This window comes from Streptomyces sp. NPDC002701 (assembly GCF_042889045.1).
Taxonomy (GTDB): Bacteria; Actinomycetota; Actinomycetes; order Streptomycetales; family Streptomycetaceae; genus Streptomyces.
The window spans coordinates 1-54,363 of record NZ_JBIAQL010000022.1; the positions used below are offsets into that span (position 1 = coordinate 1).

A 54,363-nucleotide genomic window follows, 5' to 3' on the forward strand; every position below is an offset into this window, starting at 1 on the left:
TGGGGCGGGGCCCGCGGGCGGCGCCCACCCCTTCCCCGACCATTTTGCTGTGCTATTTGTTAGGGTTCTATCTTTCGCGGTGGTTTCCGGGGCCGCCCCCCCCCCCCCGGGGGGGGGGGGCGCCCCTCCGGCAGGAAGCACCCCCCTCGCCCCATCCCCCCCTTCACCCCCCGATGTTCGTGAGGAAGTGAGATGCGCAGATATCGCGTCCCTCTGTACACACTCTTGGTGAACGCCCTGGTGGTCGCGCTGGCCGCCACCCTGAGCCTGACCGCCTCGACCCAGCGGGCGCAGGCCGCGACGGTCACCGTCCAGGCCGAGTCCTACGCGGCCCAGTCGGGCGTCACGTTGGAGGCGACCGCGGACATGGGAGGCGGGCAGAACGCCGCGTTCCTCGCCGACGGCGACTGGATGCGGTTCGACAACGTCGACCTCGGTACGGCCGGCCGGCTGACGGTGTCCGCCCGGCTCGCCTCCGCTGTCGGCTCGGGCACGGTGGAACTGCGTACCGGCAGCCTCACCGGACCGCTCCTCGCGGTCGTCCCGGTGTCCCCGACCGGCGGTTGGCAGACCTGGGCGACCCGGGAGACCGAGGTCTCCAGCCACCCCACCGGCTCACAGACGGTGTTCGCCGTACTGCGCGGCACGGGGTCCGGTGACTTCGTCAACATCAACTGGTTCTCCTTCGTCGGCGAGGGCGGTGGCGCGGCGCCCGGCTGGGTCCCCGTCGACCAGGCCAAGTGGAACGCCCAGCTGAGTCAGTTCCGTGCGATGACACCGGCCGCGGTGCCCGCCGGTGTGGTCCGGGTTCCGGAGTTCAACGCCACCTGCACCTACAGTCACTCCAAGCCGGACGACCCCATCGTCCTGCCGGGTCTGCCCGGTGCGTCCCACATGCACAGCTTCTTCGGCAACGAGAGCACCGACGCGTTCTCGACCGCCCAGTCGCTGCTGGCCAACAAGCCGACCAGCTGCACCCCTGCCGAGGACCTTTCGGCGTACTGGATACCCACCCTCTACGAGGGCGACAGGGCCGTCGAAGCCGAGGGCATGATCGTCTACTACGGTTCCCGGCTCCCCGACCCCTCGGCGACCGTGCCCTTCCCGGAGGGATTCCGCATGATCGCAGGTGACGCCAAGGCGCAGACCCCCACCCCGGCGGGATCGACCGGCCAGTACTGGTGCTCCGGCGAGGGCGGCGAGATCGGCCGCAGCGCCGACGGCAACTGGCCGGTCTGCGCCCCGAAGGCCCACCTCACCCATCAGCTTGTCTTCCCCGACTGCTGGGACGGCAAGAACCTCGACAGCCCCGACCACAAGTCGCACGTGGCGTTCACCTACGACGGCAAGTGCAGCGGCGCCTACCCCGTCGCCATCCCCAACCTCTCCTTCGTCGTCAGCTACCCGACCAGCGGCAGCAGCGCGGGCTTCCGGCTGGCCTCGGGCATGGCGTCGTCCATCCACGGCGACTTCTTCAACGCCTGGGACAACGCCGCTCTCGGACACCGCGTGAAGGACTGCATCAACCAGAAGGCCAAGTGCAACTCCGCCGGCACGTTCTGACCCTGTGGTCGGTGTGCGCCGCGGCTGTGGCGCTGCTGGTTGTCGGCTGCACCGCGCAGCCGACAACCAGCGGTATGTCGCCGGGAGCCCCCGCGTCGCGGACGGCGGCCTTCAACGCGACAGACGCCGCCTGGATCCTGCTGATGATCCCCATGGCCGAGCGTGCCCGGCAACTGACCGACCTGGCTCCCTCCCGCGCGGCGGACCCGGCCGTGGCCACGCTGGCGGCGAAGACCGGCTCGTCACTGCGCGAGGATCTGCGCCGTCTGCGCGCCGCACTGAAACTGTCAGGTGTACCGGACACACACCCCCACGAGGGGCACGACATGCCCGGCATGGTCAGCCTCGGGACCCTCGACAAGGCGGCCGTCAGGAAGGGCCGCCCGTTCGACCAAATCCTCACCGATGCGCTGCGCGCCCACTTCACCCAGTCCCGGGTGCTCTGTGCCGGCGAGCAGAACGAGGGCAGCGCCGTCGAGGCGACGGGACTGGCCGCAGCCATTGCGAGGAGTGCGGCCCAGCACATTTCCGCGTTGGAAACACTGCGATCTGTGTAAGTTTGCGGTAAATTAGGTATGTAAGCCTGTGACCTGGAGAACCATCGCAGAAGCTCGGGTGTCGCGGCCCCATCCAGCCGCTGGGGCCGCTCCCGAGGCCATCATCCGGGCGGCGTCCGGACGTTGACAGCCCTGCTCATGGTCATGGGCAGGTTGTCCAGAAGATCCGCCTGCGGCCTGGCCTGCGGGATCTTCCTGACATCGGTGTCCACGTACGTACGCACCGGCAGCTGGAGGCTGTACGGATCGACCCGTTCGGGTGGCCGCTTCCTGACACATTTTCGAGGACGTGTGTGGATTCCGTGTCGCCGGGCACAAGGGCTATCGCACCGAGGTCCTGGTGTAGTTCGGAGCCAGGGCCTAGAAGTCCAGGGGAATTTGGACCGTTGTGAAGCTCATACGCACACGCGTCTGAGTCGGACCTGACGACAGGAACTCAAAATGATCATTCTTGGGCTTATTCTGCTGATCATCGGCATGCTCGTCGGCATGGGGCTGCTCACGACGATCGGCGGCATCCTCATCCTGGTGGGCGTCGTCCTGTGGGTCCTGGGTGCGACCGGCCGCGCGGTCGGTGGACGCAAGCACTTCTTCTAAAGGACAGGGCGCCTCACCACATCGCTGTGACGAGTGACGGCCTACCCTGCCTGGACCCCCATCGGCAGGGGCCGTCTCTGTCCGCTCGGCCTTGACGGTGAAGGTTTCGCCATCCAAGCGGCCACTACTCGGCCGAACAGGCTCGGCCAGCGCCGCACCTGCTCGTCCATCCGCTACGTCGCCGACGTCGATCCGGATATGGCCCGGGCGTGAGCCACGCCCGGGCCGCAGGTGCGTCTTGCGCAAGTGCCGTCTCGGCAAGCGCGGCAGCCACAGCCTCAACGAGTGTCGCTCATCCGGCGCTGAAGGCGGGGTAGTCGGTGTAGCCCTCGGAGTGTCCGGCGTAGTGGGTGTCCGGGTCGTCGTCCGCCAGCGGGTGGCCCTTCGCGAAGCGCTCGACGAGGTCGGGGTTGGCGATGAAGGGGGCGCCGAAGGACACCGCGTCGACGACGCCGTGGCCGAGGATCTCGTTGCCGAGGGCCTGGGTGAAGCCGAGGTTGGCGACGATGTTGCCCTGGTAGTGGGCGCGGTAGCGGGAGAAGAGGGCGATGCGCTCCTCGATGGTGCCGGGGGTGCCCAGGAGGTGCAGGTAGGCCAGGCTGTTGTCGTTGAGCTTCTTGAGCAGCTGGTCGTAGTCGTTGAGTGTCTCCTCGTCCGCGGTGAACACCGTTCCGCTGGTCCAGGCAGGGGACATCTTCACGCCGATACGGTCGCTGTCCCATACGTCACTGACGGCGTCGAGGATGTCGAGGAGGAGTTTGGCCCGCTTCTCGCTGCTGCCTCCGTATGCGTCGGTGCGCTGGTTGAGACGGGGGTTGAGGAACTGCGGGATCAAGTGGGACACCTGGGCGTGGAGTTCCACGCCGTCGAAGCCGGCGCGGCGGGCGTTGTCGGCCGCATGGCGGTAGTCGGCGATGGTGTCGGCGATCTCGGCGGCGGTGTAGGCGCGCGGGGTGAGGGTGTCTTTCGGGCCCGAGGGGGTGAAGGACTTCTCGCCGGGGTTGACGGCCGAGGGCCCGGCGGGCAGGCGGCCGCCGAGGTGGTCGGGGTGGGAGGCCGCTCCGACGTGACCGAGCTGGGAGACGATCCGGCCGCCCGCCTCGTGGACGGCTTCGGTGACCTTCGTCCAGCCGGCGGTCTGTATGTCGGTGTAGATGCCGGGGACGTTGATGAAGCCGATCGCGTCGGGACTGACCCAGGTTCCCTCGGTGACGATCAACCCTGCGCCGGCGCGCTGCGCGTAGTAGGTCGCGTGCAGGTCGGTGGGAGCCAGCTCGGCGTTGTGGGCACGGGCGCGGGTCATGGGGGCCATGACGACGCTGTTGGGGAGCTCCAGCGCGCCGAGGCGGACGGGCTGCAGCAGGGGCTGGGTGGTCATGAGTAACTTCCTTGTAGCGAGGGGCGAATGAGGAGGGGGACTGGCAATGGGCGAGAGCCCGGCTCAGTCCTGTTTGAGGGCGTGGAGGGCGGAGAGCGGGCCGCCGAGTTGCATGAGGCGTCCGCCCTCGCGCAGGGAGCCGACGTCGACGGGGGCGAACCCGAAGGACGCGGTGAGGTCCTTGACGGTCGTCTTGGCGTCGGCGTCGTCACCGGCGAGGAACAGCACCTGGCGTCCGGCCTCATGGCGCGGGTCGGCGGCGATGTACTGCCCGTAGAGGGTGTTGAACGCCTTGACGACGCGGGCTCCGGGCAGCAGTGAGGCGACGTGTTCGCTGCCGGTCAGCTCGCCCAGGTCGGCGATCTTCGGGTGCGGGGGAGGGGACACGAACTGGTTCGTGGCGTCGATGACGATGCGCCCCTCGAAGGGCGGCAGACCGGCTGTCGCGTCCGGGATCTGGGGCCAGCCGACCGCGAGGAGGACGAGTTCCGCCGCGGCGGCTTCCTGCGGAGTGCCGGCGTGAACGAGCGGTCCGAGTTCGTCGGCGAGGCCGGCCAGGGAGGCGGGGCCGCGGCTGTTGCTCAGTACGACCTCATGGCCGTGGGCCACGGCATGGCGGGCGATGGCCTGGGCGACGGTTCCGGCGCCGAGGGTTCCGATTTTCATGGCGGTGCCCTTCGTGGGGTTCAGGATGCGGGGCTGGTGAGCAGGACGGTTCCGCTCTTGCCGGGGCGGCGGACGTGGTCGACGGCCTTCGCGAAGTCGGCGAGGTCGTAGTCGGCTGCGACCTCGAAGAGGTCCGGCGTGGTCGCGGCCAGACGGGCGGCGAAGGCGACGTCCTCCGTCCGTTCCGCAGGTGTGCGGGTCAGCCAACGGGTGATGGACACGCCCCGCACGGTCAGGCCCCGCGGGGCCAGTGCGAGCGACTCCAGCGGCGTGCTGCCCGAGCCGAGCTGTCCGTAGGTGATCAGCGTGCCGCCGTCGCCGAGCAGCCCGGCCAGCTCACCGGTCAGGGATCCGCCCACCGCGTCCAGGACGACCTGGGCGCCCCGGCCGCCGGTCGCGTCCCGGACCTGGGCGCGCCAGTTCGCGTCGGCCGTCGAGACGGTCGGCAGGTCGGGGAAGCGCTGCCGCAAGGTCTGAGCCCCTGTGGCGCTGCGTACCAGGTTGACCAACGGGATGCCGTGTTTGAGCGCTGCGGCGATGACCAATTTCCCCACCGACGAACCGGCGGCCGTCTGCACCACCGGACCTGCCTGGCCGTGCTGGGCGTCCTCGACCGCCCGCAGCAACGTGAGCAGGGTGAGCGGGTTGACCAGCATCAGGGCCGCGGTCTCGTCGCTGACGCCCTCGGGCACCGGCACCACCAGCTCGGCGGGTGCCGTGACGAACTCACCCCACGCTCCCGGCACCGGGAAGAACGCAACCCGCTGACCGGACCGCAGATCCCGCACGTCCTCGCCGACGGTCTCGACGACGCCCATCCCCTCCAGACCGGGGGTCCGCGGCGCGGCGAACCGCTGCCTCGGCGCGCCCGGGAAGCCTTCCACTCCCGCCAGGTCGCCGGGGTGGACGGGCCGGGACAGCACCCGCACCCGCACCTGCCCGGCTGAGGGCGCAGGGGGCGGCTGCTCGCTCAGGCGTAGCACCTGCCCGGCCTGTCCGTGCTGGTCGTAGACGATGGCGCGCATGACTCTCCCGTCCATGGAGTATTAATGATGGCTGTCATCAGAACTCTTGCTATGATGAGAGCCGTCATTGAAAAGGTCAAGTCGAGAGCGACGCGAAAGGACGGCCATGCCGCGCATCACCAAGGAGGACAAGGCCCGCAACCGGCAGAACATCCTCGATGCGGCCGGCCGCATGTTTCGCTCACAGGGCATCGACGCGGTCGGCATCGCCGAGCTGATGAAGGAGGCCGGACTCACCCACGGCGGCTTCTACAATCACTTCGCCTCCAAGAACGACCTGGTCGTGGAGGTGTGCGGAGCCTCCTTCGCCGCCTCACTCGGAACCCTGGCCCAGACGGTCCAGGACGGCCCGGACCAGGACGGCTCCCCGCTCGAGCGGGTCGTGACCGGATACCTGTCCACCGCGCACCGTGACGCCCCGGACGGCGGCTGCCCCTCCGCCTCCCTGGTCACCGACGCCGCACGGCACAGCGACCCCGTGCAGAGCGCGTACGCCGCAGGGGTCGAGGGCTACCTCACCGGTTTCGCCGCCGAGTTCCTGCGCGAAGCCGAGGAGAAGGGCCACGCCCTCGACCCGGCCGAGGCCCGCCGCATGGCGATCCGCCTGCTCAGCGAAATGGTCGGCGCGCTGATGCTCGCCCGGGCCGTACGCCACGTCGAACCCGAGCTCTCCGACGAGATCCTGCGGACCGCCCGCAGCCATGCTCTCGACTGACGCCACGTCAGGAGTCAGGCGCAGCAGGCAAATTGCACTGCCCGATGGTTTGCGCTTCCCCCGGCAGTTCCGGCCCGCATCCGCAGGTCCCCTTGGCTGCACGCCGTCCCGAAACGCTACGCATGTAACGCATGCAGCGGAAGGCTGCGGATACACATCGCGCTCCACCAGCGCGCGCCGAATCCATCGACTACCGCTCGCCATTCCGGGCTGAGCCCGGCAGCCTGGCGTCGGGTGTTGCCGAGGAACGCCCCGGGCCTCGGGCCCCGGGGCCTCCTGCTCGCCCTGCCCACCGACGTCCACGTCGACCCGTCCGTTGATTACCGTACCGGCGCCACCGTCTCGCCCTCCCCGGGGAGGGTGCACCGAGGGTCTTCAGCAGATATTGCTGTGCGGACATTTCAGTCGATCCCGGAGGGGAGCAGCACCTTTGGCCGGGCATCATGGCGTGGTGACGACTTGGATGCGCTGCTACTGGGACACGGAATCTGACCCGGGAGGCTGCCGTGCACAGTTGCAGCCAGCGGCTCCTGGTCGACTGCCTCGCGAGTGTGGGAGTGGAACTTCTGTGCCGGTGACCGTGGGCACCCTGGACATCACCGGCGCCGGAACCAGCGGCTCGGTGGTGTCCGCCTCGGGCGTCGGCCGCCGGGCTCCATGGTGGCCGACGCCCGAGGTGGATCAGTTGCGGGGTGTGGTGACCGGCGGGCCGGTGACGGTGGCGAGTTGGAGTTTGGTCTCGTCCTCGCTGCCGGGGGCTGCGGTCATGATGACGATCTTGAGCTCGCAGTCGCCGTCGGTCAGGACGTCGCAGTCCACCGTGACCGGGCCCACCGACGGGTGGTCGATCGTCTTGTGGTCCTCGCGGTGTGCGGCCACCTGTCCGGTCGCCCACAACTCGGCGAACCTGTCGTTGCCCGCGTTCAGTTCACGGATCAGTGCGGCCAGGCGGTTGTCCCGGGGGAAGCGGCCGGTGGCGCGGCGCAGGTCGGAGACGACGGCGGCGTCGGTGGCGTCGCGGTCTGTTTCGGTGACCGGCCACAGCGCGAGGTGGGCGGGCCCGTCGTCCACCGGGAACCTGTCGCGGGCGAAGTTGCGCAGCCGCGGTGGCGCGGCGGAGGGGTCGCCCAGCAGGGCGGCCCACCCGCGGTTCCACCACACCAGTTGCCAGTCCGCCGCGAACACGGCGACCGCCACGTCCCCGAGGCGGGCGAGAACCCGCTGCACGCCAGGCGGAAGATGGTCGGAGATCGTGCCGTCCGCCGGTGGTACGAGCTGGGCGAGCAGGTACAGGTGGTCGCGCTCGGCGGTCGACAGCATGAGGGCCCGGGCCAGGGACGCCACCACCGATGCGGAGGGTGTCGTGGCCCGACCCTGTTCCAGGCGCACGACGTAGTCGACCGACACCCCGGCCAGGTCGGCCAGCTCCTCGCGCCGCAGCCCGGTCGCCCGGCGGCCGTGTGCCACCGGCAGCCCGGCGGCCGACGGAGGCAGCCGGTCCCGCCACATGCGGATCATCGCGCCGAGTCCGGTTGCGGGTGCAGTCGCCATGGGACCCATGATCCTGCATCCGGGGTGACGAGGGGGGATGCCAAGGTGGTACTGGCCTTCCTACCGGCGAAGTGTCCCTGGCCCGCCTGCCGGCCCGGGACCACTATCGAACGCATGACGATCACTTTCATCACCGGAGCCAACAAGGGTCTCGGCCGTGAGACCGCCCGCCGCCTGATCGAGCACGGCCACACCGTGCTCGTCGGAGCCCGCGACCGTGAACAGGGGGAGGAGGCAGCCGCCGCACTCGGTGCGCGCTACGTCCCCATCGACGTGACCGACGACGCGTCCGTGGCCGCCGCGGCCGCGAACGTCGCCGAACACGAGGGCAGGATCGACGTCCTGATCAACAACGCCGGGGTGCACGGTCCGCTCGGCGATCCCAGCGACCTCACCGGAGCCGACGCCCTCGCCGTCCTCGACGTCAATGTCATCGGCGTCGTCCGTACCACCACCGCGTTCCTGCCGCTGCTGCGCCGCTCGGCGGACCCCGCCATCGTCAACGTCAGCAGCGGCATGGGCTCCCTCGCCCTCACCCACGACCCCGAACGGCCCGAGTCGCACGCCTTGGCGCCGCTGTACACGTCCTCGAAGGCGGCACTGACGATGCTGACCACGCAGTACGCCAAGGGGCTCAAGGACATCCGTGTCAACGCGGCCGACCCCGGTTACACCGCGACCGACTTCAACGGCTACAGCGGATTTCAGACCGTCACCGAGGGCACGGACGCGATCGTCGCCCTCGCCACCGAGGAACCCGGCGCCGGCACCGGGCGCTTCGTCTCCCGAGACGGCGAGATGACCTGGTCCTGAGACCGGCTCGGGCCATACGCCCCGGGGACGACAGCGATGGACAGGGAGGGCGGGCGCCGCATCTCCTCCCACGGCAGCCGGCACCCTCGTGCGGTGCGACATCCGGCGCTGCAGATGACGTGGTATCTGGGGCCATCTGAAGATGCGCAGGCTTGTATCGGTGCAGGTCCGCCCACCTGGTGAGAGCTTGCACGTGAGTCGGCATCCCCCGGGCACACCTCTCGCCCGACCGGTCCTTGAGAAGAAGGCGACGGGACGGACGGGTCGACCGAGCGTGTGGCGTGACGCTTCCACGAACGCCTCACCAACAGCGGCTTCAGGCAGTCCACCCACCCTCACGGCGCCTTCGTCGTGGTCACGTGCATCCCGGTCGGCGCACGTGATCAGACGGAGGCCGCCTCGGCGTCCGGGACATGACCATGTCGGCGAAGCAATTCGAGACGCTGATCGAGGCGTGCGGGCCGCTCAGTCGGGCAGCGCGACGGTGAGGTCCACCTCGACCAGCTGCCCTGCGAAGCCCAACTGCGCAACTCCCAGGAGCGTGCTGGCGGATGTGAAGGCCGGGCCCAGGGCGGAAGCGGTAAGCCGGTGCCAGGCGAGGCTCAGGTCCTCCCTGTCATCGCTCCGCACGTAGATCACTGAACGCACCACGTGCTGCGGCTGAGCATCCACCGCCGCAAGGGCGGCGAGTGCGTTCACGACGACCTGATCGACCTGCACGTCGAGGGAGCCCGCGCCGACGAGAGAGCCGCCCTTGTCGAGGGGGCACTGCCCCGCCAGGTACGCTGTTCGGCCGGTCTCCACCACAGTGATGTGGTGGTAGCCCGGCGTCTCATGTAATTGGTCGGGATTGATACGGCTGATCTTCGCTGTCATGCCACGAGTCTGACCAGTCTGCGTCCGACACGCACCGAATTTTTTCCACATTGCTTACGTGGAGAAGGGCGCCAGCGGCCTGCTGCTCACTCCGAAGCGCGAAGTGGAGGGCTACGTCGATTTCAGCGAGATCGGCGAAGCAGCCACCAGCGCCGCTGGCCTCTCCCTGGCCAAGGCCGTCAACGCCGGCGCAGGCCGGAACGGCAGCCGCCGCAGCATGCCGAAGGGCGCAGCCAAGAAGCCGTAGCTCACGTCCTGCACCGCTGCCTCGAGCCTCCGTTCACGGACCGGTCACGGTGACCGTTGCGCGAACGCCGGCGACGCGTGTGCCCCAGTACGCCGAGGACCTGCCGGGATGGGATCAGAAAAGACGGCGACCTGCGGAGTCCTGATCACTCCGGTGGGCTCGTTCGACAGGCGTAACAGCACAGTGCTCTTTTCCGGCGGCACTCGACGGATCTCTGGTCGTTGCGGGTCATGACGTGATGGACGCCGACGGTCAGCGGATCTCGTTGTCGGGATGCTGCGCGTCGTAAGCCTGGCGGGCATGGGCGATGGTGTCTCGGTGCTCGAGTGACCAGTCGGCCAGGGCCTTGACGAGGTGGGTCAGGCTTGCGCCGGTCTCCGTGAGTCGGTAGTCGACCTGGGCGGGCACGGTTGGGTAGACGGTCCGAAGTACCAGCCCATCGCGTTCCAGCCGGCGCACGGTCAGCGTCAGCATGCGCTGGGAGATGCCATCCACGGCACGCTGAAGTTGCCGGAAACGCCGCGTCCCGTTCGCAAGCTCGACGATCACGAGGACCGACCACTTGTCGCCCACGCGGTCGAGAACATCGCGGATCCCGCAGTCGGGGTGGTCCGGCTGCCCGCACGGTTCCAGCTCTGCGGGCTCAGCGGTTACATCGGTGTGCGTCACTGACATGAAACTGCCTTCTTGTAGGCCGACCGCAGCCGGTTCAGGATCGCCGTAGTTACTGAAGAGAACCACGGTAGGAGATCGAACCGCAATGATCATGGTGACCGGCGCGAACGGACAGCTCGCCTCCCTCACGCTCCAGGAGTTGGCCGACCGGAAGGTGCCCGCCCTGGGAGGCAGCCGAACGCCCGCTGACGGGCAGCGCCACCTGGACTTCGACGACCCCACCAGCCTGGACCTCACCGGTGTCTCGACGCTGGTCCTGGTCTCGGCCGGATACGCCGAGGACGACCAGGTCATCGCTCGTCACCGGGCGCTTGTCGACGCTGCGGTCCGCGATGGCATCGCGCACGTGATCTACACCAGCCTGACCGGCACCGGAGATCACCTCGGGTTCGCGCTGGCCCACCGCGCCACTGAGGACCTGGTCAAGGCCAGCGGTCTCGGGTGGACGATATTGCGCAACGGGCTCTACGCCGAACTCTTCGGAGCGTTGCTGACGTGGACACCCGATGGCCTGGAGTCAGCCTTTGGCGATGGCGCTCTCTCTGCGGTGGCTCGGGCGGATCTGGCCGCAGTCGCAGCCATCGTTGCCAGCGACGCGACCTTGCATGTCGACGAGACCTACGACTTGGTCGGCGACCCGATCACCGCCGGTGACGTCGCTGAACGTCTCAGGGTCGCCCACCGAGCGATCGGGCTCAGCGAGTACCGCGCCCGGCTCCTCGCGGACGACGCACTGCTGCCGTTCCAGCCGCCGATGCTCGCCTCGATCGTCACCAACGTCCGCCATGGGTTCCTCGCCAACTCCAGCCCCGACCTCGTGGAACTGCTCGACCGCCCGCCCACTGACGCGCTCGCCGTCGCGGCGGACACCGCGACTGCGATGCGTCCCGGCGCACGCTGACGCGGATGGTGCATGCAACGCGCCGCTGGCCCTCGAAGGTGGCTTGACCTCTGGCCTACTGGATCGCTTCTCGGCTTTTCACGGTCAGCCCGCAGCGATCTCAGCGGAGGACGTGGCACGGATCGAGGACCTACGTCGCACGCGCAAGTGATCCGCTTCCCGGATCGCTGTCGAACTCCAAGACGGGGACATCGAGGTCAGCGGTACTGAATACCGGACGGTCGGCCCAGGACCTCTTCCTGGTTGCCGAGGAGGTGGTCGACGACAGGAGCCACGAGGGCCTGCGCACCCTGCTCCGCGAGGAAGGCGTCACGTGGCAACGCGTGAAGCCCTGGAAGACCTCAGAGCCTTCGTGAGCAGGGCTTCTGCAGCCTGACCTGCAACGGCACCTGACCTGCAACGGTAGTGGTGCCCCTCACCGCGGGTGCAGGAAACTCCGGACGTCGTCATAGCCGTCGATGGCGCGGCTGTCCACGTCTCTCGGGTCCGCCCCGGCTCGTACGGCCAACGACTCCGCCAGCGCCAGGGCGTCATCACCGAGACGCCCGAAGCGTCGAGCGGTGTGCCCCAGGCACAGGCCGGCCAGCCCGAGCAACGGACTCCCCGACACAGCCCGCATCCCGACCTGCACACACCAATGCTCCACGAACTCCGCGTTGTCGTCGTTCAACGTGGTCCCGACCAGGACTTCGGCGGCCTCACCCTCCGCCGAGCGGTCACGCAGAGCTCGCTCCAACGTCTCGACCACCACCTCGTGGGGCAGAGCGGAAGGGTTCTCGAAACGCAGACGAGAATGCACCCCGCGAGACTACGCGGGTCGTATTCAGCAGCCGCCCGCGGCCGCCCCATCCCGCAAGGCGCGGCAAACGTCTGAGCGGGAGTTCAACCTCGCGTGGGACGCGGGTCCTGCGGGGCGGACCGTACGTTCTGGGGACACGAAGCGGCCGGAGGATCACCCGGCCGACTGGCCTCCGTCCAGGGGGCGGGCCGTAGGCCGTGACTCGTGATCGGCGCGATCACCCACCGTCACCATCGAGAGGACCACTGGCCGCTGCGGTCGGTACCGAAGCAACCGAGGGGTCCCGCAGTCGGGGGCCGCATCGCCACGGGTACCCCGGGAGATCAGCCGCTGAGGGCTTGGGCGAGGGCGGGGTGGCAGTCGATGAGCTGGTCGAGGCCGACGATGCCCAGGACCCGCTGGACCGCTTCCTGGGCGCCGGCGATGCGCAGCCATCCCCCGGTGCTGCTTGCGGCCTGGTGGGCGGTGATGAGGGTGTTGATGCCGGTGGAGTCCATGAAGGTCACGCCGCTGAGGTCCGCCACGATCCGCCAGGGCGCCGCACTGTCCTCGACGGGAAGCAGCGCCTTGAGCCACGCATCTTTGACGCTCTGGTCGATCTCACCGCGCAGCGTGACGACCTGGATGTCCTTGACGGTGGTGCGAGTGATCGACAGCGGTCGGGAGCGGTCTGGTTCCTGGATGTCTGTCAACGTGTCCCGTTTCCTCGACTGGGCCCGCTGAGGGCTTGGTTCGATCAGCGCTGAAAGCCTCTCCCGGTGTGACGGCGAACGGCTGTTCGGTACTTTAGCCCGCGCTGCGCGGGGACATGCGGGCGAGGGTGCCGGGTACACGCTCAAGGGTGGAAAGGGGGCAGAAGGTGGACACGGTGGAGTCGGTGAAATCCGGCCCCGAGGACGAGGGTGAGGACCATGTGATGACCGGTGCCCCTCCGATCCGGGACAGTGTGGCCCTGACCGGTGACAGCTCCGTCATCGCCCGGGCCCGTCACCGGGCGGCGGATTTCCTCGTGGGCGTGCGGATGGAGCACGGTCTGCCGGTGTCGGCGCGAGCGATGGACCTGACCCAGCTGGTGGTCAGCGAGTTGGTCACGAACGCGTGCAAGTACGCGTGTGGGCCGGTGCTGATGGATCTGCGGATCACGGGCGCCGGGGAACTGGTGGAGGTGGTGGTGTGGGACAGCGATCCGGTGCTGCCGGCGGTCCGGGCCGCTGACGCCGGCAGGGTGGGGCAGCACGGCCTGGAGATCGTCATGGCCGTCGCGCAGGGCTTCGAGATCCAGCGGGAGCCGGTCGGTAAACGCGTCACCGCCCGGATCGCTCTGCTGGATTGATCCCGGCGGGTACGTCGAGGGATGCCGCCCCCGGACAGCCGACTGTCAGCGCGGGGCCATGCACCACGGCGCTGCCACAAGCGGGACCGGGACGGAAGCTCTGGTCCGCAACTGGCTGGTGCCGGCGCAGGAGCGGGGATTGGAGACTCACCCGGAGAGCTCGGCCTGCCACGGCCGTGGCCACTGCCCCGACGGTGGCGGATCTCCCGCAATGCCCAGGTCACGCCGCGCGCTCTCGTAGAAGGCATCACGTGCCGCACTCGCCAGCTGATGGGCCTTGGTCCACATCTGGGGGTCGACTGGCTCCTCCCGTACGAGCAACTCGATGGTCCAGATCGTCTCGTGCCAGCGCCGCGCCGCTGCGATCGTCGCCGCGTCCCCGACGAGCAGGACGGACTCCCACTCCGTGGCGCGGTGGGACTCCGCGTCGGCGAGGAGAGGCAACCCATCGGCCGGCGACAACGGATGGGCCACGTCCGCGTATCCCAGGGCGGCGCCGATGCGCTGGGTGAGGCGAAGCTGCGCCTTGAGAGCATTGGCGTAACTGCCGTACGTCTCGAAGCGTTTCTCGTCCCATCGCTCCTCCCGCTGCCGCTTCCACCGTCGACGCTCGGTCAAGCTCTGTACCGCGTACGAACCGAGCGTACCGACCACGACGCCTATCAGAGCGGGCAGTTGATCCACGAGCGCCACAGTTCCTCCTTCGCCGCATGCCTGCCGCCGCACGTTCATCGCTCTGCGACCGGGAACCCCTACCCATCTTCACTGTGAAGCACCTCGGCTCGGTGGGACGCTGAACGGTGCCTACAGCACGGGAGGAACCTGTTGCAACCTTGGCCCGGGGCTCGCGCGAGCATGCCAGGGGAGTGCGGGAACACCACCGAGAACCATGCCGACAGAAGGCGGCGGCGCTCCTCCCCGCGACCCGCCTCGGCAACGACCTGCTCGACCAGCTCAGGCGGCCACGACCGGGGCACGTTCCCCGGCCCCACCCCCGACCGTTCCAGACGCGATACCGACACGAACGGCCCAAGCCCTGCAAGGCGCCAAAGCAACGCCACTGTCACGCCTGACGCGAGGGCCCGTTCCCACGGTTGATGGCAGCTTCCACCGCAGTGCCGATGCGGCGCAACGCTGCCAGGTCACGGGGCTCAAGCTCGTCCATCAGGTACTCGCGGACCGCTGCGACGTGTCCCGGTGCCGCTGCCACGACCACCTGACGGCCGGCCTCGGTCAGCGTCGCGACGGTACGCCTGCCGGGGCCCGGAATCCGAGCCCGCTCGATCAGCCCACGCTTCTCCAGCCGGCCGACGACATGCGAGAGCCGTGACAGTGACGCCGACGTCCTGGCGGCGAGTTCGCTCATCCCCAGCGTGCGTTCCGGCTGCTCGGACAGCACCGACAGCACCATGTACTCGAAGAACGTCAGTTGCGATTCGCGCTGCATCCGCGAGTCCAGGGCAGCCGGCAGACTGATCATGATCGCGGAGTTCGCCAGCCATGCCGCCAGTTCGTCGGGGCTCAGCCAGCGCGTCTCGGCGGCCGGCCCGGTGGGCGCATCGGCCGGCTTCCCCGTTCCGGATGCTTCTGTTCCGGACGCTTCCGTCACGGACCCCTCCGTCCCTTCAGCAGGATCGCTCGCGGGTTCCTTCGTCGTGGCCATGTCTACCACTCTACCGCCTTTCTTGACGCATCAAGTACGATGTGTTTCGATGTTGACGCGTCAAGTTCTAACCTTTCCCCGAGTCCAGGGGGAGGTGTGACGCAGATGGCCGACCGAAGGAGGGACCAGGATGCGGACCACGTATCTGGGCAGGCTCAAGGTGCCGCGTATCGGCCTGGGGGCGATGGGCATGTCGGCGTTCTACACAGGCGCGGGCCGCGACGAGGAGGAAGCCGTACGCACCATCCGTCGTGCCCTGGACCTGGGCGTCACACATCTGGACACCGCCGAGGTGTACGGGCCCTACGTCAACGAGGAACTGGTGGGCCGCGCCGTCGGGGCCCGGCGGGACGAGGTGGTTCTCGCGACCAAGTTCGGCCTCGTCTCCCACACCGGGCGAACGGGTCCGGACAGTACCCCCGCCAACGTCCGCGCGGCTGTCGACGGCTCCCTGCGGCGGCTCGGAACCGACCGCATCGACCTCTACTACCAGCATCGAGTTGACCCCCGCACTCCGATCGAGGAGACGGTGGGAGCGCTGAAGGAACTGGTGAGCGCGGGCAAGGTGCTGCACATCGGACTGTCGGAGGCATCCGCAGCGACGATCCGCCGGGCGCATTCGATTCACCCGCTGGCCGCCGTCCAGAGCGAGTACTCACTGTGGACCCGTGACCCGGAGGCCGAGGTCCTGCCCACGCTGCGGGAGTTGGGGATCGGGTTCGTTCCCTACTCGCCTCTCGGACACGGTTTCCTCACGGGCGACATCCGCTCTCTCGACGGACTGGATGCCGGCGACTGGCGCCGTACGAACCCGCGGTTCACCGGCGAGAACTTCACTCGGAACCTGCGCATCGCCGACGAGGTCCGCGAGGTCGCCGACGAGGTCGGCGCGACGTCCGCGCAGGTCGCTCTGGCCTGGCTGCTCGCACAGGGGGACGGCATCGCGCCCATTCCGGGCACCAAGCGTGTCGACCGACTCGAGGAGAACAGCGGTGCTGACGGCATCCGGCTCACCGTCGATCAGATCTCGCGTCTTGACAGCCTGAGGCCGGCGTCCGGCGACCGCCATGCACAGGCCGACATGGCTGCCGTCGACCTCTGAGAGCGTCTCGAGCGCGACCAGGTACCAGCTGACAGACCTACGTAATAGGCGGTACGGAATTGCCGTACCGCTGTCGCAAGCCGTTGAACGGAGTATCGCAGCATGTCGAGCAATCAGATTCGGGTGGGCATCATCGGCGCCGACACTCGGGCCAGTTGGGCGGGCGCGTCGCATGTTCCCGCGCTGGCGGCCCAGTCCCAGTTCACCCTGGCAGGCGTGGCGACCCGGCACGAGGAGAGCGCCCGCCGCGCCGCTGAGACCTTCGGCGCCAAGCGCTGGTTCGCCGATCCGTTCGCGCTCATCCACGATCCGTCCATCGACCTCGTCACCGTCGCGGTCAAGGTGCCGGCCCACCGTGAACTGGTACTCGCGGCCCTCGCGGCCAATAAGGCCGTGTACTGCGAATCCCCTCTCGGCACGACCCCGGCGCAGACCGAAGAAATGGCTGCCTCGACCGGTTCACTGCACACGGCGATCGGACTTCAGGGCCGGCAGAACCCCTCGGTACGCCGTGCGGCCGAAGTCGTCACCCAGGGCCGGCTCGGTCCGCTGCTCTCGGCCCGAGTCACCGCGACCACCTTCGGAAACGGACCTGAGTCGGTGAGCGCGTACGAGTACTTCGACAAGACAGCTGCGGGAGCCGGCTTCCTCACCATCGCCGCTGCGCACGTTCTGGATGTCATCGAAGCCGTTCTCGGGGACATCACCGAAATCGACGCCCGCACGGAACTCCTCTGGCCGGAAGTCAAGTTGGTCGACACCGGCGCGACGACCGTCCGGGAGGTCCCGGACCATCTCGACACCATCGTGAAGACCTCGTCCGGTGCCCCGGTGGGAGTGCAGATCCTGGCCGGCGTGCCGGTGCCGGACGCCCACTTCAGCCTGGAGGTCCGTGGATCGGACGGCTGGCTGAAGCTGACCGGCAAGCACCCTGCGGGCGTTCAGGTCGGCGACCTCGCGCTGTCGTCGAGCGTGGACTTCGACCCGCCGGACAGACCCGTCGCCACCGGCACCGGACCCACCGCCGCTGACATCTGGACGGGCGCATCCATCAACGTCGGCGAGGTCTACGCCAGCCTGGCCCGCGACATCACCAACGGGACCCACCACACCCCGGGGTTCCAGCATGCCGCGCACAACAGCCGCCTCATCGCCCGAGTGGAACAGGCCGCTCGTACCGGCGTCCGGAGCTGACCGTACCGCCGTGTGAGCGCGCCGATGTCAAGGCGAGGACGAGCTGCGCGCTCCCGCCGTCAGGGAAGGCTGAGGGGGACAGTGATGGCGAGGTGGCCGTCGCTGTCCGGCAGCGGAGGGCTGAGGGCGTCCATGCAGGTGGCCAGGGAACCGATCACCCGCTGGGTGAAGTCCTCGTCCGCGGTGGCCGTGCCGTGCGGGGCGAGCCGGTATTCGTCCTCTGTCGGCGGGTTGCCGCCGAGATAGCGGGCCGTATCGGTGCTGACGGCCCAGCAGGCCAGCGACACCTTCGCCTGATGATTCGTCGTCTGCCGCACCCGGATGTGGGCGCACAAGGTGAAGCCGTCGCCGCCCAGGGTGACGGTGTCGTCGAGTTCATGATGGGGCGAGCACCGTGTCATCAGTTCGCGTACCGCCGGTTGTACGACGCTGATCGCCATGGGCTCGGCATAGACCATACGTAAGCCTCCTCGTCTTGGGCGCTGGCAGCATCGCATGCGGCGGCGGGCCGCGACCAGAGTGCCACCACGGCGAAAGGCCCGGTCCCCTGCCGCACCGAACTCGGCTCGGTGCCTAGGCCCTTGTGGTGGGTGGAAGGGTTCAGCAGCAGTCGCAGCCGGGGTGGCAGCCGCAGGCGTTCGCGTCGGTGGACGGCTCTGCCGCAACCGTGGCCGTGGGGGCGCAGCAGCCCTTGCCCTGCCAGGCGTCGCGGCCTTCCTTCGCCGCGATGGCGGCGATGAGGAGGGCGGCGATCGGGTCGGCCCAGGACCAGCCAAGGGTGGCGTTGAGTGCCAGGCCGACCAGGAGGACGGCGGAGAGGTAGGTGCACAGCAGCGTCTGCTTGGAGTCGGCGATGGCGCTGGCGGAGCCGAGTTCGCGTCCGGCTTTGCGCTGGGCTGCGGACAGGAACGGCATCACGGCCAGGGAAAGAGCGGCGATGATGATGCCGGGGATGGAGCGTTCCGCCTCGCCGGTGCCGGTCAGGGCGCGGGCGGCGTCGAGGGTGACGTATGCGGCGAGCGTGAAGAAGGAGACGGCGATGATCCGCAGGGTGGTCTTCTCGCGGGCCTCGCGCACGGCGTGCTCACGGGCGGAGAACTGCCAGGCGACCGCGGCGGCGGAGGAGACCTCGATGACCGAGTCGAGGCCGAAGCCGATCAGGGCCGTGGAGGAGGCGATCGTGCCGGCGGTGATGGCGACGATCGCCTCGATGACGTTGTAGGTGATGGTCGCGGCGACCAGCAGCCGTATCCGCCTGGCCAGGGCTTCGCGGCGGGCCGGGCCGGGAGCGAGGGATATGGAGAGGTCCGCGGTCATCAGCAGCAGCCCTTGTCGTCGGCGTCCGCGCAGGTGCGGTCGCTCTCGACGGCGACCACGGCGGTGCGCAGATCGTCCAGCGCGTGTCCGAGCCGCTCGTCGGCCAGCTCGTAGCGGGTGCGGCGCCCGTCCGGGACGGTGACGACCAGGCCGCAGTCGCGCAGGCACGCCAAGTGGTTCGACAGCCGGGTGCGGGAGATGCCGAGGGCGTCGGCGAGGTCGGCCGGATAGGCCGGGGCGTCGCGCAGGGCGAGCAGGATGCGGCAGCGGATCGGGTCGGCGAGCGCGCGGCCGAAGCGGGCCAGCACCTCGATGTCGGAGGCAACAGTCAGCACACCACGACAGTACACAACTTCATGAATTCAGGGAATCGTGGATCATTGCCTGATGGCTCGCAGCATCCCTGATCACTGTGGGGTGAAGGCGCCTCGGGCTCTGGTGTCGTCGATACGCACCCGGTCGGCGAGCTGGGCCAGGATCTGCTCCGGCTACAGACCGGTAGGGGCAACGATCGCACGCAGTCGACGGCCGGCACCGGCAGGCAGCCGCACCGGCGTCGTCAGCTCGTCGCGCGCCTCCTGCCACTCCTATCTCGCGCCGCTGCGCTTTCGCGACTTCGTCCGCGCCGGACTGCAGCACACAGTGAACGGCACTCCCGTCGGCGCTCTCCGGCGACCGGACTCCTCCGCTGCACTGGCTGACCTCGCCGGGCCAGCGGGCGACAGGCCGATGTTCGCACCCGTGCCGGACGGCTTACGCCTTCGGCGCCGCGACGCGGGCCGCCCGCGCAGCCGGCCGGATCGGGTACGGGGCGACAAGGCGAGCCGAAGTCACGGCATCGCCTTCAGGCGGTCTACGCGGTTGTGGCGATGCCGCCGTCGACGGGGATCACAGTGCCCGTGAGGTATGCGCCTGCCCGGCTCGCGAGGAACACGGCGACACCCGCCATGTCGTCGTCGCGGCCAATCCGGCGCAGTGGCGCCGACGCCGCGATCGCCTCGCCGAACTCATCGAGGGTCGCAGCCATCATCGTCGACGGGAACGGTCCGGGTGCCACGGCGTTCACCGTGACGTGCTGCGGTCCTAGTTCCTTGGCGAGCACTCTGGTGAGGTGATGCAGTCCCGCCTTGCTGCTGGAGTACGAGTAGTTGGGCCGCTGGGGGATGTGGATGGCGGCGATGCTGCCGATGTTGATGATCCGCGCGGGATCGTCGGCGGTGCCCGCCTTGCGAAGTGCGGGCAGCAGCGCCTGGACCAGCCAGAACGGCGACTTCAGGTTGAGGTCGACGACCGTGTCCCAGGCCGCGTCCGGGAATGTCTCCAGCGGCTCGTCCCACAGGGCGCCCGCGTTGTTCACGAGGATGTCGAGACGCTCCGAGTCGGCGGTGACGAGGTCGGTCAGCCGCCGACACTCGTCGTGACGGGACAGGTCGGCGGGGATGGCCCGCACCTCACCGAATGGGGACAGCTGTTCCTGCGCCTGGGCGCACGCTTCTGCGTTGCGTGAGCTGATGACCACGCGGACGCCCGCTTGGAGGAGGCCACGCGCGATCATCATCCCGATGCCTCTGGTGCCACCGGTGACGAGCGCGCGCTTTCCGCGCAGATCGAAGAGTTCTGCGTGCGTGGTGAATTGCTTGTCTGCCACTTGCCGTCTTTCGCGTTGGTCGTGCGGGACACCGGCGAGACTCTGTTGATACCGGCATGCCCTCGACGCTATGGCCCTGGCGTGCACTCCAAGCAAGCGGAACAGGTAAGAAATCCGCAGGGTGCTCCCGCGGGGCGGCGTCCGCACCTCTGGGTGCTGTCGAGCCGCGTGGCCGCGCGGGCATGGCCTCAACTGTCTGGGTACCGCTGTGCGGCATGGGCCTCTGCCCGACGAGTAAGAGGCCACCTGTGACGCTGCCGGCATCAGTGGGCCTCTTCAGCGTCGCCGCTCCAGGGTGAGAATGGCCTTGCGATCAGCGCTTGACGTTTTGGGCCGCGCCGGTCGGCCAGGACCTGCTGTCCGGCTGCGCCGAACAGGCCGCCGCGGCCCGGGTGCGCTGGACGTGCTGCTGCGCCTGGACCCGCGACAGCCGGCGTCCCGACCCCTCGCCGGTGTCCGCTCGCTGCTCCGTACGTCACCGCGCCGGCCCTCGTCCGGGACGGCGCCCGGGTAGGGGGGCGTGGGTTGGCGGGCGGCCTGCTGGGTGGGCAGGCCCCCTCCTGCGGGCGGCTCCTGACGAGGACTGGTGTCGGTGGCCGCGGGACTGCTGAAGGACGTGGTGGACGCCGAGCACGCAGGGCACCGGTGCCAGGAATCAGGCCGCGAGAAGCTCCTGCTCGCGCTCCGGCGTCTTGGCCTTCGGCTTCTTGTTCGGCAGCGAGAGCCGGAAGACCTTGTGCCACGCGGAGAACACCTGCTTGGGCAGCGACCCGGTGACGTACTCCAGCTCGTACTTCTCGAACAGCGCGCGCACCTTCACCGAGACCTCGGCGTACCGGTTGCTCGGCAGGTCCGGGAACAGGTGGTGCTCGATCTGATGGGACAGGTTGCCGGTCATGAAGTGCATGGCCTTGCTGCCACTGATGTTCGCCGAGCCCATCATCTGGCGCAGGTACCACTGGCCGCGCGTCTCGCCCTTGATCGACCGGCGCTCGAAGACCTGCACGCCCTCGGGGAAGTGCCCGCACATGATCACCGAGTGGGACCAGAGGTTGCGTACCAGGTTCGCGGTGAACGTGGCGGCGAGCGTGTTGAGGAACGACGGGCCCGACAGCAGCGGGTGGATCACGTAGTCCTTGAGCACCTGCTTGCGGATCTTGCGGCCCACGGCCCTGGCCCGCGCGCGGAACTCCGGGTTGTTGCGGCGGCGCTTGTGCAGGTTCTTGCCGAGCTCCAGGTCGTACGCCGCGATGCCGTACTCGAAGAAGCAGGCGTTGATGAAGTTCCACAACGGCTGGCCGAGGTGGAACGGGTGCCACTTCTGGTCCTCGTCGACGCGCATGATGCCGTAGCCGAGGTCGTTGTCCTTGCCGATCACGTTGGTGTACGTGTGGTGCAGCTCGTTGTGCGAGTGCTTCCACTGCTCGGACGGTGAGACGTGATCCCACTCCCAGGTGGTGGAGTGGATCTTCGGGTCCCGCATCCAGTCCCACTGTCCGTGCAGGACGTTGTGACCGATCTCCATGTTGTCCATGATCTTCGCCACGGACAGACCGGCGGTGCCGAGCAGCCACGCGGGCGGGAAGATCGAGAACAGCAGCACGCCTCTGCTGACCAGTTCGAGCTTGCGCTGCGCCGAGATGACCTTGCGGATGTAGGCGGCGTCCTTCTCGCCGCGGTCGGCGATCACCTCGTCGCGGATCGCGTCCAGTTCGCGGCCGAGTTCCTCGATCTGCTCCGCGGTCAGGTGGGCGGTGGGGTCGATGGCGGTCAAGGTGCTCCTACCGTTCGATGTCACATGGGCCCGCCGCTGCGGACACGCAGGTCTGGATGAGGACGCCCGGCTCGGCCTCGGTGATCTCGCCGGTGCGCAGGTCGCGGACGGCGCCGGTCTTGAGGGGCGTGACGCAGCCGAAGCAGATGCCCATGCGGCACCCGGAGGGCATGAGTACGCCGGCCTCCTCGCCGATGTCCAGCAGCGGCGTGGCGCCGTCGGCGTCGACGGTCTTGCCGGTGGCGCTGAACGTGACCTCGCCACCGCCGTCGCCGGCGACGACGATGCTGGGGCGGAAGCGCTCGGTGTGCAGGCGCTCCTGCACGCCGTGCTCGGCCCAGTGCTTCTCGGCGGCGTCGAGCAGGCCCGCGGGCCCGCAGGCCCAGGTCTCGCGCTCGGCCCAGTCGGGCACGAGTTCGCCGAGACGGGCGATGTCGAGCATGCCGTCGGTGTGGGTGTGCACCTCGGTGAGCCGCAGCTTCTTGTCCGCGACCAGGCCGTGCAGTTCGTCGCGGAAGATCACGTCGTGCGGCTGTGGCGCGCAGTGGACCATGACGACGTCGTCGAGTTCGCTGTCGCGCAGCATGCCCATCACGGGTGTGATGCCGCTGCCGGCCGTCAGGTAGAGCACCTTGGCGGGCTTGGCCTGCGGCAGCACGAAGTCACCGGTCGCCTGGTCGAGCTGGATCAGGGTGCCCGGTTTCGCCCTGCGGACCAGGTGGTTGCTGACCTTGCCGTCCGGGATCGCCTTCACGGTGATCGTGAGGCGGCCGTCCCGGCGGTTCGTCGGCGAGGTGATGGAGTAGGCCCGCCACAGGCGCACCCCGTCGACGTCGACCCCGATCCGCACGTACTGACCGGCTGTGTGGCCGCGCCACCCCCGTCCCGGCCTGATCACGACAGTCGCGGCGTCACCCGTCTCGGGGTGCACGGCCTCGATGCGCCCACGCAGGTCGGCGCTCGCACGCAGCGGGCTGACCAGGTCGAGGTAGTCCGACGGCAGCAGTGGCGTCGTGACCATCTCCAGCAGTTTCCACGCTCTGCTGCGTAGGGCGGTACTCGTCATGACTCCAGCTTGCTGCGCCACAGGGCGTAAAGTCCTGACCGCAGGATGTGAATCTGGTCGGCTGAATTGTTCGCAGGGAACAAAACGTGAACCATGCAATCCGGAAGGCCAGCGAGCTGGCCCTCGACGAGACGACGGTCACCGCGCTGCGGGCCGCGCTGAGGACCACCGCCGAGGAGGTCGTCCAGGCGATCATCGACGAGGTCCCTTCCTACGCCAACGCCCTTTCGGGCCGCATGGGCGGCACCATCCGACGAGCCGTCCGTACCGCTCTGGGGCACTACCTGGACCTCGCGAGCGGGAACGCCACAGGCGGTGACGCCGGTGACGCAGCCTACGAACTGGGCCGCGGCGAGGTGCGCGACGGCCGTTCGATGGACGCTCTGCTCAGCGCCTACCGCGTCGGCGCCCGCGTGGCCTGGCGGTGCCTGGCAGCGGGTGCCGTACCCGCGGGTCTGCCCGCCACCGACGTCGCCAAGTTCGCCGAGCTGACCTTCGCCTACATCGACGAGCTGTCCGCCGCCAGCGCCGCGGGCCACGCCGACGAACTGGCCGCCCGGGGCAGGGCCCACGAGCGCCACCTGGAACACCTGGCCCGCGACCTCCTCGCCGGCGCGAGCCCGGATGTGCTGCTGACCTCCGCGCAACGGGCCGGGTGGCAGCCTCCGGTTTCGCTGACCGCGGTTCTGCTGCCCGCCGCCCAGGCCCGGCCAGCCTACCGCGCGCTCGACCCGAGCACCCTCGTCCTCGACGATCTGCCGGACGCCACGGGTGTGTTGCTCGTCCCCGATGCCGACCGGCCGCACCTCTTGCGGCAGTTGACCGGCCGCACCGCCGTGGTCGGCCCGGCCCGGCCATGGACCCGTGCGAGCGCCTCGTACGCACGAGCCATACGCGCGCGCTCCCTCTCGCCCGACATTCGCGACACCGAGGACCACTTGCCCGAGCTGGTGCTGAGCGCGGATGTGGACGCGTTCGCAGACCTGCGTGCCCGAGCCCTCGCGCCATTGCGGACCTTGCCCGACGCGACCGCACGGCGGCTGGAGGAGACGTTGCGGGCGTGGCTGTTGCACCAGGGCAGGCGGGAGGAGGTGGCGGCGGCGTTGTTCGTCCATCCCCAGACGGTCCGGTACCGGATGTCGCAGCTACGAGAGCTGTTTCCGGATCTCGCATCGCCACACCGGGTCCTTGAACTGACGCTGGCGGTCGGTCTCCAGGCCGACTGACACGTACTTCGACCGCCCAGAACCGCGTTCGCAGGCGGTCCAGCTCGACGGGATGCGGTGGACGATGCACACCGGCTCGCGCGTCGACGCGCCTACCGGACCTCTGGTCGGTGATCTGGGCTGCTATGCCCTGGAGAGCGGCGTCCATGGCGTCGCGGAGGACGTTGTCCTGGCACGATCTGACCCGCGGGGCCGCGATCGCTCGGCGTCCGAGAACCGGCCGTCGTCTTCCTGGGTGCGGCGTTCCCAGGTGAACGGCGGCCTGGTGTGGGGATGCGGGGGCGACGACTGTGGTTGCAGCGCCGAACCGTTTCGGGGGTCGGCGGTCTCCTTCCCCTTCGAGAATGGATGTGTGCCATGTACCTCGACGATTCCGTACGCAAGGGCCTGCTGGACCGGCTGCGCGCTTCGGCCGGTGACCGTGGCCGACGTGTTCTGCTCACGGGTGCCACGGTGGTCACGATGGATCCGTCACTGGGTGTGCTGCCCACCGGTGATGTGCTGCTGGAGGACGACGTGATCGCCGCGGTGGGTGAGGACCTGCGATCGCAGGGCGCCGAGACGGACGCGGTGGTGATCGACGCGTCGGGCTGCATCGTGGCGCCGGGGTTCGTGGACACCCACCGGCACGCCTGGGAAACGCAGTTGCGCCGCGTCATGCCGGACGTCGACGACCTGGGCGGCTATGTCACCACCACCCTGCTGGGGTACGCGCCGGTGTACCGGCCGCACGACATGTACGTCGGCACCCGGCTGGCGGCCCTGACGGCGCTCGACAGCGGCATCACCACCATGCTCGACTTCTCCCACAACTCGCGCACGGCCGCTCACTCCGACGCCGCGGTGCGGGCGCTGGTGGACTCGGGTATCCGGGGCGTGCACGCGGCGATGGCCCCACACTTCGGCGACTGGGACAAGCAGTGGCCCGCGGACGTGGGGCGGCTGCAGAAGGAGCACGGCAACCGCCTGCTCACCTTCCGCATCGCAGCTCTGGCGACGGGTGAGATCGCCGGCCCGGACCTGGAGTACGGCCCGCGGCTGGCTGCGGCGGCCCGCGAGCTGGGTGTCGCGGTGAGCGTGGACGCGGTCTTCGGGCCGGCGTCGTCGCAGGCGATCCTGGAGTGGGAGCGGCAGGGGCTGCTGGGCCCGGACCTGACGCTCATCCACTCCACCGGTCTGACCCCGGACGCGTGGCGGGCCATCGGCGACAGCGGGACGACGATCGCGCTGGCGCCCACCTCGGACGCGCAGATCGGCCTGGAGTCGGCCATCCCCGCGATCGACGAGGCACTGACGGCCGGAGTGCGGCCAGGGCTCAGCATCGATGTGGAGGTCGCCCTGGCCAGCGACATGTTCACCCAGATGCGGGCGCTGCACGCGATCCAGCGGATGCGCGCGGTGAACGCCGCCTACGGGACGGATGCCGAGCCGCGCCGGATCAGCACGTCCGACGTGCTGGACTTCGCCACGCTGCAAGGGGCCCGGACGAACGGGCTGGGCGAGGTGACGGGTTCGCTGACACCGGGCAAGCAGGCCGACGTACTCGTCATCCGCGCCGAGGACGTCAACAACATGCCGCTGAACGACGCGGTGGGCACGCTGGTGCTGGGTACCGACGCCCGCAACGTCGACACCGTCTTCGTCGCAGGCCAGGTGCGCAAGTGGGGCGGGCTACTCCTGGACGTCGACCTCGCCGCCCTGCGCGAGGAGGTCGCTGCCTCCCGTGATTACGTCCTGGGTGCCGGTGCCGGTGCCGGTGCCGGTGCGGGTGCCGGTGCCTGACCCGCGCCTGGCACCCGCACGTGCCGACGGCGCCTCCGCAGGGCGTGGCCGGTCCGGCTGCTGGTCGGACACAACGCGAAGCGCGCGCGGTCCTGTTGCGAAACCAGTTCCATGTGCTCCGGATGCTTGATCATCCAGCTGCGGACGAAGGGGCAGCAGGGGAGCACCTTGAGATCGCGTTCTTTGGCCGGATCGAGGGCGCTGTTCACGAGCAGACCTGCGAGGCCGCAGCCCGTTACGGATCAAGAGGCCCATCTCGTGCGGGAGTTCTCTGACTGGATCCTCACGCCGGTCGACGCTGCGGCGGCGGACGCATCCTGAACGCCGCCCACTGCTGAGCCTGGGTGCTGCACACCCAGGAGATCCGCGGCCTGGTACCCGGAGGTGACACGGGCGAACGTGGATGTCATGAATACGCATGACACCCCTTCTCCCGTCCCGCACCCCTACGTCGGCATGTGGGTCACCGCCGACGGACACATCCGCCAGGAACTGCTGTCCAACGGCCGCTACGACGAAGCCCGCGGCACCCGGCGGAGTGCGTACACGGGCAACTACACCGTCACCGGCGACCACCTCGAGTACGTCGACGACACCGGCTTCACCGCTACCGGAGACGTCCGCAATGGCGTCCTTTACCACGAACACCTGGTCCTGCACCGAGAGGACGAGGTCCCGGCCCACGACGACGGCCGCTGAAGCAAGTGCGCCGGGCGCGCGTACATCTTTCTTGGGCATCGCCCCCTGCCCGCCTCGGAATGACCCGGGGTGCGTACGACGGCGTCCTTCGGCCCGGCCGGTGTCGGGCACGTCATCGGCTTCTTCACCGCAGGCAGTGTTCAGTGGCGGGACAGCGCCTCGGCCACGGTGGTTTGGGAGGGGTCGATGGTGATTCGCCCGTCCTCGATGTCCCACAGTGTGTTCTGCAGCAGCCGGGCCAGGGTCCAGCCGGCGGCGCGCTGGCGGTCCAGCCCGAGCGCCTCGGTCAGCAGATCGAAGCGGCGCCGCACCACCCGGGGAGTGTCCCCGGCGGCGTGGTGCTTCTCCCAGCCTGTGTCCAGCGCCGGCCACAGGTCGAAGCCCGGGTCGCCGATGAGGGGTTCGGGGTCGATGGCCAGCCATGGCTCGCGCTCGGCAGCGAGCACGTTGTCGTAGTGCAGGTCCCAGTGCAGCATCCGGTCGCCGGGCTCGCCGACCAGCTCGGTGACTGCCGATGCCCAGCTGCGCAGTCGCCGCCGGTCCTCGGGGTCCGGCATGGCGGCGACGGCCGTCGGCACGGACGCCAGCATGTCGCGCGCGACGTCACCGAGGCCGTGCAGGCCCTCGGGCGTCGGGACGGAGTGCAGCCGGGTCATCAGTCCGGCCAAGGTACTCATGGCCACGTCGTCATCCTCGACGGAAGCCAGGGTGCGTGAGCCGTCCAGGCGTTCCAGCAGTACGGCGCTGCTTTGCGGGTCGTGGTCGAGCAGCCGCACGATGCCGTCGCCGTTCCACGCCCGCAGCCCGATCAGTGCGGCGGTCGTCTCCTCGCGGGGCATCTGGAGTTTGAGCGCGGCGCGGGTGTCGTCCGTGCGGCGCACCGGCACAACCAGTGATGCCTCGCCGGACGCGATGCCGCCGTCGCGCTCCAGTTCCCATCGGTCGAGCAGCTCCGCCACCAGCGCGGGCAGCCGGGCGATCCACGTCCGTTCCTGTTCACCACCGTTCCTCGTGTATGACGCGACCAGGGCGTCAGGGACTTCGATACCCTGCGGCGAACTCATGGGGTTGTCCTTCCGGGGGAGTGGGCGTTCCACCGCGACCACCGGTGATACCGAGGGTCATGAGGGGGCTGCTTCGGGGATGCGGGGTTAGTAGGGATCCTGGTCGGGAACGGGTGCGGTCGCCGTGTGATCATCGGTGTGTGTGAACTTCTTCCGCCTGACCAGGCCGGCAAAGTGATCACAGGACGAGCATGAGCTTGCCGCCGGGGCGCCGGGCTTGGCTGAGCTTGGCCGCTTCCTGGATCTGTTCGAGGGTGTAGGTGCGGGCGACCGGTACGACCAGGATGCCTTCGCCGGCGAGCCTGGCGAACTCATTCATCTGGTCGTAGCGGATCTCGGTAGTGATCCGGACGCCCAGTTCGGCTGCGGCGGCGAAGTCCGAGACGGTGAGGACACGGCCGGGATCTCCGGTCAGCCCGATCAAGGTCGGTAGCGAGCCGCCGGCCGGACTGGGCTGGTCGACGCGGTCGATCCGGCCCCCGGCAGGCGTGGTGTCCAGGGCGCGGTCCACAGGGCCTGGGGTCAGGGCGCTGACGCGTTCAGCCATGCCCTCGCCGTAGGCGGTCACCCGGGCGCCGATCTCTTCCAGGGCGGCGGCCCGAGTCGGCCCGGCTGTGGCAATCACCCGTATACCCCGGTGCAGCGCGAAGCGCACCGCCGCCTCACCTACGGTGGTGCCCGCGCCATGGACGAGCAGCAGCTCACCCGGCTGAACTCCAAGGTCGTCGAGCGCGCGCCATGCCGTCTCGGCCGCCATCGGCAGCGCGGCGGCCTGCTCGGCGGTTACGCCCTCGGGAATGCGTGCCCAGGCCGGCATCAGTGCGTACTCGGCAGCGCCGGCCGTCGGGCCGTCGAAGGTGGCCGGGCCGAACACACGGTCGCCGATTCGGACGCCGTCGACGCCCTCGCCGAGCGCGTCGACGGTACCCGCGACCTCGAGGCCGAGACCGCGCGGCAGCGGCGGCAGATGGTCGGCGAGGAGACCGTCGACGACGTGCCAGTCGGCCGGCGTCAGGCCGCACGCCCGCACAGCGATCCGGATCTGGCCGGGTCCCGGCTCCGGCTGTGGGACGTCGCGGAGCAAGATCACGTCCGGGGAACCGAAGCGGTCGAACTGAAGAGCCTTCATGACGATCTCCCGGCTGATAACAGCATCTGTTGTCATTGACCGTATCAGTTGATAACAGCTCCTGTTGTCGTACGCTGTGGGTATGCCGCGATGGGAATCAGACGCACAGGGCCGGCTCGAACACGCGGCGCTCGAGCTGTTCGAGACGCAGGGGTTCGAGCGCACCTCGGTCGCGCAGATCGCAAGCACCGCCGGTCTGAAGGAGCGCTCCTTCTATCGCTACTTCCCCGACAAGCGGGAAGTCCTCTTCGCCGGCAACGAACTCGAGGCCCACCTCGTCGCCCAGGTCGAGGCAGCCGACCCGGGCCTCACCCCGATCGAGGCGCTGCTGACCGCGCTGGGAACCGCCGAGGAGATCTTCCGTCCACGCGAGTTCCTGCTGCGCCGGGGAAGAGTGATCGCCGCCAACCCGGCACTGGCCGAGCGCGATCTGATCAAGCTCGCCGACATCGGCGACGCGCTGGCACCGGCGCTCGAGCGCCGCGGCGTCGAGCCCGGGAAAGCTCGCTTCATCATTGACGTGGTACTGGCGATCCACCGGCGGGCCATGCCCCGCTGGCTAGCCGAGCCGGACACCACCCTCGCTCAGCTCATGGCTCAGGCCGCCGCCGAGCTGCGCGAAGTGGTCGCGCCACCAGCTCCGACGATCCGCTGAGTCGGCCGCAAACACGCCTCGCAATTAAGCGTGGAACCGGCTGTCCCGGAAACGGCCTTGGCCTGGTCGCGAACTGCACGTCCTCAGGTATCCCGGCCATACGGCGCCGCTCGGGGTCGTTGGACCAGGAGTGCTCGTCACCGATCGGCCCGAGGGCCTCCGTGATCCGCTGGACCTCGTGGCGCCATTGAGCGGCGTCGACACTGGCCACCCAGCCGGTCAGCAGTCCCGATCCGTCTTGGAGTACACCCGGACCTCGTGCCGTTCGGAGACGAGGTGGTCGCCGCACAGCCACGTCGACCAGACGTGGTTCAGGGGTACGTGGTGGTCGGCCTCGAGTTCGTAGGACTCGGCGTCGATCGAGGACGTCGACAGCTTGTCCGCAGCGGCCCAGGTCGACGTCCGGACGTCCTTCATGTACAGCTCGGCTGCCGCTCAGGGCAGCTCTTCTGTGAACGCGGCGGCTGCCTCGACCTTCTGGTCGAACGTCATGACCGTACGAAGGTTGTACGCGGCGGCGTGCTCCCGGAGCGCCAGGCGCCGGCCCCGCGCCCTTTTCGACGCCCGAAGCGTGGGATGGAGCTTGTTTCTGAACCTCGGATGCGTGACGAGCATCAGCCCTGCAAGGGTGGGGGAATGCCGACTCGTGGATATCTCAAGGTTCTGGCCCATGTTCTGTTCATCGTCGGCCTGGTCATGTTTTTCATCAACGCCGAGGCGGTCATGAACGGAAACGCCGTCGAGTGCGACGGCAGCCCGATGAGACCAGGTCAGTGGTGCACAAGCTTCAGCGGCGGCGGAAGCGTCAGCTACGACGAGGAGAAGAAGAACGAAGCCCGGGGTGAACTCGTCGGCTACGCCGGGGTTGGCCTCAGCATCCTTGGGATCGTTCTCTTCGTCGGCCACGGGATAACCGCGCGACGAAGTAGGCGATGACGCAGCGGCCAGCGGTTCGCACATCGGCAACGGTCAGGGTGACGGCTTCACGAACGGCGCACTTTCGGTCTGACGGGTCGGAGGACCCTCTGGCGTGTGCGAACGAGGTTCGAACGCAGATACTCAGGCAGCCAGGACCGGGCCTCGTTCCCATGCCTGGTACCCCCGGCCGAATTTGAGATCCGCGAGTGCCGGCGCTGAACTGGACAGTCCGGCCCGAGTACCGCCTGCCCCGGACAGGAAATCTGAAGACCCACACCCTGCACACCACGGCCTACCCGTACGAGCCGGACTCTTGGCTGGCTCACCTGATGGAGATCGCCGCCGTGGCGGTCGACTAAGCGTCCGAGGATGAGGAGCGCGACGCAGCCGAGGCGCGCGCCTTGTCTTCCGGCGTACCTGAGGGCGTGGCGACCCCGACACTTGCTTCGTCTCGGGAGAGATCCTCATCGGGAGGCTCGCGGAACAGTGCCCGGCGCACGGCCGGTCCCTGTGCGACCTCCTGGCTCCGGACTGTCGCAGCAGCCACCGGCGTCCCGGCTGCCTGGCGGGCGTTGACTGGATGGACCTGTCGCCGGCCCTGCGACGAGGACGGTTCGGCCGGTCGACCTGGCCACTGGCCGGGGTGGGCTGACTCGGGCCAGCCGACCCAGGACCAGACGAAGCACCTTCCAGCACGTCCGACCCTTCGGCCGGGCCCCAACCCTCGCCTGTGCTCAGCGAGGAGCGGTACCGCTCGGAGGCTCTGCTCCCAGGAGCGCGAGGAGCCCGGGGAATCTCTTCTCGATGTCCGCGCGTCGTAGCCGGATGCCCTTGCGGTTGCCGTAGTCGATCTCGTCGACGAGACCTGCCTCGCGCAGGACGCGGAAGTGGTGGGTCTGGGTCTGCTTCGAGATCGGAAGATCGAACGAGTTGCAGCCCCGCTCGTTGTCGCTGCGGTCGGCGGCCAACTGCGTCATCACCGAACGACGGTGCTCGTCGGCGAGGGCGCGAAACACCGCGCCCAGATCGAGCGCATCGGCCTCCGGGCCGACCAGGTTCTTCCCGGGCACGCGGCACCCCCTTCAGGTACGACTTGAATCGTACCTGAAGGATGTGCTCCACTGAGGTACGAAATTCTTCGTACCTTGGTTCCGGTCGCGCTGCCCCGTGCCGCCGCGCCCTGAGGCCCGGCCCCCCGGCACTCGCCGGGGACCTGGTCATCGAGACTCCGAGAGGTCATCGTCATGAAGAAGCCCGAGGTGCTGATAGTCGGTGCCGGAATCGCAGGGCCCGCACTCGCGTACTGGCTCTCCCGGAATGGCTACCGGCCGACGGTCGTCGAACATGCCCGGCAGCTGCGCTCCGGCGGTAGCGCGATCGTCGTCAAGGGGCCCGCGATCCCGGTCGCCGACCGCATGGGCATCCTCCCGCAGCTCCGCGGGCTCGCCACCCGCAACCGGTCGCTGACGCTGCTCGACCCCGGCGGCAGGCGAATCCTGCAACTCCTGCTCGCCTCGGACGAGGCGCCGACGGTCGAGGTGACCCGAGCCGACCTGTCCGAGGTGCTCCACCGGTCGGCGCAGACCGAAGCCGAATTCTTGTTCGACGACACGGTCACCGCTCTCGACCAGGACGGAGGCGGGGTCGACGTCACCTTCCGGCGGTCCGCGCCACGGCGTTTCGACCTGGTGGTCGGTGCCGACGGGATGCACTCCACCGTACGGCGCCTGGTATTCGGACCCGAGCGGCAGTTCGCGAGCGACCTCGGCCTGTACGGCGCCACCGTGCCGCTGGAACCCGACGCCATCGAGGACCCGAGCGAGATGACGATGCTGACCGTGCCGAACCGGATGCTGGTCGTCCACCCCTCGCGGACCACTCCGCTCGCGATCTTCACCTTCCGGGCCGCACAGCCGGCGCCCCACGACCGCAAGAACATCGCCCTTCACAAGCAGACTGTGGCCGACGCCTACGCCGGCGTGCGGTGGCGGGCACCGGAACTCGTGGCGGCGTACCTCGACCACCCGGCTCCGTTCTTCGACCCCCTGACCACCGTCCGGGTGCCCTCGTGGTCCCGCGGACGGGTCGTACTGCTCGGGGACGCGGCGGCGGCGACAGCCCTGCTGGGCGACGGGTCCAGCATGGCGATGGCGGGCGCGTACGCCCTCGCCGAGGAACTCGCCGCCCATCCCGGCGATCACGCCCGCGCCTTCGCCGCCTACGAGTCGCGGCTCCGCCGTGAGGTAGGTCCGCGGCAGCGACGCGTCGGTCTGCTCTCCAGGCTCATGGTGCCCCGCACCCGGCATGGCCTCGCGATACGCAACGCGGTGGGCCGCGCGGCCGGTCGCACGAACCGGATCGCCTCTCGCGAAGCCGCGAACCGGTAGACCGGGTCCGCACCGACCGGTCCCCGGTCGGTGCGCAGTTCCGCGGCAGCTCTTGGCCGGGTCGGCGCCGCTATGTCCGACGAGCCCGGCTCGGCGTGGTAGGTCATCGCCGGTGCGGCAGATCGGCTGCTGTCGGCCTCACCCACCGCTCCGGGCGCTCGACCACGACAAGGTTGCTGCCGGTGGCTTCACCCCCGCGCGACGCGGAGGTGGAGTGCTTGGCGGACAGGGCAACCTGCCCGCTGCGCAGGCCCGTGCTACCGCTGTTCCCCGGCGGCAGCGGTCCGTAGGGCCAGCGCGTCCAGCACTGCCGCGTGCGCCTGGTCCACCGTGATGTCCAGCCCGATCTGGTCTTCGACGACGTTGATGGTGAACGTGAAGAACGAGCAGCAGCCGCTCTCGCGCTCCACCAGATCCCGCACCCGATCCTCGACGCCCGGCCCGCCTGCCAGGTCAAAGCACAGGCGGAGCGGCGCGGGTCGGGACAGCGAGGTCAGCCGCTCGGCGAACAACGTGTCCCACTCGGCGACCCGCAGGGTCCTCTCCTCGGCGGGCAGCGTGCAGGACTGCGGCACCCACGCCAGATCACTCATCGCACTCACTCCCGTCATGCGCGCCCCGCAGGCGGGGACACCTCCGACGGTAAACGTGTACCTGGGTACTTGCACGCACCGCTCTTCTTGCTTGCCATGGGCTGGGAGCGGCGGTTGGCGTGCGCGGGGTGGGGAGGGCGGCTGGTCGAGGCGTCAGACTGTGTGCGTGTCCGTGGTGCCGTGCCATTCGCAGAACAGGACGGTGGCGTCGTCTGCCAGTCGTCCTTGGTGGTAGTCGAGAACGGCGTGCATGAGGCGGCGCAGGGTTTCGGCGACGGGCAGGTTGTCGGCGTGGTGGCGGATGATGAAGTCGGTGAAACGCTGCACGCCGAACTCCCGGCCGTCGCTGTCGCGGGCTTCGATGATGCCGTCGGTGAACAGCAGCAGCCGGTCGCCGGGTTCCAGCTGTTCGGTGCGCTGCGTGACCGGCAGGTTGAATCCGCTGCCCATCGGGCCGGCCGGCGGGCAGTACAGCGTGCTGGCCCAGCGGCCGCCGCGGATGAGCACCGGAAGCAGGTGGCCGCGGTTGACCCAGGTGAACTTGCCGGTGTCCAGTTCCAGGTCGGCGAGGATGCCGGTGGCGTAGCGGCTGTGCCCGAACTGTTCGACCAGGGTGTTTTCGATGGCCGTGCTGGCCTCGGGGATGGTGGCGCCGACGCGGCGGTAGCTGCGGCAGGTGGCCATCGCGAGAGCGGCGGTCAGGCCCGCGGAGGTGTCGTGACCCATGGCGTCGAAGACCGCCAGGTGCAGGACGTCACCGGCCAGCGCGTACTCGAAGGCGTCCCCGGCCACCTGGTAGGCCGGTTCCATGAAGGCACTGACGGTGGCCCGCTGGTCGGAGAAGGTCCGCGGCGGCATCATGCTCCACTGCAGTTCCGCCGACACGCCCATCGGCCGGGTCCGGGTCAGCCGGGCGTGGGAGTCGCTGTTGGCCCGCTTGGAGACCAGCAGGAGCCCGGCCATCGACGCCAGCGCCCGCATCACCTCCTCATCGGGCCTGTCCCCGTCGCCGGGGCCAGGTTCGACGTGCAGGACGCCCAGACGTTCTGTGCCGTCGAGCACCGGCACCCAGCATGCCCCGCCGCGGGCCGGTGAGACGATCTCGGTGATCTGGTACGCGCGGCCCGGCAATGTGCCCTCGATACGGTGCTCCTGCCCGCCCTTGCCGGCACTCAGGCCGATGCCGGTGACCTCCCGCAGCAGCTCCTCCTGAAGATCCGCCACGAACAGCCGCGCCCCGCCCGCACCGGCCCTTACCGCCGCGGCATCGAGCAGAAGGGGCACCTGCTCGAACGGCGCGGTGTGACTGGCCTCAAGCAACTCGCTCAGCGCCCTGGCCAGATCCTGTGCCGTCATATCCGTCGACACAGCCCAGGGCCGTCGCTGTTCAATTCGTCCGTCATGACCCATCCCTTGCAAATGCAGGCCCGACGGGGCCCGCGGCTCGATACACATGTCACCGGGGGACCACAGGACTCAGCCCGAAGGAACGACACCAGCGCGAGCGACCCTTCCAGCCCGATGAACGGGGCCGGTGGGACGACGGCCTTCACCAGTTTCTCACCGCGGTGCACCCTTTCGGCAAACGGCCTGCCTTCGGCGGGCACGACACGCACCGGTCAGCAGGCGCTGAGGCGGACCCCTTGCGAAGGCCAGGCCAGGCCAGGCAGGCGGCATGGGGAGGTGGCGAGGGCGTGCGGTCGGCGGCTGACGTCAGCGTTGGGAAACGCCCCGTTGGCCGGGGAGCCAGCGTCGGGATGAAAGGAGCAATCAGGGCATTTGTTCTTCGCGACCGTGTCGGCTGGATCTCGGCGCTGGAAAGCAGTGCGGGCGCGAGAGTGACACGAGGAAACGATGGCTGCCTTACCGAACCTTCGCATTTTGTGGCGATATGGCAACTATAAGTAACATTGCTTGTCCGGGGGAGAAGCAAATGGGGGCGACGTGACCAGGGACGAGCGGATCACACAGGACCGTGGCCTGTGCGGCGAAGCTGCGCGCCCCGATACGGGCCGTTCTTGAGCAGGGGGCCACACAGAGCGCTCTCGCCAAAGCCGCAATCGTTGCGCCGTCCACGGCCTCGCGGTATCTGAGCGGGGAGCGGGTCGCTCCGGCCGACTTCGTCGAGAAGTTCGGGACCTTCCTGTAGGGCCGTGGATTCCCGCTGTCGCGGGAGGAGGGCGCGGAGCTCAGCGCGTTGCGCCGCGCGGCGCAGAAGACTGGCCCGCACCCGGGCAACCGCGCGTTGTGCCGGATCGAGGAAGTACGAGCGGGTCAGGGATAAGCGCACCCGCAGCGAGGAGTGGCGCCTGGCAACCAGCGAAGAGCTGACGGAGCTCGCCGATCAGCTGGGCGAACTGCGGCGGGAGTTCGGCGATGTCCGCGCGCGGGCGGAGTCTGCCGAGACGGAGCGTGATGAGGCACGGGCGGCCGCCTCCGGGCAGCGGGAGCAACTGGCGCACGCCCGCAATTACTCCCGGCAGTTCGCGAGTGAGCCGGTGGAGCGGCGGCACGAGGTCCGGCAACTGCAGCGTGAAGTGGCGGTGCTGCGCCGCCAGGTGGAGCGGCTGCGGGACGAACCGTCCCTGAGCTCCGAGCGGAGCGTTCCCAGGGCGTCAATGCAGTTCACCGCAGGGGTCGCACCAGCCGCACACCGTACGGCGAAGGTTCAAGAGGGGCGCAGCAGCGGCATGGTGATTCAATATCCATGTTTGCGGAGTAGTTGCCTGTCTGTGCCTGGGCGGTGGTGGCGCAGAAAAGGGCTGCGGTGGCTCCTTCACCTCGGTCACTGGTTCGCCCAGAAGAATAGCCTCCTTTGAACGGGCCGAGCCCGTCCTGCGTCCCAGCTGAGGCTGTCGTTCACAGACTCGATCAGCTACCGCACCGACTTGGGGAGAGGTTTGCCCTTGCGGCCAGGTCGTTCTCGAGATCCTCGGCAGTGAAAAAGCCGGGAGTAGGACGCGCAGTAACCGCCCGTGCTCATCGTTGATCTTCGCATGCAGTGTGGTCGGCAAGGTGTGCAAGTTTTCGTTCGCCACGCGACCATCTTGGCCGTCCTCTTCTCGCTCCTGGCGTCAGCCGAGGTTGGATTCTGAGGCAGTGATCCACGGGGTCACGGTGTGGTAGCCCTGGGGAACCGGCTTGACGGACATCTGACTGCCTCCTGGGGTGCGAGTGCCTCAACGGGGGATGACGCTAATCGTCATCTAGGTCAGCTCCGGTCCTAGATTTCACCGGGAAGGCATCAGAGAGACAGCGGAAAGGATCTGCGGGACGAGCCCGCCAGGCATAGGACTTGAACGTCGGACCGTGAAGGCGGGAAGCCGCGGACGCCACCTTGCTCAATTGGTCGGTGCGAAACGGCATCGTGGACGGCGGATGGGTTGGCTGTAAGCGCAGATCCACCGCAGCCACCGGCAGCTGGTTCCGCTGTGGTGCGCGGCGGGCACGGTGAGCAGCCGCTGGCTGTGCTGGTCGGCCAGTACGGTGCAAAGCCGGTTGCAGAGCATGATGCTGACCGTCACCGGCATTGCAGACCTGGAAGGTGCCGAGCAGCAGGAGGCGCTGATCTGGTTGCGAGAGGGCCTGGCCTGGCCACGGTGGCGCTGAGCATGATGTCCAGTGCCGTGACCACGGACGTTCCCGGTGTCGGCGCTCGTGCCGTCGGCCTGTCGGTGTGGAGGTGAGGGTTCAGCCGACCTCGTTGCGGACGGCGGCGTCGAGGTCGGTGGCCGTCAGGCCGAAGGTCTCGGCGGTCTCCGTCGCGTCCATGTGGAACGGCGCGTACCACTGGTAGTCCATCTCGGCCATCTCGCGGGCGATCGGCACGATCAGTCCGGCCGTACGCGTCACGGAGCGCGGTATCTGGATCAGTTTGACCGGCGGGCGGCCTGCCGCGACGGCGTAGCGCCGCGCCAGCTCGCGAATGGTGACGGCCGGCGGGGACGGCACGTGCCAGGGCCGGCCCCACGCGCGTTCTTCCGAGGCCAGCGTGACGAGGGCCTGTGCCATGTCGCCGTTGAAGGTGAAGGTGTGCGGCATGTCCAGGTGGCCGGTGATCCAGGCGGCTTTTCCTTTCTGCAGGGCCGACTTGATGAGCAGGGAGTAGATGCCGTTGGCGTCCTTGCCGATGTAGTCGGAGCCGCGGACCTCGACGGTGCGGATCCCCCCGGCGAGGGCCTGTTCCCACATGCGTCTGCGCAGGCGGCCCTTGTGCCCGGTGGCGGCCATGGGGGTGTGTTCGTTCATCCGGCCACCGGGCTGCGGACCGTATGCGTAAAGGCTGCCGGTCAGCGCGAGGACGGCGTCGTTCTCCTTGGCGGCGGTGATGGCCGCCGTCTGCAGGGGCGGCAACAGGCGCTCCCACACCGTGTACGAGGGTGGATTCGCGCAGTGGTAGATCACTTCCGCGCCGCGGGACAGCTCGGTCAGAAGGGACGGGTCGGACGCATCGGCGGCGACCCGGTCGACCAGCTGGTGCTCGGGGCCGGAGCCGCTGCGGGTGACGATCCGGACGCTCTCGCCGCGCTCGGCGAGCAGACGAGCGACGTTGGTACCGATGGAACCGGCACCGATGATGACGTGCTTGGCCATGACGGTTTCTCCTTCTCCGGGGTATCGGTCAGTCGTCCACGCCGGAGCCGGTATAGGTGGGTACGTCGGCGAGCAGGCCGGCGATCTGCGGGTTGAGCTCGTTGCGGCGCCGGTGCAGCTCCTGGATCTTGGCGTTCAGGTCAGGGTCGCCGTCGTCACTGACGTCGAAGATCTCCAGCCGTTCGACCAGGTGCAGCCCGAGGTGGTCGGTCTGGTAGGTGGTCGAGTGCGTCAGATAGGCGAAGAGCCCGTCGAGATGTTCGACGACGAACACCGCGCCGTACGTGTAGTCGCCGCCGTGGTCGCGGCCCACGACGAAGGACTTGACGGCGGGGTTCGACCGGCCCTGGTTGCGCCAGCTCTCCAGCACCTCCTCGATCTGCTGAGGCGTCGCAGTGGCCTTCATCGTGACTCTGTTGATGTGGTGAATCATGATTTGCTACCCGTTCCTAACGGCGTTAGATTTTCTAACGGCGTTAACTATGACGCGCATCGCCGACGCGGTCAAGGCGGTGACTAGTGTGCGAGGACACCATCGAAGCGAAGTGACGGACCATGCCGACCAGCACGAGACGGGCCCGCGAACGGGCGAACACCCGGGAGCGGATCATCGAGGCCGCGCTGCACGTCCTTGAGGCCGAGGGCATCGCGGCCCTGACGATCCGGCGCATCGCCACCGACGTCGAATACTCCGCGCCCGTCGTCTACCAGCACTTCGCCAACAAGGAAGCGCTCGTTCTGGAACTGGTCGCGCACGGCCATCACCTGATGCTGAGCGAGTTCCGCCAAGCGGCGCAGGAGCCCGATACGGACCGGCGTATGACGCGCATTGCGTCACAGTACGTCCGGTTCGCCGGAGAGCATCCCCACCTCTTCCAGGTCATGAACGACCCGGTGGTCGACGCGGACGAACGCCGACGCGTCGCGGAACCGGTCATCGACGTCCTCAAGGAGCTGCTCACCTCCTGGTCGGCCGCGCACCACGTGGTCCTGACCGATTTCGACCAGGCTTGCGAGATCCTCTGGGGCACGCTGTACGGCATCGCGTCGCTCAGTCACCTCGGCAACGTAGGCAGCGATCGCGCCCGCCACCTCGCCGAACAGGCGCTCCACGCGATCCTTCTCGGCTGGCGGACCGAGGCGCCGGCACGCGGTCGACCGGCGAGCGGCCAGGTGCTCTGACCGCTCTGGTTCGCCGGGTTCTGGAGTCGCGAACTGCGCGACGTCGAACGTCGTGAGGCGGGCTAGTGGTCCCGCTGACGAAGTCGAGTCCAGCGGCCGGCAGCGCTCCGGCGACAACATGACGGACGCTGCGCCGTCGCTACGACGGACACTGCGCCGTCGACACGGCGAACACGACGAGACCGCGAGGGTATGTACTGACAGGTGTCTGCCTCGGGCAGGCGCCGGCCGCGATGCTCGTGGCATGACCAAAACGAGCGTCCCGATCACCGTCTTCGCCCGTACGACATCCAGCCCCGCGCACACCTACCAGGTCATCGTGCCGATCGACCTCGCCCGGGTGTTCAAGCCGTGGGGGCCCTTCCCCGGCGTCGCGGAAGTGCGCGACCAGACCGGCACCTGGAACCGGCCGGGGACGTCGCGCCAGACCTGGTTCACCGACGGCTCCAAGGCCGACGAGCGGCTTACCGAGATCGCGGAGGGACACGGGTTCGCCTATGAGCTGAGTGGCTTCACCAACGTGCTGGCCAAGCTGGTCTCCGGGGTGCGCGGCGAGTGGTCGTTCCTGCCCGATGGGACCGGCACGTCGATCCGGTGGACGTACGACTTCCGGCCGCTGCCGGGCCGCCGCTGGATCGTCGCGGGACCGTTCAAGCCGCTCTGGACCCGCTACATGCGCGCTGCACTCACCAGGATGGTGACCGTGGTGCAGGAAACGCCCGGTGGCATCATGGAGGAGTGAGCGACCTGAGCTTCGGCGCCCTGCTGCGCGGCTGGCGCGACCGCCTCGACCCGGCCGATGCCGGCTACGCCCGGTCGGCCCGCCGCCGCGCCCCTGGCCTGCGCCGCGAGGAACTCGCCGAACTCGCCGGCCTCTCCGTCGAGTACGTGCTGCGCCTGGAGCAGGGCCGCGCCACCAGTCCCTCCGCGCAGGTGGTCTCGGCCATCGCCCGCGCGCTGCGGCTCGCCCCGGCCGAACGCGATCAGTTGTTCCGCGCTGCCGGCCTGCTCGCCCCGCGCGACCACACCGTCGGCACGCACGTGCCGCCGAGCGTCCGCCGCCTTGTCGCCCGCCTCGGTGACCTCCCGATCGGCGTGTTCGCCGCCGACTGGAGCCTGCTGTGGTGGAACGACATGTGGACGGCTCTGCACGGCGACCCGTCCGGCCTGGCACCCGCCGAACGCAACCTCGCCCGCGCACTGTTCGGCACGGGGGAGGGGCGCTGGCACCTGTACCCCCTCTCGTCGGCGGCCGGGGAGTACGCGTTCGAGACGGCGATCGTCGCGGACCTGCGCGAAGCGGTCGCCCGCTACCCGGCCGACCCGGAGCTGGCCGCGCTCGTGGACGGCTTGCGCAGGACCTCGCCGTTCTTCGGTGAACTGTGGGCCGTGGCAGGCATGGAGCAACTGACCGGCGATCTGAAGACGATCAGCCATCCCGAGCTTGGCGACGTCACCCTGGACTGCGACGTGCTGACCTTGCCGGGAGCCGACCTGCGCATCGTCACCTACACCGCGGCCCCGGGAACCCGCGGCGCCGACCAGCTCGATCTCATGCGTGCGTCCCGGCTGAGCGAGGCCCGCTGACAATCGGAATCCAGCCGGCCAGAGCCGCCGGATCGGCGAAGAAGGTGCTTCGGCTGGCGCCGCGTTCCGTCGATGTCCTCGACGGGGAACAACCCGGTCGCCGACACCCGCAGTCCCGGGTTGGCCTGCGTCACGATCTTCGGCGCACCGCCGACGAGGAAGGTGTACTGCACGCCGGCCGCCGGATCGGCCGACCACGCCTGCGACCGTCCGCGACGGGTCGCACCACGGGGAGGGCCGGCTCCAGATGTGAGAGGGCGTTCCGCGAGCCGCAGGTTCACCAACTCTGTTCTGAAACAAGCGAGTTGCAGTGTGACGCGAGTGAAATCCGGGAAGAGATGACGCACGGCTGTCGGGACGCGAAGAGCTTGCTCGACATGTTCGAACAGGCCCGAGCGCCGACCATGCGATAGGAGACCGATCAACGATGCTCACGCGTGTACGGAGCAGGATGCAGGCGGCCGCGGTCGCCCTCTCGACCGTTGCGGCTCTCGCTCTCGGCGCGACCGCCACGACCCACGCCACGGCGGCCCCGGCGCTCGCGAAGGAGGGACCGACCTCGGTGGCGTACGTCGAGGTCAACAACAACAGCATGCTGAACGTCGGCAAGTACACCCTCGCCGACGGTAGCGGCGCCGTCTTCGACGTCGCCGTGATCTTCGCGGCGAACATCAACTACGACACGGGCACGAAGACGGCACAGCTGTACTTCAACGAGAACGTGCAGCGCGTCCTCGACAACGCCGCCACCCAGATACGGCCGCTGCAGCAGAAGGGCATCAAGGTCGTCCTGTCGGTGCTGGGCAACCACCAGGGCGCGGGCTTCGCCAACTTCCCCTCCCAGCCTGCGGCTTCGGCGTTCGCCAAGCAGTTGTCGGACACCGTGACCAGGTACGGCCTCGACGGCATCGACTTCGACGACGAATACGCCGAGTACGGCAAGAACGGCACCGGGCAGCCCAACGCCAGCTCGTTCGTGCACCTGGTGACCGCACTCCGCGCGAACATGCCGAACAAGATCATCAGTCTCTACAACATCGGGCCGGCCGCGTCCCGGCTGTCCTACGGCGGCGTCGACATCTCGTCCAAGTTCGACTACGCCTGGAACCCGTACTACGGAAGCTGGCAGGTCCCCGGCATCGGCCTGCCCAAGTCGAAACTGTCGCCGGCGGCCGTCGAGATCGGCAGGACGTCGCAGAGCACGGTCACCACCCTCGCCCGCCGCACCGTGAGCGAGGGATACGGGGTCTTCCTGACGTACAACCTGAACGGCGCCGACCGCAGCGCGGACATCTCCGCGTTCACCAGGGAGCTGTACGGCAGTGCCGCCGTCTACACACCGTAAAGCGGGCACACAGGCCGCACGGTACGGCCGACCGTGACCGATGTCCGAGGAGGCGATCGCGCCCGCGGCGCGGCCAGGTGGTCTTCGACGTCGACCTCGTTGAGGTTCGCCCGGCGGCCCGGCGGCCTTCGCCGGGGCGCCGGGCCCGCACGGTCCTCGACCTCGCCGCGGCGGACGCCGCGGCCGGTCTTCTGCTCGCCGAGCGGCTGTGGGCGAGTCCTCGGATCGGTCAGGTCGACGTGCACCTGCACGCCCGGTTGCTCGCCACGCGACCGGCCCACGCCGCAGGCCCAACCCCCACGGACTCCGCCGGCATGACGCGACGGGGCGGGGAACGTCATAGGTTCAGGGTGCGGGGGCGGGCCGCATCACAGCAATGCTGCGATGCCCTCTCGGGTTTCCGGCAGCCCGGCCGCGCGGAACCACAACCAATTGCCGCGGATGTTGCCCGTCGCCTCGTCGGTGTCCACGAACGCCCGCAGCAGGGCGCGTTGGGCGGAAGTGAGCGCATGGGCCGAGTCGTAGCCACCGGGAAAGGCTCTGAACAGGATCGGCCCGCGTTCGAAGTCGACGATGGACCGGTTGCTGGTGGCCACCATGGCGATGGCCACCGGTGCCACCTCCTCGAACGAGGCGGCCAGGTCAAGGGCGGAACGCAGCACAGTGAACCGGAACCACCCATCCACCCCGTACAGCGGCTCGGGGAACCAACCGTCTGTCGTGTGGGGGTCCCGCAGTGCGTCGAGGAGCACGGCGAGAGCGCGTGGCCGATCGTCTCGGACGGGCCCGAGCGCGGCGCAGACCCGCACGGCCGGATCGGCGTCGGCGAGCAGGTCGGAGGTGTCCATCCCCCACAAGCTCAGCGCCCGCGCCACGGCGGCGCGCTCCCGTCGGCCCGTCATGGCGCTCAGCTGGGCCCGCAGCAGCGCGGCGGCGCGCGGTATCCGGTCGGTGAGGGCGGGGGCACAAAGGAGCGGCACGGCGGCGCCGAGGGCGGTTTCACAAACGCGGGGGTCGGGGGAGGAGAGGAACGGCTCGACGGCGTCGTACAGGACGGGTCGGATGTCTCGGCACGCCTGCACTGCGGCCAGTTCCTCGGAGGTGCGCTCGCTTCGCCTGTCCTCGTGCCAAGGCTGCCACTCCCAGTTGGCTCGATCCCGCGCCGGATCCTCTCCGTAGGCGGCTGACTCAGCCACTTGCCCCAGCCAGCCGAGCAGGGAGACCCGCAAGCTGCGTGGTGGACCGTCGTCCCAGGGGAAGGCTCCCTCGCGCTCGGCGGGGCCCACGGGATGGTCGAGGATCGCGGCGACGAACAATGCCACGGGCGCGGTGACCGTGTACAGCGAGCCCTGATGCAACACGCCCATGCCCAACGCGGCCAACGCCTTGGACCGCACCTCGGGATCTTCGTCCACGAGGGAGCACAGGGAGGCTGGTGTGTCCTCTGCGGAACCGTAGGCGTGCCGGTGGGCAGCCCAGTCCGTCTCCACCAGTAGTTCTCGAGCCGCTGCCGGCAACCCGCTCAGGACCCGCGCCATGCGGGCGCTCTCGCTTTCCGTCATGCACGCACCCTGCCAGCACCCACCGACAACCCCCTCCCCAAGGCAACTGCGGCGTGCCCGAGGCGGCCGGCGTAGACCGGGTAGACGGACGCCTCCTGCCAGCAGGCAAGCAAGGTCTACGCTGTGACCTGCGGCCGCCGCCTGACCGTTTGTCTGCACGCACGGGTGGCCGCACCCGTCTCCACACGGCGTCAGGTCGCGCAGCGTCTGCCCGCCACCCTGTGTATCGGAGGGCTTGTGCAACGTGGCGAAGTCTGGTGGGTCCAGTTCGACGAGCGGAGGTTGGTCGTCCTGCTCTCAGGAGACGACGCGTCCGGGTTCCAGGTGATGCAGGTCGTCGCTCCGGCGGGCCTCGACATCAGCGGTCTGGGCATCGAGGTGACGGTCGGCGCCGCTGAAGGGCTGCCGCTCGAAGGCGTGCTGCGGCTCGCGTTCCCGCGTCCGGGCTTCACCCCGTGCACGTGGCTGACCACCGTGTCCCGGGACGACCTGATGGAGCGGGCGGCCGTCCTGTCCTCCACGAAGCTCAGCGAGATCGACGATGCCCTCCGACGCGCTCAACAAGCACAGGAGTGGACCCCGGCAACGACAGCGAAGCTCAGCGATATGAGGGACGCCCTCCGTCGCGGCGAACTCGGGTAGACGGAGAAGGAGCCGAACCGCAGCCCGGTCTCGGGATCGAACAAGGCACGGCAGCACGGCTTCATGGCGTATGACAGTAAGGGTTCTGAGGGGCTCTTGCATATTACTGGCAACGGCAATATTTTGTTGCGGGATGCTGATCGGGTCACTTCCACCGGGCACTTTCCAACGCGCCTTTCCCGGGCGTGCTTCCGGGTGTCGGTATGGTTCGCTGCGCCCGGAACGGACCTGTCCCGCCGGATTCACGATCGTTGGAGCACCAGCACAGTGCCGAAGCCGCCCATACCGATCGCGGATTCCGAGACTGGTTCCGGACATCGACCGTCCATTCTGCTGGATGTCGCCTTTCTGCGACTCTGGTCGGGTGCGACCGCGTCAGGGCTGGCCACCTGGGCCCTGCCGTTCGTGCTGGGACTCGCGGTCCTCGACCGCACGCTCACCGCCACCGACCTCGGGTTGCTGCTCGCGGTCCGCACCGTGGGGTTCCTCGCAGCTGTGCCGATAGCCGGTGTGCTGGCGGACCGGCACTCCCGCCGGGGAGTCGTTCTGTGGGCGGGACTGGTGTCGGGGGCCGCGGCTCCGCTGATGGCCGTCGGCCTCGGCCGTTCGGTCCTGCTGATGGCGGTAGCCGCCGCCGTGGCCGGAGCGGGGCAGGGTGCGTGCCGTCCGGCCTACCAGGCCCTGACCGCGGAAGTCGTGGATGCGGACCGACGGCAGCAGGCCAACGCCGCCATGACTCTGGCGGTGCGGGTCACCACCCTTGTCGGGCCCTCGTCGGCCGCTCTGCTCGCCCTGTTCCTCGACACCTGGGCCCTGCTGGTGGGCATCGGACTGCTCTGGCTGGTCGCCGCACTCGTTCCTGGGCGCGGCACGCGATCCGGCACCGCGCCGACGACCGCCACCGATCACGAAGGAGCCTCGTCTCCCGAATCCGCGAGGAGGACTTCGTTCTTGGAGGACTTCGCCGAGGGCCTGCGGGAGGCTCGTCGGCATCCGTGGTTCCTTGCGGGTCTGGGCGCGTTGACGGCTGTCATCGCCACCGGCTATTCCGCGACCGGGGTCGCTCTGCCACTCGTGAGCCGTGACGAATACGGCACGGAAGTGGTGCTCGCGGGTGCGATGACCGCCTACACCGCCGGGGCGCTGGCCGGTGCTCTGCTCGTCGCTCGGTGGCGGCCGCGCTCGCAGGGCTGGGCCGCCCTGGCCGGTCTGGCGGTGTACGGGTTCGCGCCGCTCAGCCTCGTGTTCGCCGTGCATCCCGTCGTGGTGATGGCCGCTTACGCCGTCGCCGGGATCGGCATCGAACTGTTCAACGTGCCGTGGTTCACCGCCACCCAGCGCGAGGTGTCACCCGACAAACTGGCCCGGGTCTCCTCCCTGGACTTCCTGCTCTCCTACGGCCTCGCGCCTCTCGGACTCGCCTTCATCGCTCCGGCGATCGACACGTTCGGGGCGCGAACGGTGCTCGCGGTGTGTGCGGTGACCTGCTTCGTCGCCCCGGCGGTCGCCGCCCTCGTGCCCAGCGCCCGCCATTTCTCCCGTCCGGCCAAGACATTCTCCCGAGCCGTTCGGGAGGGCTGATCCGCTTCCCCACCCCGCCCCGCCCTGCCTCGTCGAACGACGATGCGCCATTCGGCCGACTCAGGATGGGCCAGATCTTCCGAAGTGGCCGCGGGCGATGGCCAACAAGGCCGGATCGGCGTCCGCGCAGACGCTGCGGACGCCGGGGAGCCGGCGCAGCAGGCGGGCGGAAATGCTGCCGGTGCCGCAGGCGAAATCGAGGACGAGCTGGGGGCGGCCCGCCACGGCCTCGACGGCGCGGCGGTCATGACGCGGAAGCGTTCCTCGCGGTCCGGCATGTACCACTCCTTCCGGTAGACCCCTACGTGAGGCGGGTGGCCGGCAGCCGTCACGACAAGGAGCGACCCGCCTTGGTCGAGGCGGCCGGGTGCGGCTCGCCGGGGAGGAAGGTCACCTGAGGTGCGCCCGTGCGTGGATGGATGACGACCTCGCTCGTCACGCCGTAGACATGACCCAGTAGCTGGGGCGTGAGGATGTCGGCGGGTGGGCCGGAGGCGGTGACCGTGCCGTCGCGCAGGACGTACAGCCGGTCGCAGTAGTAGGCGGCGAGGTTGAGGTCGTGCAGGGCGACCAGGACCGTGGCCGGCAGGCGGCGCAGCGTGTTCAGGACGTCCAACTGGTGCCGGATGTCGAGGTGGTTGGTGGGCTCGTCCAGGACGAGCAGGGACGGCTGCTGGGCCAGCGCGCGGGCGATGAGGACGCGTTGGCGTTCGCCGCCGGAGAGGCGGTCGAAGGGGCGGTGGGCCAGGTCGGTGGCGTCCACCGCGTCCAGGGCCGTCTCGATCAGGTCGGCGTCCTCGGGGGTGTCCCCGTCGAGCAGCCGTTTGTGCGGGGTGCGGCCCATGGCGACGACCTCGCGCACGGACAGGTCGAAGTCGGCGCCCGATTCCTGTGTCACCGCCGCCACGGTCCGGGCCAGTTGCCGCACGGGCAGCGACCAGGCGTCGGTGCCGTCGACCCTGACGCGGCCGGTCACGGGGCGCAGGACGCGGTAGACGGCGCGCAGCAGGCTGGACTTGCCGCTGCCGTTGGGGCCGACGAGGCCGATGACCTCACCGGGGTGTGCGGTCAGGGAGACGTCCTCGACGAGGCGGTGGGCGCCGGCGGTGAGGGTGACGCCGTCGACGACGAGTTCGGTGGCGGTCATGCCCCTCCTCGGTCGCTGGTCCTGCGGGCGTCGCGACGCATCAGCCACAGGAAGAACGGGCCGCCGCACAGGGCCGTGAGCACCCCGACTGGTATCTCCATGGGCGCGGCGACGATGCGTGCGGCGATGTCGGCCCAGACGAGGAAGACCGCGCCGCCGAGGGCGGCGGTCGGCAGGACGCGGCGGTGGTCGCCGCCGACGGCCAGGCGGACGATGTGCGGCAGCATCAGCCCGACGAAGCCGATCGGCCCGCACGCCGCCACGAGGACGCCGGTGACGAGGGAGAGCAGGACGAACATGCGGGCGCGGAAGCGGGCCACGTCCAGCCCCATGGTCGTGGCGGCCTCCTCGCCGGCGAGCAGCAGGTTCAGGTTGCGGGCCTGCACCATGAGGACGGCGATGCCCACCAGCAGGGCGGCGCTGGGCAGCCACAGGGTGTCCCAGTTGACGCCACCGAGTCCGCCGAGAGTCCAGGCGAGGACCGCGCGGGCCTCGTTGCCCCGGTCGGTGGTGAGCAGCAGCAGGTCGAGGACGGCGGTGAGCACCGCGGCGATGGCCACACCGGACAGCACCAGCCGTGCGGACGTGATCCGGCCGCCGGTGCGGGCGGTGGCGTAGACGAGCAGCAGTGCCCCGAGCGCGCCCGCGAACGCGGCGGCCGACAGCGACGCCGACCCGAACAGGGTGACGCCGAACACGATCACCGTGACGGCGCCCAGTGATGCCCCGGAGGAGACGCCGAGCAGGTAGGGCTCGGCGAGCGGATTGCGGATCAGGGCCTGCAGGGCGGTTCCGACGACCGCGAGTCCGGCGCCGGCGACGGCCCCGAGAAGGACGCGGGGGGCGCGGACGTCCAGCACGATGGTCTCCCGCGCCGGCGACCAGTCCGGTTCCGTCCAGTCGGCGCCCAGCGCGTGCGTGACGATGCCCCACACCTGGCCGGGCGGCACCTGGACCGAGCCGATCGCCAGGCCCGCCGTGGCGGAGGCGATCAGCAGGACGGTCAGGACGACGAGTGTGACGGTGAGACCGGCCGGCCCGGCCCGCTTGTCGCCCTGTTTCCTCGGTTTCACGACGCTTTCGGTGGCGGTGGCGGTGACCGGGGCCGTCACGCGAAGCTCTCGGGATGGAGACCGCGGGCGAGGTCCTCCACCGCGTAGGCGGACCGCACGCCGACCAGGGTGGCGGTCAGCGGCAGGACGACGAACCGCTTGTCCCTGATGGCGGGCACGTCCTTCAGGGCGGGCTGGGCGAGCAGAAACTTCTTCTTCTGCTCCACACTGCCGGCGCCCGCGTAGTCGTAGATCGCGATGGCCTCCGGCCTGCGTTCGACGACCTGCTCCCAGGAGACGTCACCGAAGACGTCATCGAGGTCGGCGAAGACGTTCTTGCCGCCGGCGAGCCGGATCAGCTCGGTGCCCAGGCTCTTGCCGCCCGCGGTGAAGGCGGCCTTGTCGCCGCTGTCGTACACGAAGACAGGCACCTCGGGCTCGTCCTCGACGGCGGTGGTGGCCTTGTCGACCCGTGCCCGGAGGCCGGAGACGAGCTTGTCCGCCCGGTCGGGCACGCCGAAGATCCTGCCCATGGTGCGGATCTCGTCGTAGGTGTCCTTCATCGTGACCCGCTTCTTGCCGCAGTACTCGCGGTTGAGGTGGGTGTCGATGCCGGCGTCGGCGAACGCCTTGCGGGAGCGGCCCTCGCTCTCGGTGAAGGCGCTGCCGTAACCGCCGTAGACGAGGTCCGGCTCGGCGTCCAGGACGGTCTCGAAGGACGGTTCCTTCTTCGCCAGTTGCGGGATCGACTCGTAGTCCTTCTTCAGCTCCGGCAGGGTGGCGGAGTCGGGGAAGGCGGTGCCGACGATGTGGTCCCTCAGGCCGAGGGCGAGCAGGAGTTCCGCCGGGTGCTGGTGGATGGTGACGACGCGCGCGGGCGCCTTGTCGTACGTCGTCCGCACGCCGCAGTTGTCGATGGTGACGGGGAAGCCGTCGGCCGGCGAGGCCGTGGCCTTCGCGTCCTGGGCGGTGTCCTGCGAGGATCCGCAGCCGGCGGTCAGCAGGGCCACGCACAGGGTGACGGCCGCGGCCCCGGCGCGCAGGGCACTGTGTCGGCGGGCAGGGGTGAACAGCGGGGGACGGGACGTACCGTCGTACACGTGAAGCCTCCTGGGGAGTCCGCGCTCCTCGGATCGGGCCCGCGACAGGCCAGTGTCCTGACTCCCGGATCGACGCTCCCCCTTGCCTTCCCGCGCGGCGCGCAGTGGCGTGTCGAAGGGTGCACTCCCCGGTCACAGTGGCGGGACCGTGCCGGATTCGCACCGGCTTCCTGTCTCCCGTCGCGGCGATGACCCGGTGATACTACGTTCCGCCCGGCTCGCGGCAAAAGGGCGTACGGATCCGCGCGCGCCACGCACGCCTTCGCCGCTCTGCGTCACGCCTCGCGGACCGCCCGCAGTACCAGCCGCTCGGCGTTCTCGTCGTAGGGGCGGCCGTCGAAACCGCCGAAGACCTCGACCCTGCCGAAACCCGCCTCCTCCACCATCCTCCGCAGCTCGACCGCGCTGTACACGAACCACACCAGCGTGGCGCGCGTCACCCGCTCGCCCCGGACCAGGATCCAGTCGCTGCGCAGCCGGGCCCAGTCGTCCAGGACGGTGTCGGTCTGCACCATCAGGTCCTCGCCCCGCTGCACCACCTTGGGCGGGGTGACCTTGCGGGCCAGCAGTTCCTTGCCGGCCAGGTCCAGGACGAGGGTGCCGCCGGGGGTCAGGCAGGTGTACATGGTGCGCAGTACGCGGGCGTTGTCGGCGGGATCCTCGAAGTAGCCGAAGGAGGTGAACATGTTGAGGACGACGTCGAAGGCGCCCGGTGCCTCGTAGGTGCGTGCGTCGGCCTGCACGTACGTGACCCGGTCGCCCGTGTCGGCCGACCGTTTGCGCGCCCGGTCCAGCATGGCGGGACTCAGGTCGACCCCGGTGACGTCGTGGCCGCGGCGGGCGAGCGGGACCGTGAACACACCGGGACCGCAGCACAGGTCCAGCACCCGGGTTCCGGTGGGGAAGGCCAGCAGGGGAGAGGTGTCGAGCAGTTCCTCGGCCTGCGCGTGGCGTTGCTCGGAGAAGAGGAAGTCGTGGAACTCGGTCCAGAAGTCGTCGTCCTGGAACCCGCCCGTCCGTGTCATGCGGTCTCAGTGCTCCTTCGTCGTCATCGTGCAGGTGGTGGTGCGGTGTGCGGTCGCGGAACGCCGGCAGTACGGGGAAGCACCGTGCACCAGGCGCCGAGCGGCGGTCAGCAGGCCGGAGCCGGCCGTTGTTTCCGTCGTCTTCGGCGAGCCCGTGAGCCCGTGAGCCCGTGAGCCCGTGAGCTCGTGAGCCCGTGGAGCTGCCCGACCCGTACTCCGCCGACAGGGCCGGCCGGGTGCCTACCGTCAGAACGGCCAGGCCGGCCCGCGGCGGTCCGTCGAGCGCGGACGGCGTGGCCCGCAAGCCCTTCCCGCCCGGCGCTTGTTCAGCCACCCGCATCCCCGGTCCGCGGGAACGGCTCCGTCAGCACCCGTACGGCATTGGCGGCGGCCACCGCGTGGTGCGTGGCCAGCTCGGCGCTCTCGGCCTCCGCGTAGACGATGCCCGCGTAACCGCGGCTGTCGGTCAGGTGCTCGACGGGGTCGCCGACTGACCTGACCGGGTACCAGGCGGGTGACCCCGGCATGTCCGCCAGGCGGTCCAGCCCGGCGACACCCGTGAACACCCCGGGCGCGGCCGGGTAGCCCAGGACGAAGGCGACCGCCGGGCCGCCGGGCAGGTCGGCGTCCATGAGGCGGGGACGGCGCCCGAGCGCGGCCTCGATCATCGCCGCGTACACGTTGACGCCCAGCGCCCGGCACATGCCCTCCCCGACCAGGGCGCCGCCGATCCGGGGATTGATCTCGACGACCTCCGGCCCGCCGGCGGTCAGGACGAACTCCACGTGCGCGAAACGATCGGTGTAGCCGACCGCCGCGAGCACCTCGCCGAGCCACCGCTCCAGCACGGCCCGCCGCGCCTCGGGGAAGGCCACGGGAAACGCGGTGATCTCCTCCCGGAAGTACGGCTCCGGTGACATCAGCCGACTGGAGACGCCCAGCAGCCGGGTCCGGCCGGCCCAGGTGAGGGTCTCGGCGCTGTACAGCGGCCCGCTGAAGTACGGCTCCGCGAACAGCCGTCCTTTCAGCTGCCGCCCGGCCGCCTCGGCCAGGGCCGCCTCCAGCTCCGGCTCGTCACGCACCAGCCAGACGTTCTGACTGCCGGTGCCCGCCGTGTCCTTCAGGACGGCGGGCAGGCCGACCTCCTTGAGCGGCACGTTCCCCGATTCCGTCCCGGTCGCCTCCACGGCGCGCCCGCGCGTCAGCCCGGCGTCGTGCAGCCGGTTGCGTACGGCCGCCTTGTCCCGGGTCAGTCGCAACACGGCCGGATCGAGACCGGGCAGACCGAGACGGTCGGCGAGTTCCGCGCCCGCCAGGGTCCAGGTGTCGGTGGAGCTGATCAGACCGCGCAGCCGAGGTGTCCGGTGCAGCAGATCCGTGAGCCCTTCCACGTCGAAGGTGTCGGTGACGACGACGTCGAGGGCGTCCGCCGGAAGCCTCTGCAGCTCGTACGAGTAGTAGGCGCGGTCGCGTGTCAGCAGGGTGAGCCGCTCGCCGAGCACCTCGGCGGCGCGCACCAGGTGTCCGAGACCGAAGGTGAGTGACTCCAGGCACGCCACGGTCATGCCGCTCGCTCCTTCCCGCCGGCCGGGTCGGCGGTGCGCCGCCACGCCATCCTGGACCAGGGCATGGACATCTCCTCGGGGGTGGAGACCTCGACCGGCTTCAGCGCGGCGGGGTCCAGGGCTTCGGTGTGGCGGGCGAAGACGCGTTCGACGTAGCGGTGTCCGGTGTCGGCTCCGATCACCAGGTGCAGCCGGTCGGGGTGGCGGCGGGCCTCGTACGTCGCGGTCAGGTATCCGGCGCCGGTGGAGAGTCCGGCGAAGACGGCGTGGTCGCGCAACAGGGCGATCGTGCCGGACATGGCGTGGGTGAAGTCCAGCCAGTGCACGGCGTCGTAGAGGTGGTGGCGGACGTTGTCGAAGACGATCGACGACCCGATGCCGGCGATGATCGCCTCCGGGTCGTGGTGGTCCTGGCTGCCGAAGGTGACGCTGCCGAACGGCTGGACGCCGACGAGGCGCACCGAGGGGTCCGTGGCGCGCAGGCGCTCCACGAGGCCGCCGGTAGAGGCTCCCGAGCCCACCCCTCCGACGACGGTCAGCGCGGTGGCGGGGAACGCGGCCGTGATCCGGTCGGCCACCTCGTGGTAGCCGAGGTAGTGGACGTCGTCGTGGTACTGGCGCATCCAGTGCCAGTCGGGATGGTCGGTCAGGAGCTCCCGCACCCGCCGCACCCGCAACTCCTGGTCCAGCTTGAGATTCCTGGAGGGGCGGACCTGTTCCACGGTGGCGTCGAGGATCTCCAGTTGGGCGCGGGTGGCGGTGTCCACGGTGGTGGAGGCGACGATGTGGCAGCGCATGCCGTAGCGGTGACAGGCCAGCGCCAGGGCGTAGGCGTAGATGCCGCTGGAGCTGTCGATCAGGGTCTGTCCCGGGCGGATCGTGCCCCGTTCCAGCAGGTGGCGGACGGCGGCGAGCGCGGAGTAGATCTTCATCGACTCGAACCGGACGAGGACGAGGCCGTCTGTGAGCCGGACGAGATCGGGGACCTTCAGGGCGTCGGCGATGTGGGGGTGGGTCACCCATAGCCTCCTCGGGCGAAGGAACACTGGTGGCCGAGCGAGTGGAAGAAGGCGGACAGGTCGGATTTCAGGTCTGTGTGCAGGCGTCCGGGGAAGAGGTAGCCGATCAGGCATCCGGTGTGGGCGACGAAGATGCCGTCGGCGCCGAACCGCTCCCGATGGGCCAGCATGCTGTCGAACGTCGCCTTGGGCAGCACGCTCTGCGACAGGGTCGCGCTGGCGGTGGCGGCCCGGGCGACGGCGGCCGGATCGCCGGAGGCGAAACCCTTCAGCAGGTCGGTCAGGCACCGCTCGTACTCCTCGCCGTGCCGCCGGTAGTGCGCCAGCAGCAGGCCGGTGACGGCGGAGGTGTCCACCGTCCCGGGCTCGGTGAGGTACGCCGTGTGGAAGCCGATGTCCGTGCCCAGGCGCCGCACCACTTGGTGCCGGCCACTGAGGTACAGCGCGAACTCGTCGAGGAAGACGCTGTCGGCCCGCTCGACCGCGGCCAGGATGCCGAGGACCACCTCCGTGTCGTACGGCAGGGCGAAGAGCCGGAACAGGCAGCGCAGGGTGGCCACGATGTCGGCGGTCGAGCTGGCCATTCCCACGCCCACCCGCAGGTCGGAGTGGGTACTCCAACGGCCTGGCGGCAGCGTGAGTCCGAAGTGTTCCAGGAAGAGCCGGGCCGCGTTCGCGGACTTCGCACCGACGGGTGGTGAGCCCGGCGGCCGGGTGTCCTGAGTGAAATGCGTCCAGGAGTGGCGGTCCACGGGGAACGACACGATGGCGATGTCCGGCTCCGTGTCCGCCCGCAGCGGGCCCTGGTACAGCTCGCGCAGTGTGCCGTGGCAGACGCCGGACACGGTACGGCCCGTCACGAAACCCTCCTCCGTACCGCCGACCCGGTCCTCGAGGTCACCGTGCACCACCCGCACATCGCGTACGGGGGCAGTGGCAGGTCTTCGGACTCGTGGGCTCGCTCACCGGGGACACCGGTCACCGGTGGGCACCTACCGACCGTCGCTTCCCCGGCCCCCACACGATCGGGCCCAGTGCTGTTGACGGCTT

Annotated in this window: 55 protein-coding genes, 4 pseudogenes and 2 riboswitches (1 of these 61 only partly in view); of the genes and pseudogenes, 25 read left to right on the forward strand and 34 right to left on the reverse strand. The window is 69.4% G+C overall.

What is annotated here, in order from left to right; genetic code table 11:
* The first annotated feature begins 228 nt into the window (after window positions 1-228).
* The 3 genes from ACFYXC_RS34700 to ACFYXC_RS34710 all read left to right on the forward strand — a co-directional run bounded on the left by ACFYXC_RS34700 (window position 229) and on the right by ACFYXC_RS34710 (window position 2,717).
* On the forward strand, window positions 229-1,563 hold the full coding sequence (locus tag ACFYXC_RS34700) for a DUF1996 domain-containing protein (RefSeq protein ID WP_389556290.1): 1,335 nt from the start codon (window positions 229-231) through the stop codon (window positions 1,561-1,563).
* A gap of 74 nt (window positions 1,564-1,637) precedes the next feature.
* Entirely contained in the window at window positions 1,638-2,120 is a 483-nt protein-coding gene (locus ACFYXC_RS34705; RefSeq protein WP_389556292.1) for a DUF305 domain-containing protein, read from the forward strand.
* A gap of 441 nt (window positions 2,121-2,561) precedes the next feature.
* Window positions 2,562-2,717: a hypothetical protein gene (locus ACFYXC_RS34710; protein WP_388923454.1), complete on the forward strand. Its 156-nt coding sequence runs from the start codon at window positions 2,562-2,564 to the stop codon at window positions 2,715-2,717.
* A 292-nt stretch (window positions 2,718-3,009) separates the two neighbouring features.
* Here the strand turns inward: ACFYXC_RS34710 and ACFYXC_RS34715 are convergent, their stop codons facing one another.
* The 3 genes from ACFYXC_RS34715 to ACFYXC_RS34725 all read right to left on the reverse strand — a co-directional run bounded on the left by ACFYXC_RS34715 (window position 3,010) and on the right by ACFYXC_RS34725 (window position 5,801).
* On the reverse strand, window positions 3,010-4,095 hold the full coding sequence (locus ACFYXC_RS34715) for an alkene reductase (protein ID WP_389556293.1): 1,086 nt from the start codon (window positions 4,093-4,095) through the stop codon (window positions 3,010-3,012).
* A gap of 63 nt (window positions 4,096-4,158) precedes the next feature.
* On the reverse strand, window positions 4,159-4,761 hold the full coding sequence (locus tag ACFYXC_RS34720; protein WP_389556295.1) for an NADPH-dependent F420 reductase: 603 nt from the start codon (window positions 4,759-4,761) through the stop codon (window positions 4,159-4,161).
* A gap of 20 nt (window positions 4,762-4,781) precedes the next feature.
* Window positions 4,782-5,801, reverse strand: a complete 1,020-nt coding sequence (locus tag ACFYXC_RS34725) for an alcohol dehydrogenase catalytic domain-containing protein (protein ID WP_389556297.1) — start codon at window positions 5,799-5,801, stop codon at window positions 4,782-4,784.
* Between the two features lie 91 nt (window positions 5,802-5,892).
* Here ACFYXC_RS34725 and ACFYXC_RS34730 point away from each other — a divergent pair, with 91 nt between their 5' ends.
* Window positions 5,893-6,501 carry a TetR/AcrR family transcriptional regulator gene (locus ACFYXC_RS34730; RefSeq protein WP_389556299.1) on the forward strand — a complete coding sequence of 203 codons (609 nt, stop codon included), beginning with the start codon at window positions 5,893-5,895 and terminating at the stop codon, window positions 6,499-6,501.
* Window positions 6,502-7,182: 681 nt separating this feature from the next.
* Here ACFYXC_RS34730 and ACFYXC_RS34735 read toward each other — a convergent pair.
* Window positions 7,183-8,052, reverse strand: a complete 870-nt coding sequence (locus ACFYXC_RS34735; protein WP_389556301.1) for a helix-turn-helix transcriptional regulator — start codon at window positions 8,050-8,052, stop codon at window positions 7,183-7,185.
* A gap of 114 nt (window positions 8,053-8,166) precedes the next feature.
* Between ACFYXC_RS34735 and ACFYXC_RS34740 the strand changes: the two genes are divergently transcribed.
* A complete protein-coding gene (locus ACFYXC_RS34740; protein ID WP_389556303.1) occupies window positions 8,167-8,865 on the forward strand; it encodes an SDR family NAD(P)-dependent oxidoreductase in 699 nt (232 codons plus the stop codon).
* 465 nt (window positions 8,866-9,330) lie between these two features.
* Here the strand turns inward: ACFYXC_RS34740 and ACFYXC_RS34745 are convergent, their stop codons facing one another.
* A complete protein-coding gene (locus ACFYXC_RS34745) occupies window positions 9,331-9,741 on the reverse strand; it encodes a Rid family hydrolase (RefSeq protein WP_389556305.1) in 411 nt (136 codons plus the stop codon).
* Window positions 9,742-9,799: 58 nt separating this feature from the next.
* Here ACFYXC_RS34745 and ACFYXC_RS34750 point away from each other — a divergent pair, with 58 nt between their 5' ends.
* Window positions 9,800-9,988 carry a DUF3052 family protein gene (locus ACFYXC_RS34750; RefSeq protein ID WP_389556307.1) on the forward strand — a complete coding sequence of 63 codons (189 nt, stop codon included), beginning with the start codon at window positions 9,800-9,802 and terminating at the stop codon, window positions 9,986-9,988.
* Between the two features lie 252 nt (window positions 9,989-10,240).
* Here ACFYXC_RS34750 and ACFYXC_RS34755 read toward each other — a convergent pair whose 3' ends face one another.
* Window positions 10,241-10,663, reverse strand: a complete 423-nt coding sequence (locus ACFYXC_RS34755) for a winged helix-turn-helix transcriptional regulator (protein ID WP_388923516.1) — start codon at window positions 10,661-10,663, stop codon at window positions 10,241-10,243.
* Between the two features lie 85 nt (window positions 10,664-10,748).
* Here ACFYXC_RS34755 and ACFYXC_RS34760 point away from each other — a divergent pair, with 85 nt between their 5' ends.
* A complete protein-coding gene (locus ACFYXC_RS34760; RefSeq protein WP_389556309.1) occupies window positions 10,749-11,564 on the forward strand; it encodes an NAD(P)H-binding protein in 816 nt (271 codons plus the stop codon).
* 236 nt (window positions 11,565-11,800) lie between these two features.
* Window positions 11,801-11,908 (forward strand): annotated as a pseudogene (locus ACFYXC_RS34765) (IS630 family transposase); the annotation flags it as partial.
* 71 nt (window positions 11,909-11,979) lie between these two features.
* Here the strand turns inward: ACFYXC_RS34765 and ACFYXC_RS34770 are convergent.
* Window positions 11,980-12,363 (reverse strand): hypothetical protein, encoded by a 384-nt coding sequence (locus ACFYXC_RS34770; protein WP_389556311.1) that lies wholly within the window; start codon window positions 12,361-12,363, stop codon window positions 11,980-11,982.
* A 323-nt stretch (window positions 12,364-12,686) separates the two neighbouring features.
* The gene (locus tag ACFYXC_RS34775; RefSeq protein WP_389556313.1) at window positions 12,687-13,055 is read right to left on the reverse strand and encodes an STAS domain-containing protein; all 369 of its coding nucleotides are present in this window, start codon (window positions 13,053-13,055) and stop codon (window positions 12,687-12,689) included.
* Between the two features lie 167 nt (window positions 13,056-13,222).
* Between ACFYXC_RS34775 and ACFYXC_RS34780 the strand changes: the two genes are divergently transcribed.
* Window positions 13,223-13,696 (forward strand): ATP-binding protein, encoded by a 474-nt coding sequence (locus ACFYXC_RS34780; protein ID WP_389556315.1) that lies wholly within the window; start codon window positions 13,223-13,225, stop codon window positions 13,694-13,696.
* Window positions 13,697-13,843: 147 nt separating this feature from the next.
* On the opposite strand, the gene ACFYXC_RS34785 is transcribed toward ACFYXC_RS34780, so the two are convergent.
* Both ACFYXC_RS34785 and ACFYXC_RS34790 read right to left on the reverse strand, forming a co-directional pair.
* A complete protein-coding gene (locus ACFYXC_RS34785) occupies window positions 13,844-14,389 on the reverse strand; it encodes a hypothetical protein (protein WP_388923418.1) in 546 nt (181 codons plus the stop codon).
* A gap of 370 nt (window positions 14,390-14,759) precedes the next feature.
* The gene (locus tag ACFYXC_RS34790) at window positions 14,760-15,359 is read right to left on the reverse strand and encodes a MarR family winged helix-turn-helix transcriptional regulator (RefSeq protein ID WP_389556316.1); all 600 of its coding nucleotides are present in this window, start codon (window positions 15,357-15,359) and stop codon (window positions 14,760-14,762) included.
* A gap of 130 nt (window positions 15,360-15,489) precedes the next feature.
* On the opposite strand from ACFYXC_RS34790, the gene ACFYXC_RS34795 reads away from it, so the two are divergent.
* Window positions 15,490-16,461: an aldo/keto reductase gene (locus ACFYXC_RS34795; RefSeq protein WP_389556318.1), complete on the forward strand. Its 972-nt coding sequence runs from the start codon at window positions 15,490-15,492 to the stop codon at window positions 16,459-16,461.
* A 102-nt stretch (window positions 16,462-16,563) separates the two neighbouring features.
* On the forward strand, window positions 16,564-17,655 hold the full coding sequence (locus ACFYXC_RS34800) for a Gfo/Idh/MocA family protein (RefSeq protein WP_389556320.1): 1,092 nt from the start codon (window positions 16,564-16,566) through the stop codon (window positions 17,653-17,655).
* A 59-nt stretch (window positions 17,656-17,714) separates the two neighbouring features.
* Here the strand turns inward: ACFYXC_RS34800 and ACFYXC_RS34805 are convergent, their stop codons facing one another.
* From ACFYXC_RS34805 to ACFYXC_RS34830, 6 genes are all read right to left on the reverse strand, one after another.
* Window positions 17,715-18,113: a hypothetical protein gene (locus ACFYXC_RS34805; protein WP_389556322.1), complete on the reverse strand. Its 399-nt coding sequence runs from the start codon at window positions 18,111-18,113 to the stop codon at window positions 17,715-17,717.
* Window positions 18,114-18,255: 142 nt separating this feature from the next.
* Window positions 18,256-18,972, reverse strand: coding sequence for a cation transporter (locus ACFYXC_RS34810; RefSeq protein WP_389556324.1), 717 nt, complete (start codon window positions 18,970-18,972; stop codon window positions 18,256-18,258).
* Window positions 18,972-19,307, reverse strand: coding sequence for an ArsR/SmtB family transcription factor (locus ACFYXC_RS34815; protein WP_388923401.1), 336 nt, complete (start codon window positions 19,305-19,307; stop codon window positions 18,972-18,974). The genes ACFYXC_RS34810 and ACFYXC_RS34815 overlap by 1 nt, the downstream gene beginning before the upstream one ends.
* A 518-nt stretch (window positions 19,308-19,825) precedes the next feature.
* On the reverse strand, window positions 19,826-20,620 hold the full coding sequence (locus tag ACFYXC_RS34820) for an SDR family oxidoreductase (RefSeq protein WP_389556326.1): 795 nt from the start codon (window positions 20,618-20,620) through the stop codon (window positions 19,826-19,828).
* 655 nt (window positions 20,621-21,275) lie between these two features.
* The gene (locus tag ACFYXC_RS34825) at window positions 21,276-22,394 is read right to left on the reverse strand and encodes a fatty acid desaturase family protein (RefSeq protein ID WP_389556328.1); all 1,119 of its coding nucleotides are present in this window, start codon (window positions 22,392-22,394) and stop codon (window positions 21,276-21,278) included.
* Window positions 22,395-22,401: 7 nt separating this feature from the next.
* Window positions 22,402-23,460, reverse strand: a complete 1,059-nt coding sequence (locus tag ACFYXC_RS34830; protein WP_389556329.1) for a ferredoxin reductase — start codon at window positions 23,458-23,460, stop codon at window positions 22,402-22,404.
* An 86-nt stretch (window positions 23,461-23,546) separates the two neighbouring features.
* On the opposite strand from ACFYXC_RS34830, the gene ACFYXC_RS34835 reads away from it, so the two are divergent.
* Window positions 23,547-24,686 carry a PucR family transcriptional regulator gene (locus ACFYXC_RS34835; RefSeq protein WP_389556331.1) on the forward strand — a complete coding sequence of 380 codons (1,140 nt, stop codon included), beginning with the start codon at window positions 23,547-23,549 and terminating at the stop codon, window positions 24,684-24,686.
* 357 nt (window positions 24,687-25,043) lie between these two features.
* Complete coding sequence (locus ACFYXC_RS34840; RefSeq protein ID WP_389556333.1) at window positions 25,044-26,468, forward strand: amidohydrolase family protein; 1,425 nt, start codon at window positions 25,044-25,046, stop codon at window positions 26,466-26,468.
* Here the strand turns inward: ACFYXC_RS34840 and ACFYXC_RS34845 are convergent.
* Window positions 26,414-26,692, reverse strand: a pseudogene (locus tag ACFYXC_RS34845) (GNAT family N-acetyltransferase); the annotation flags it as partial. The gene ACFYXC_RS34840 and the pseudogene ACFYXC_RS34845 sit on opposite strands and share 55 nt — an antisense overlap.
* A 184-nt stretch (window positions 26,693-26,876) precedes the next feature.
* Here ACFYXC_RS34845 and ACFYXC_RS34850 point away from each other — a divergent pair.
* Complete coding sequence (locus tag ACFYXC_RS34850) at window positions 26,877-27,167, forward strand: Atu4866 domain-containing protein (RefSeq protein WP_389556334.1); 291 nt, start codon at window positions 26,877-26,879, stop codon at window positions 27,165-27,167.
* Window positions 27,168-27,307: 140 nt separating this feature from the next.
* On the opposite strand, the gene ACFYXC_RS34855 is transcribed toward ACFYXC_RS34850, so the two are convergent.
* Together ACFYXC_RS34855 and ACFYXC_RS34860 are read right to left on the reverse strand one after the other, a co-directional pair.
* Window positions 27,308-28,231 (reverse strand): aminoglycoside phosphotransferase family protein, encoded by a 924-nt coding sequence (locus tag ACFYXC_RS34855; RefSeq protein ID WP_389556336.1) that lies wholly within the window; start codon window positions 28,229-28,231, stop codon window positions 27,308-27,310.
* Window positions 28,232-28,409: 178 nt separating this feature from the next.
* On the reverse strand, window positions 28,410-29,360 hold the full coding sequence (locus ACFYXC_RS34860) for an NADP-dependent oxidoreductase (protein ID WP_389556337.1): 951 nt from the start codon (window positions 29,358-29,360) through the stop codon (window positions 28,410-28,412).
* 82 nt (window positions 29,361-29,442) lie between these two features.
* Here ACFYXC_RS34860 and ACFYXC_RS34865 point away from each other — a divergent pair, with 82 nt between their 5' ends.
* Window positions 29,443-30,015, forward strand: a complete 573-nt coding sequence (locus tag ACFYXC_RS34865; protein ID WP_389556339.1) for a TetR/AcrR family transcriptional regulator — start codon at window positions 29,443-29,445, stop codon at window positions 30,013-30,015.
* 252 nt (window positions 30,016-30,267) lie between these two features.
* Here the strand turns inward: ACFYXC_RS34865 and ACFYXC_RS34870 are convergent.
* A pseudogene (locus ACFYXC_RS34870) lies at window positions 30,268-30,591 on the reverse strand (helicase); the annotation flags it as partial.
* A 548-nt stretch (window positions 30,592-31,139) separates the two neighbouring features.
* On the opposite strand from ACFYXC_RS34870, the gene ACFYXC_RS34875 reads away from it, so the two are divergent.
* Window positions 31,140-31,292: a hypothetical protein gene (locus tag ACFYXC_RS34875; protein WP_389556341.1), complete on the forward strand. Its 153-nt coding sequence runs from the start codon at window positions 31,140-31,142 to the stop codon at window positions 31,290-31,292.
* A 375-nt stretch (window positions 31,293-31,667) separates the two neighbouring features.
* Here the strand turns inward: ACFYXC_RS34875 and ACFYXC_RS34880 are convergent, their stop codons facing one another.
* The gene (locus ACFYXC_RS34880) at window positions 31,668-32,003 is read right to left on the reverse strand and encodes an ArsR/SmtB family transcription factor (protein WP_389556342.1); all 336 of its coding nucleotides are present in this window, start codon (window positions 32,001-32,003) and stop codon (window positions 31,668-31,670) included.
* Window positions 32,004-32,177: 174 nt separating this feature from the next.
* Between ACFYXC_RS34880 and ACFYXC_RS34885 the strand changes: the two genes are divergently transcribed.
* Window positions 32,178-33,320, forward strand: coding sequence for an FAD-dependent monooxygenase (locus ACFYXC_RS34885; protein WP_389556343.1), 1,143 nt, complete (start codon window positions 32,178-32,180; stop codon window positions 33,318-33,320).
* Window positions 33,321-33,577: 257 nt separating this feature from the next.
* Here the strand turns inward: ACFYXC_RS34885 and ACFYXC_RS34890 are convergent, their stop codons facing one another.
* The gene (locus tag ACFYXC_RS34890; RefSeq protein WP_389556345.1) at window positions 33,578-33,913 is read right to left on the reverse strand and encodes a hypothetical protein; all 336 of its coding nucleotides are present in this window, start codon (window positions 33,911-33,913) and stop codon (window positions 33,578-33,580) included.
* A gap of 153 nt (window positions 33,914-34,066) precedes the next feature.
* Window positions 34,067-35,269, reverse strand: coding sequence for a PP2C family protein-serine/threonine phosphatase (locus tag ACFYXC_RS34895; RefSeq protein ID WP_389556347.1), 1,203 nt, complete (start codon window positions 35,267-35,269; stop codon window positions 34,067-34,069).
* 619 nt (window positions 35,270-35,888) lie between these two features.
* Here ACFYXC_RS34895 and ACFYXC_RS34900 point away from each other — a divergent pair.
* The gene (locus ACFYXC_RS34900) at window positions 35,889-36,062 is read left to right on the forward strand and encodes a helix-turn-helix domain-containing protein (RefSeq protein ID WP_389556349.1); all 174 of its coding nucleotides are present in this window, start codon (window positions 35,889-35,891) and stop codon (window positions 36,060-36,062) included.
* A gap of 1,301 nt (window positions 36,063-37,363) precedes the next feature.
* Window positions 37,364-37,522: a hypothetical protein gene (locus tag ACFYXC_RS34905; protein WP_389556351.1), complete on the forward strand. Its 159-nt coding sequence runs from the start codon at window positions 37,364-37,366 to the stop codon at window positions 37,520-37,522.
* Window positions 37,523-37,603: 81 nt separating this feature from the next.
* Here ACFYXC_RS34905 and ACFYXC_RS34910 read toward each other — a convergent pair whose 3' ends face one another.
* On the reverse strand, window positions 37,604-38,506 hold the full coding sequence (locus tag ACFYXC_RS34910; RefSeq protein WP_389556353.1) for an SDR family oxidoreductase: 903 nt from the start codon (window positions 38,504-38,506) through the stop codon (window positions 37,604-37,606).
* Between the two features lie 28 nt (window positions 38,507-38,534).
* On the reverse strand, window positions 38,535-38,939 hold the full coding sequence (locus ACFYXC_RS34915; RefSeq protein ID WP_389556355.1) for a Dabb family protein: 405 nt from the start codon (window positions 38,937-38,939) through the stop codon (window positions 38,535-38,537).
* A gap of 122 nt (window positions 38,940-39,061) precedes the next feature.
* Here ACFYXC_RS34915 and ACFYXC_RS34920 point away from each other — a divergent pair, with 122 nt between their 5' ends.
* The 4 genes from ACFYXC_RS34920 to ACFYXC_RS34935 all read left to right on the forward strand — a co-directional run bounded on the left by ACFYXC_RS34920 (window position 39,062) and on the right by ACFYXC_RS34935 (window position 42,620).
* On the forward strand, window positions 39,062-39,688 hold the full coding sequence (locus tag ACFYXC_RS34920; protein ID WP_389556357.1) for a TetR/AcrR family transcriptional regulator: 627 nt from the start codon (window positions 39,062-39,064) through the stop codon (window positions 39,686-39,688).
* A 244-nt stretch (window positions 39,689-39,932) separates the two neighbouring features.
* Window positions 39,933-40,430 (forward strand): SRPBCC family protein, encoded by a 498-nt coding sequence (locus ACFYXC_RS34925; RefSeq protein ID WP_389556359.1) that lies wholly within the window; start codon window positions 39,933-39,935, stop codon window positions 40,428-40,430.
* A complete protein-coding gene (locus tag ACFYXC_RS34930; protein ID WP_389556361.1) occupies window positions 40,427-41,275 on the forward strand; it encodes a helix-turn-helix domain-containing protein in 849 nt (282 codons plus the stop codon). The genes ACFYXC_RS34925 and ACFYXC_RS34930 overlap by 4 nt, the downstream gene beginning before the upstream one ends.
* Before the next feature lie 427 nt (window positions 41,276-41,702).
* Window positions 41,703-42,620, forward strand: a complete 918-nt coding sequence (locus ACFYXC_RS34935) for an endo-beta-N-acetylglucosaminidase H (RefSeq protein WP_389556363.1) — start codon at window positions 41,703-41,705, stop codon at window positions 42,618-42,620.
* 368 nt (window positions 42,621-42,988) lie between these two features.
* Here the strand turns inward: ACFYXC_RS34935 and ACFYXC_RS34940 are convergent, their stop codons facing one another.
* Window positions 42,989-44,182, reverse strand: a complete 1,194-nt coding sequence (locus ACFYXC_RS34940; RefSeq protein WP_389556365.1) for a hypothetical protein — start codon at window positions 44,180-44,182, stop codon at window positions 42,989-42,991.
* A 237-nt stretch (window positions 44,183-44,419) separates the two neighbouring features.
* Here ACFYXC_RS34940 and ACFYXC_RS34945 point away from each other — a divergent pair, with 237 nt between their 5' ends.
* Both ACFYXC_RS34945 and ACFYXC_RS34950 read left to right on the forward strand, forming a co-directional pair.
* Window positions 44,420-44,824 (forward strand): type II toxin-antitoxin system PemK/MazF family toxin, encoded by a 405-nt coding sequence (locus tag ACFYXC_RS34945; protein WP_389556367.1) that lies wholly within the window; start codon window positions 44,420-44,422, stop codon window positions 44,822-44,824.
* 348 nt (window positions 44,825-45,172) lie between these two features.
* On the forward strand, window positions 45,173-46,405 hold the full coding sequence (locus ACFYXC_RS34950; protein WP_389556456.1) for an MFS transporter: 1,233 nt from the start codon (window positions 45,173-45,175) through the stop codon (window positions 46,403-46,405).
* An 81-nt stretch (window positions 46,406-46,486) separates the two neighbouring features.
* On the opposite strand, the pseudogene ACFYXC_RS34955 reads toward ACFYXC_RS34950, so the two are convergent.
* The 8 genes and pseudogenes from ACFYXC_RS34955 to ACFYXC_RS34990 all read right to left on the reverse strand — a co-directional run.
* A pseudogene (locus tag ACFYXC_RS34955) lies at window positions 46,487-46,683 on the reverse strand (class I SAM-dependent methyltransferase); the annotation flags it as partial.
* Between the two features lie 50 nt (window positions 46,684-46,733).
* A complete protein-coding gene (locus ACFYXC_RS34960) occupies window positions 46,734-47,552 on the reverse strand; it encodes an ABC transporter ATP-binding protein (protein ID WP_389556369.1) in 819 nt (272 codons plus the stop codon).
* Window positions 47,549-48,664: a FecCD family ABC transporter permease gene (locus ACFYXC_RS34965; protein WP_389556370.1), complete on the reverse strand. Its 1,116-nt coding sequence runs from the start codon at window positions 48,662-48,664 to the stop codon at window positions 47,549-47,551. The genes ACFYXC_RS34960 and ACFYXC_RS34965 overlap by 4 nt, the downstream gene beginning before the upstream one ends.
* The gene (locus tag ACFYXC_RS34970; protein WP_389556372.1) at window positions 48,661-49,704 is read right to left on the reverse strand and encodes an ABC transporter substrate-binding protein; all 1,044 of its coding nucleotides are present in this window, start codon (window positions 49,702-49,704) and stop codon (window positions 48,661-48,663) included. Before ACFYXC_RS34970 ends, ACFYXC_RS34965 begins: the two co-directional genes overlap by 4 nt.
* A 29-nt stretch (window positions 49,705-49,733) precedes the next feature.
* Window positions 49,734-49,916: riboswitch (cobalamin riboswitch) on the reverse strand.
* A 63-nt stretch (window positions 49,917-49,979) separates the two neighbouring features.
* Window positions 49,980-50,729: a class I SAM-dependent methyltransferase gene (locus ACFYXC_RS34975; protein ID WP_389556374.1), complete on the reverse strand. Its 750-nt coding sequence runs from the start codon at window positions 50,727-50,729 to the stop codon at window positions 49,980-49,982.
* A gap of 326 nt (window positions 50,730-51,055) precedes the next feature.
* Complete coding sequence (locus ACFYXC_RS34980) at window positions 51,056-52,294, reverse strand: ATP-grasp domain-containing protein (protein WP_389556376.1); 1,239 nt, start codon at window positions 52,292-52,294, stop codon at window positions 51,056-51,058.
* Window positions 52,291-53,313: a cysteine synthase family protein gene (locus ACFYXC_RS34985; protein WP_389556378.1), complete on the reverse strand. Its 1,023-nt coding sequence runs from the start codon at window positions 53,311-53,313 to the stop codon at window positions 52,291-52,293. The genes ACFYXC_RS34980 and ACFYXC_RS34985 overlap by 4 nt, the downstream gene beginning before the upstream one ends.
* Window positions 53,310-54,173: a hypothetical protein gene (locus tag ACFYXC_RS34990; protein WP_389556380.1), complete on the reverse strand. Its 864-nt coding sequence runs from the start codon at window positions 54,171-54,173 to the stop codon at window positions 53,310-53,312. Before ACFYXC_RS34990 ends, ACFYXC_RS34985 begins: the two co-directional genes overlap by 4 nt.
* A 57-nt stretch (window positions 54,174-54,230) precedes the next feature.
* Window positions 54,231-54,363, reverse strand: a riboswitch (cobalamin riboswitch) (it continues 85 nt past the right edge of the window).

What these genes read in the sequence shown, in the direction of transcription:
- ACFYXC_RS34760 (WP_389556309.1), top strand. Translation starts at nt 10,749, where the DNA reads ATGATCATGGTGACCGGCGCGAACGGACAGCTCGCCTCCCTCACGCTC.
- ACFYXC_RS34840 (WP_389556333.1), top strand. Translation starts at nt 25,044, where the DNA reads ATGTACCTCGACGATTCCGTACGCAAGGGCCTGCTGGACCGGCTGCGC.
- ACFYXC_RS34705 (WP_389556292.1), top strand. Translation starts at nt 1,638, where the DNA reads ATGTCGCCGGGAGCCCCCGCGTCGCGGACGGCGGCCTTCAACGCGACA.
- ACFYXC_RS34740 (WP_389556303.1), top strand. Translation starts at nt 8,167, where the DNA reads ATGACGATCACTTTCATCACCGGAGCCAACAAGGGTCTCGGCCGTGAG.
- ACFYXC_RS34915 (WP_389556355.1), bottom strand. Translation starts at nt 38,939, where the DNA reads ATGATTCACCACATCAACAGAGTCACGATGAAGGCCACTGCGACGCCT.
- ACFYXC_RS34920 (WP_389556357.1), top strand. Translation starts at nt 39,062, where the DNA reads ATGCCGACCAGCACGAGACGGGCCCGCGAACGGGCGAACACCCGGGAG.
- ACFYXC_RS34855 (WP_389556336.1), bottom strand. Translation starts at nt 28,231, where the DNA reads ATGAGTTCGCCGCAGGGTATCGAAGTCCCTGACGCCCTGGTCGCGTCA.
- ACFYXC_RS34790 (WP_389556316.1), bottom strand. Translation starts at nt 15,359, where the DNA reads ATGGCCACGACGAAGGAACCCGCGAGCGATCCTGCTGAAGGGACGGAG.
- ACFYXC_RS34895 (WP_389556347.1), bottom strand. Translation starts at nt 35,269, where the DNA reads ATGACGGCACAGGATCTGGCCAGGGCGCTGAGCGAGTTGCTTGAGGCC.
- ACFYXC_RS34910 (WP_389556353.1), bottom strand. Translation starts at nt 38,506, where the DNA reads ATGGCCAAGCACGTCATCATCGGTGCCGGTTCCATCGGTACCAACGTC.
- ACFYXC_RS34730 (WP_389556299.1), top strand. Translation starts at nt 5,893, where the DNA reads ATGCCGCGCATCACCAAGGAGGACAAGGCCCGCAACCGGCAGAACATC.
- ACFYXC_RS34800 (WP_389556320.1), top strand. Translation starts at nt 16,564, where the DNA reads ATGTCGAGCAATCAGATTCGGGTGGGCATCATCGGCGCCGACACTCGG.
- ACFYXC_RS34865 (WP_389556339.1), top strand. Translation starts at nt 29,443, where the DNA reads ATGCCGCGATGGGAATCAGACGCACAGGGCCGGCTCGAACACGCGGCG.
- ACFYXC_RS34715 (WP_389556293.1), bottom strand. Translation starts at nt 4,095, where the DNA reads ATGACCACCCAGCCCCTGCTGCAGCCCGTCCGCCTCGGCGCGCTGGAG.
- ACFYXC_RS34960 (WP_389556369.1), bottom strand. Translation starts at nt 47,552, where the DNA reads ATGACCGCCACCGAACTCGTCGTCGACGGCGTCACCCTCACCGCCGGC.
- ACFYXC_RS34860 (WP_389556337.1), bottom strand. Translation starts at nt 29,360, where the DNA reads ATGAAGGCTCTTCAGTTCGACCGCTTCGGTTCCCCGGACGTGATCTTG.
- ACFYXC_RS34745 (WP_389556305.1), bottom strand. Translation starts at nt 9,741, where the DNA reads ATGACAGCGAAGATCAGCCGTATCAATCCCGACCAATTACATGAGACG.
- ACFYXC_RS34980 (WP_389556376.1), bottom strand. Translation starts at nt 52,294, where the DNA reads ATGACCGTGGCGTGCCTGGAGTCACTCACCTTCGGTCTCGGACACCTG.
- ACFYXC_RS34795 (WP_389556318.1), top strand. Translation starts at nt 15,490, where the DNA reads ATGCGGACCACGTATCTGGGCAGGCTCAAGGTGCCGCGTATCGGCCTG.
- ACFYXC_RS34755 (WP_388923516.1), bottom strand. Translation starts at nt 10,663, where the DNA reads ATGTCAGTGACGCACACCGATGTAACCGCTGAGCCCGCAGAGCTGGAA.
- ACFYXC_RS34885 (WP_389556343.1), top strand. Translation starts at nt 32,178, where the DNA reads ATGAAGAAGCCCGAGGTGCTGATAGTCGGTGCCGGAATCGCAGGGCCC.
- ACFYXC_RS34710 (WP_388923454.1), top strand. Translation starts at nt 2,562, where the DNA reads ATGATCATTCTTGGGCTTATTCTGCTGATCATCGGCATGCTCGTCGGC.
- ACFYXC_RS34890 (WP_389556345.1), bottom strand. Translation starts at nt 33,913, where the DNA reads ATGAGTGATCTGGCGTGGGTGCCGCAGTCCTGCACGCTGCCCGCCGAG.
- ACFYXC_RS34850 (WP_389556334.1), top strand. Translation starts at nt 26,877, where the DNA reads ATGAATACGCATGACACCCCTTCTCCCGTCCCGCACCCCTACGTCGGC.
- ACFYXC_RS34725 (WP_389556297.1), bottom strand. Translation starts at nt 5,801, where the DNA reads ATGGACGGGAGAGTCATGCGCGCCATCGTCTACGACCAGCACGGACAG.
- ACFYXC_RS34805 (WP_389556322.1), bottom strand. Translation starts at nt 18,113, where the DNA reads ATGGTCTATGCCGAGCCCATGGCGATCAGCGTCGTACAACCGGCGGTA.
- ACFYXC_RS34975 (WP_389556374.1), bottom strand. Translation starts at nt 50,729, where the DNA reads ATGACACGGACGGGCGGGTTCCAGGACGACGACTTCTGGACCGAGTTC.
- ACFYXC_RS34925 (WP_389556359.1), top strand. Translation starts at nt 39,933, where the DNA reads ATGACCAAAACGAGCGTCCCGATCACCGTCTTCGCCCGTACGACATCC.
- ACFYXC_RS34810 (WP_389556324.1), bottom strand. Translation starts at nt 18,972, where the DNA reads ATGACCGCGGACCTCTCCATATCCCTCGCTCCCGGCCCGGCCCGCCGC.
- ACFYXC_RS34940 (WP_389556365.1), bottom strand. Translation starts at nt 44,182, where the DNA reads ATGACGGAAAGCGAGAGCGCCCGCATGGCGCGGGTCCTGAGCGGGTTG.
- ACFYXC_RS34935 (WP_389556363.1), top strand. Translation starts at nt 41,703, where the DNA reads ATGCTCACGCGTGTACGGAGCAGGATGCAGGCGGCCGCGGTCGCCCTC.
- ACFYXC_RS34735 (WP_389556301.1), bottom strand. Translation starts at nt 8,052, where the DNA reads ATGGCGACTGCACCCGCAACCGGACTCGGCGCGATGATCCGCATGTGG.
- ACFYXC_RS34830 (WP_389556329.1), bottom strand. Translation starts at nt 23,460, where the DNA reads ATGACGAGTACCGCCCTACGCAGCAGAGCGTGGAAACTGCTGGAGATG.
- ACFYXC_RS34720 (WP_389556295.1), bottom strand. Translation starts at nt 4,761, where the DNA reads ATGAAAATCGGAACCCTCGGCGCCGGAACCGTCGCCCAGGCCATCGCC.